Origin of the sequence: Methylobacterium sp. GC_Met_2 (assembly GCF_026540795.1) — a bacterium.
Classification (GTDB): Bacteria; Pseudomonadota; Alphaproteobacteria; order Rhizobiales; family Beijerinckiaceae; genus Methylobacterium.
This window is the reverse complement of sequence record NZ_JALNUM010000018.1, coordinates 1-52,394: the sequence shown is the minus strand read 5'-3', so window position 1 is coordinate 52,394 and position 52,394 is coordinate 1. Positions and strand designations below refer to the sequence as shown.

The window sequence follows — 52,394 nt, the reverse complement described above, 5'->3', positions numbered from 1 at the left end:
CCTCGCTGGCATTGCGCGAGATCTCGCTGGTCGCGGCCGTTTGCTCCACCACCGTCGAGGCGATGGCTCCGCTGATCTCGTTCACGCTCGTGATCGTGTGTGCGATCTGCTGCATTGCAGCGGCCGCCCGCGTCGTGGCCGCCTGGATCGCGGTGATCAGCCCGCCGATCTCGTCGGTGGCCTTGCCGGTCTGGCTGGCCAGTTCCTTCACCTCGGCAGCCACTACGGCGAAACCCCGTCCGGCCTCGCCGGCGCGGGCCGCCTCGATCGTGGCGTTGAGAGCCAGAAGGTTGGTCTGGGCCGCAATGCCCGAGATGGTCGTCACCGCCGCGCCGACCTGCTCGGAGGCTGCACGGAGGCTCGCCATGGCGGCGTTGCTCGCCTCGGCCTCGTAGGCGGCCAAGCCAGCCGCCTCGTTGGCGCGGAGCACCTGACGCTCGATCTCTTGGAGCGAAGAGACCATCTCTTCGGCCCCCGCCGCCACCGTCCCCACGTTCATGGACGCGAGATCGGCGGCCGTGCTGGAGGCGACCGCTTGGTTGTTCGTGTCTTCGGCGATCTGCGTCATCGAGTGTGCCGTGGCATCGAGCTCGTCGGTGGCCAGGGTGACGATATCCAGGGAGGCCGCCACCCTCTGATCGAAGATCTCGACGAGCTGTTCGCGACGCTCGGCCCGGCGCTGGCGGGCCTCCCGGTCGGCAGCCTGCGCGGCTTCCAGTTCGGACCGGACGATGGCGATCTTCCGGAACACCTCCACCGCCTTGCCCATGGCGCCCAGCTCGCCCGCGGCATTCTGCGAGGGGACCGCGAGATCCGTGTCACCGTCGGCCAGGCGCGCCATGGCCTTCACCATACCGTCGATGGGCTTGATGATGCTGCGCGCGATGACGGAGGCCAGGGCGACGCCGATGATCAGGGCCAATGCGCCGAGGCCGATCTCGATGCGCCAAGCGCGCAGGGCCAGTTCCGCGGTCGACGCCTTGATCGCCGTCGACGCGATCAGGATGCGCTCACGAAGTTTGGCGCAGTTCAGCGCGATGTCGTCCGTATGCGGCTTGATGCCGGTCTCGAACGTCGCCCTCGAGGCGGCGGCCGCCTCGTGGTAGCTGTCGAGCTCCGCCTTGTAGGTGACGAGCGCATCCGCGAGTTCCTTGACCCGCCCGGCAATGGCCGCAAAATTAGAGCCTTCGAGTCCGTGGAGCTCGGCACGCGCCTGCTCGATCTTGTCCCGGAATTCCTCCCGGTAGAGAGGTTTCGGATCGATCAGAGAGCGCGCGGCGGCGAGACGCGCGGCGAGAACGGCATTCTCGAAGCGGGTGGCCTGTAGCTTCGCCCCATTGTCGCCGCCCTGGCTTGTCTCCGCGAGCGGGCCTTCGATGAGGTGGGTGAGGGTGGGGCCCGCCTTGATGAGGCGCAGCTTCGTGGCATCGAGCCGGGTGCCGGCTTCCGCGAGGTGGTCCAGATCCGCCTTCATCGCGGCCGCGCTGCCGACGATAGCGTCATAGTGTTGTCTCCCCGCCTCGGTCAGCGCCTTGGTCTTACGGTGTTCGGCGATCTTCTCCAGGGCGCCCCGCACGGTCTGCATGGGGGTGATCTGAGCCGCGTCCGGCGCCACGCGGTAATGCTCGGCTTTGGCGGAGAGCTGGGCGGCGAGACCGTCCATCGCGATGATCTGCTGCGCGCTTTCTCCAATGAAGGTCAGCCGCTCGTATTCGCGATTCAAGTTATCTTGCTGGTAGGCTGCAAATGCACCGATCAAGGCGGTGATCGCGACGAGAATAGCGAACCCCGCGAACAAACGGATACGAATTCCAATTTTCACAGCAACCTTCCCCTTGGCTGAGATGGTCTTCAATGGGACCAATCTCTACCAGCAAGCGAGATGCTCATGACAATATCGTGTCACATTAACGATGTTACCTGAAGTTTAATATTAGATATACAGCTTAGAGAAATGAATTATTTAGCCTGGGTCTCAAAAGTTTTTACGAACCGGCGTGGTGCGCACTCAACGGAGACTCTGAGATATCCAAGATGGGATCCAGAAAATGTGACCCGAATCCCATCATCTTGTTGCACAACTTGAACGAGACGACGAGGGTCACACTCAAAGACCTGGATATCGTGCTGTTGCGTGGCCCGATCCTCGGGTCTTGGCCGGAAGGGCCGTCCGGACTTCGGCACGAGTTCCAGATCCACAAGTCATCGACTAATGATGATCCGCCGGTTCCGCACGGAACGGCATCGCTGGCCAGGTGGGAATCATGCCTCTCACAGGCGCCCGACGATTCGCATGGTGTCATGACGGGCTCGACACCGATCAGGGCTCCGATCGGCCCAGCGGCACACGCCTACGCGGGCCGTGAATACACCCGGGCAACGCGCACGATCAGGCGGCGCGATCGGCCAGCGCTTCGCGCATCAGGGTCGCCACCATCCCGTTCTGGAACTGGTCATGCCGCACCCACAGCGCGTCGGGGATGTGGGCCGGCGCCTCCGGCTCCCGATCGTCGCGCGCATCCCCCGCGAGCACGATGCGCAGCCCCGGACGCAGCGTCCGTGCCTCGACGGCCAACTGTGCGCAGCACAAGCCGCCCTGCAGGCCGGAATCCACCACCATCACGTCGACCGGCAAGCCGAGCGCCAGGACCGTCATGGCATCGACCCCGCGGTCGCAGGCGGTGACCTGATAGCCCAGTAGGCGAACCTGCGCGGCTACCTCGTCGCGCCAGCGCTTGTGGCGACCGACGACCAGAACCTGGATCCGGTAGCACCCGCCCTGGCGCATCGTGCTGGAGGCAGTCCCGATGTCGGCTGTGGACATTCCGCACTCGACTTCGCGCTGGCTTTGCGATGCAGCATGCTATGCCGGGATGCAATCCTGGCGCAAGCCTGCCGCCGCGAAGGCGCCGCATTCCGCGCCGGAGTCGCCCAAACCGATGGCAGCCGGGATCCCTGATCAATGGTCGGGCATACGGTTGACGCAGCCGAGGTCCTGCGCTCAACACCGGGCCGCCCGCAAAACACCACCGCGCGCTGCCGGAGCCCGAGCCGATGTCGTCCGCGAAATCCCCGCCCGTCTCCCCGCTGGCGCCCACCGCCCTGCCGGAGCTGCCACCCCTGCCGGGGGTGCGAATCGCCACCGCCCAGGCCGGGATCCGCTACAGCGGCCGCACCGACGTGCTCTACATGGCGCTCGATGCCGGGACCCAGGCAGCCGGCGTCTTCACCCGCTCCAAATGCCCGTCCGCGCCGGTCGACTGGTGCCGTGAGGCGCTGGCCGACGGTTCGGCGCGGGCGCTGGTGGTCAATTCCGGCAACGCCAACGCCTTCACGGGCCGCCTCGGCCGGGAGGCGGTGGCCCGCACGGTCGAGATCGCCACGCAGGCGGCGGGCTGCGGTGCCCGCGAGGTCTACGTCGCGTCGACCGGCGTGATCGGCGAGCCGCTGCCGGCCGAGCGTTTCGAGGGTGTGCTGGCCGATTGCGCGGCCCGGGCCACGGACGGCTCGCCCGCTTGGGCCGAGGCGGCGCGCGCCATCATGACGACCGACACCTTCCCGAAGCTCGCGACCCGTACGGCCACGATCGCCGGCGTGACGGTGACGCTCAACGGCATCGCCAAGGGCGCCGGCATGATCGCCCCCGACATGGCGACGATGCTGTCCTTCGTGTTCACCGACGCCGCGCTGCCCCAGGCGGTGCTCCAGACGCTGCTGTCCGCGGGCACCAAGACCAGCTTCAACTGCGTGACGGTGGACGGCGACACCTCCACCTCCGACACGCTGCTGCTGTTCGCGACCGCCAAGGCCGGCAACGCCGAGATCTCGGACCCGGCCGATCCGCGTCTCGTGGGTTTTCGCGAGGCGCTGGACAGCCTGCTGATCGAGCTGGCGCAGCTCGTCGCCAAGGACGGCGAGGGCGCGCGCAAGTTCGTCACCGTGCGGGTCACGGGGGCCGAGAGCGACGCCTCGGCGCATCGCATCGCGATGTCGATCGCCAATTCGCCCCTGGTGAAGACCGCGGTGGCGGGTGAGGACGCCAATTGGGGGCGGGTGGTGATGGCGGTGGGCAAGGCCGGCGAGCCCGCCGACCGCGACCGGCTCGCGATCTGGTTCGGCGACGTGCGTGTGGCCGTCGAGGGCGCCCGCGACCCGGATTACAGCGAGGCGGCGGCAAGCGCCGTGATGCGCGAGCCGGAGATCGGCATCCGGGTGGATCTCGGCCTGGGCGAAGGTCAGGCCCGCGTCTGGACCTGCGATCTGACCAAGGGCTACATCGAGATCAACGGGGATTATCGGTCGTGAGGCTCGGCCTGGCCGGCGCCATCCTGCTCATTGCGCTGGCTCCCGACGCCCGGGCCGACGATTCGGCCTGTTCCCGCAACATCAGCGTGGTCGGCCGCGCCGCCGAGGCGCGGGCGCCGGATTTCGCCGAGGTGACGGTGGGTATCGAGGCGCGCGCGCCGACCGCGGCGGCGGCCCTGGACGCGGCCTCGAAGGCCGTGGCGGGCGTCACGGCGCAGGCCCGCGCCCTCGGGGTCCCGGCGGCCGACATCGGCACCGCCGCGGTATCGCTGCAGGCCGCCACGCGGTCCGTATCCCGGCCGGGCGGCCTCACCGAGGAGCCGGACGGCTACCGGGCAAGCAACCTCGTGAGCGTCCGCCTCGCCGATATGGGCCGGCTCGGCGACCTGCTACGCCAAGCCCTCGATGCCGGAGCGAACCGGATCGACGGCGTCAGCTTCGGCCTGCGCGATCCCGATCGGCTCGACGCCGCCCTGCAGGTGGCCGCGGCCCGGGACGCACGCGGCCGGGCCGTGGCGCTCGCCGAAGCCCTCGGCGTCAAGCTCGGCCCGCTGTGCACGCTGGGCCCGGCGGGCGGCGCGCCCTACCCGCTCGCGAACCGCACCCTGGCGGCGCCGATGGCCGCCAAGGGCCGGGGCGTGCCGATCGAGGCCGGCACGATCCAGATGTCGTCCGAGGTCGCCGCCACCTTCGCGGTTTCGCCATGAGCGCGCCCGAACGGGCTCCGCTTCGCCTCCTGCTGGTGGTTGCGGTCGCCCTCATCGATGTCGACGGCCGGGTGCTGGTGAGCGAGCGCCCGGCGGGCAAGCAGCTCGCCGGCCTCTGGGAGTTCCCCGGAGGCAAGGTCGAGGCCGGCGAGCGGCCGGAGGAGACCTTGATCCGCGAACTGGCGGAGGAACTGGGCATCCGGGTCGAGGAGCCGTGCCTCGCGCCGCTGACCTTCGCCAGCCACGCCTATCCGGACTTCCACCTCCTGATGCCGCTCTATGTCTGCCGGCGCTGGACCGGCACGCCGCGCTCGATGGAGGGGCAGGCGCTGAAATGGGTCCGGCCGAAGGCCCTCCGCGATCTCGCGATGCCGCCGGCCGACGCGCCGCTGATCCCGTTCCTGATCGATCTTCTGGAGGTGTGAGGGCGCCGCCTCAGAGCGCCAGGATCGCCTCGACCGCCTCCTGCACGGCGAGCGCCTCCGCGAAGGTGGCGAGGTGGTGGGGCTCGCCCCGCGCCATCCGGACGACGCCGTCGAGCTGGCGCCGCAGGGTGATCGGACGGAGCCGCGCGTTGGGGATCGCGTCGGGCGCCGGCTCGAAGCGGCCATCGGCGGCGCGGCGCTCGGCAATGGCCCAGTCGCGCAGCCGGACGGCGCCGGCATCGCCCTCCAGCGTCCAGGTGTTGTGATCGTCCTTGTCGGTGCCGCCGACCCGGCCGGTCAGCGTCACGGGGATGCCGGCCGCCGTCAGCGCCACGGTGATCGCCCGCTCGGACAGGCCGGGCTCTGGGACTTCGACGCGGCCGCTGATCCCTTCGAGGGGGCCGAGCAGGCGTCGGGCGAGGAACAGGAAGTGCGAGACCACCTCGCGGGTGAAGCCGCCCTCCGCCCGCGCGTCGAGCCAGCGCGCCGCGTCTGCCTGCCAGGGGCGTGGCCAGCGGGCGAACTCCACCGCAATGGCGAGGCGCCGCGGCGTGCCGACCACGCCCTCGGCGATCCAGCGCTGAAGCGCAGCCACGCCGGGCGACGAGGCGAAGGGAAAGTTCACCGCGCCGGCCTGCCCGGCCTCCGCCACGAAGGCGCGGGAATCGGCGAGGTCGATCGCAAGCGGCTTCTCGCAGAAGACGCTCCGGCCCGCCGCCAGGGCTGCCCGCGCGTAACCGAGATGCGAGGCCGGCGGCGAGGCGATGTAGAGACAGGCGCTCGCCGCCACGACGGCTTCGGCATCGGCGACCCGCGGCACAGCCGGGAAGGCTGAACCGATCCGGGCCAGGGCCTCCGGCGACGGATCCCAGATCGCCGCGACCCGGACGGGCGACTCCGATGCCCCGTGAATGGCACCGAGCAGGCGCTCGCCCATGATTCCCGCACCGATGATCCCGAGGGCGAGCGTGGCGTCGGTGGCCGGCATGGAAGGTCCCGCGTGTCGGACGGCGCGGATGCGCATCCCGGTCGCAGCCTTACGGAACCGAACCGGTGCGGGGAAGTCAGCCGGCCCAAACAGCGTCAGGCGCGGCCCCGCCGGGCATCGAGGCTGAGCGGACCAGCGCCGAAAGCCGCGACCTGCAGCAGGCCGCCGGCGACGGCGAGGTTCTTCAGGAAGTGGAACATCTGGTTCTGGTCCCCCAGAGCCGCGTGAAAAATCACCGCGGTGGCGACCGCGAAGAGGGTAAGCGCCAGAGCTACGAGCCGGGTGCGATAGCCGGCGATCAGCAACAGGCCACCGCCGATCTCCACCAGCGTCGCCACCCCATACGAGAGCGTGGGCAGCGGCAGGCCGGCGGCTTCGATGGTAGCGAGCGTCGTGGCGGGCGCGGCGAGCTTGCCGACCCCGCTCGCGAGGAAGAGCGCGCTCATCAGGACCCGGCCCGTCACCGGCAGCAGAGCCGCGACGGAGGCTCCGGTGGCGGTCGGAACGGGGGCGATCGAGGAGGCCATGGGCGTAGTCCTTTCGTGGGGTGAAAGTGCGGGCGACTCAGGCGGCGTGCGGAATAGCGAGCTCGCGGAGCCAGTCCGCCGCGCGGTCGAGATCGGCCTGCGATAGGCCATGGCCGGCGGGCAGGATGCGGTGCTCGACCTGCGCGCCGGCGGCGGTGAGTTGCGCGGCGAGGCGGCGGGCGTTCTCCACCGGCACGATCGGGTCCATGGCGCCGGACAGGATCAGGACCGGACGTCCCGCAACGTCGGCCGCCGGGGGCTCGGCGAAGGGCACCATCGGACGGATCAGCACGGCGCCCGCCAGGGTCTGCGGCCGCAGCATCAGAAGCGCGGCGGCGATGTTGGCGCCGTTGGAGAAGCCCAGCGCCAGCGGCGCGCCGAGGCCGTACGCTGCCCGGGCCGCCGCCACGAAATCGGCGAGGTCGCCGGTGCGGCGACGCAGGTCGGCCTCGTCGAACACGCCCTCGGCCAGCCGGCGGAAGAAGCGCGGCATGCCGTTCTCGGAGACGGCACCCCGGGGGGAGAGGAGCGCGGCGCCCGGCGCCAGCATCCGGCCGAGCGGCAGGAGATCGGTCTCGTCGCCGCCGGTCCCGTGCAGGAGCAGTAGCGGATGGGCGGCATCCGGGCCGGGCTCGAAGCGATGGATGAAACCGAGGGTCTCGTTGGTCATGGCGACCTCCTGGCGATGTGGGGCAGGCCCCGCCCCGCGGGATGCGGAGCGGGCCTCTGGCTTCAGGCCACCTTGGGCAGCACCGCCTCGATCTCGGCCCGATGCGGCTCCAGCCCAGCGGGCAGCTTCAGGGCGGACCCGAGGGTCTCGATCGGCTCGTCGACCGCGAAGCCCGGCGCATCCGTGGCGATCTCGAACAGCACGCCGCCCGGCTCGCGGAAGTAGATCGAGCGGAAGTACTGGCGGTCGCGCTGCTCGGTGACGTGGAGACCCCGCTCAGCCAGCGCGGCCCCCATCGCGGCCTGTGCGGCGTCGTCCGCCGCCCGGAACGCGATATGGTGGACCGAGCCGGCGCCGGGCCGGCCTGGCAGAAACCCACCCACGGCCCGCAGGGTCACGAAGCCGCCGAGCGCGGCGCTGCCCGCGAAACGGATCAGGTTGCCCTCGCGGCCGGCCTCGCGCAGGCCCAGCACCTCCGTGAGGATCGCGGCGGTCGGCTCCGCCTTGTCGAGGAGCAGCGTGACCCCATGCAGGCCGCGGATGGCGTGCTCGGCCGGCACCTCGCCGGAGGCCCAGGCGTCAGCCTTGGCATCCTCGACGCCCACCAGCGCGAGCATCATGCCGTCCGAGTCGCGGAAGCGCAGGGTCGGCTCGCCGAAGACCTGAACCAGCGGCTCGTGGGCGACACCCTTCTCGATCAGGCGGTGGGCCCACCAGCCGATGGAGGCGCGGGGGATCCGGAACGCGGTCTCCTGCGTCTCGCCGACCCCGACGCGGCCGGGGGCCGCCCGCTCGACGGGGAAGAAGGTCAGGATCGTGCCAGGACGCCCGGCCGCGTCGCCGTAATAGAGGTGGTAAGTGCCCGGATCGTCGAAGTTGACGGTCTTCTTGACCAGCCGCAGCCCGAGCACCCGGGTGTGGAAGTCGAGGTTGCGCAGGGCCGGCCCGGAGAAGGCCGTGACGTGATGGAGGCCGGTCTGGATCATGGCGCTGTCTCCTCAGGCTGCCGCGCTGGGCGCGGGGCGTTGTGCGATGACCACAATCTGCTCCTTGCCAATGCTCCGGAAAATAGAAACGATGGAAACTCATCGTTTCCGGAATTGACCCATGAGATTGCCGGATTTCGAGGCCTGGGCGGTGTTCGCCAAGGTGGTGGAGACCGGCTCCTTCGGCCGGGCCGCCGCGGATCTGGGGCTTTCGAAGGGCACGGTCTCGAAGGCGGTCGGCCGGCTGGAGGTCCGGATCGGGGCGCGGCTGTTCAACCGCACCTCGCGCAAGCTCGCGCTCACCGAGACGGGGCAGGCCGCCAAAGCGAGCGCGGGGCGCATCCTGGCGGAGGGCGAGGCGGCCGAGGCCCAGGCCATGGCGGGGGCCACGGAGCCGCGGGGGCTGGTGCGGCTCGCGGCCCCGATGACCTTCGGGGTGATGCACGTGGCGCCGCTGCTGCCCGATTTTCTCCGTCAGCACCCGGCGGTGTCGGTGGACCTGCACCTCTCGGACGCGGTGGTCGATCTCGTGGGCGGCGGATTCGATATCGGGCTGCGCATCGCGGCCCTGCCGGATTCATCGCTGCGCGCCCGCCGGCTCTGCGCGATAAGGCGCTCCCTCGTGGCGACCCCCGCCTATCTCGACCGGAATGGTCGCCCCCGGCATCCGGACGACCTCGCTCACCACGCCTGCCTCGGCTACGCCTACCTGCCGACCCCGGACCGGTGGCGTTTCGCGGATGCGACCGGTGCGGAGGCCGTCGTGACGCCCGGCGGGGCGCTGCGGGCCAACAACGCCGAGGCGCTGGCGCCGGCGCTCCGGGCGGGACTCGGCCTCGCGCTCCAACCCGATTTCATGATCTGGAACGACTTGGAGGCCGGCCGCCTGGAGCGGGTCCTGCCCGACTGGTCATCGCCGCCGATCGCGTTGCACTTGGTGACGCCCCCCGGCGACCCCCGGCCGGCACGCGTCACGGCCCTCGTGGCCCATCTGGCGCAAGGGCTCGCGCATGCCCCATGGGCAGCCCCCCACATACCAACTGCAACGCGAGATCCCGCCCTCTTGGCATAACCTGATGCATTTGAGGGCGATGCGTCCTCCGGGAGGCTACCGGTCAGCGAAAAATCAGTACCGGCTGCGACGCCCGGACCGGGCGCATTATCCTGCTTATGAACATTTCGAACGCATTCTGCATCGTGCGGCGCAGACCCCGGCCTATACGATGCCTAGAGACCGATAAGACTGGCCAGCCTGACGGAAATCGCTCCGTCAGGTTAATCTTTTACTTGCACGGCAACCTGACGTATGTAAGGACTATAGTCCAAGCCGACGCAGCGCGACTCCGCTGCGCAAGATGTTATGTCTGAGCGTATACAGTCCTGTCGAGGCCTCGATGTTCATAGCGGTTCCCGGGCGGCGTACGCCTGACCGGCTGCAGCACAAGACGGTCGCGGCAGCCGTGGCCGATTCGCTGCGGCAGCGAATCCTGAACGGGGAATTGCGCCCGGGCGTCCAGCTCCGCCAGGATGCGCTGGCGGAGGAGTTCGGGATCAGCCGGATCCCGATCCGGGAAGCGCTCCTGCAACTGGAGGCCGTCAACCTCGTCAAGATCGTGCCGCATCGCGGTGCCGTGGTGACGGGCCTGTCCCTGGAAGAGGTGGAGGATATCTTCAGGCTGCGCGTCCAGCTCGAGCCGCAGCTCCTGCCGCTCTCTGTCCCCCACCTCACGGACGAGGATTTTCAGGATCTGCGCGCCGTGCAGAAGGCGTATGGCGAGGCGCTGAGCGGCGGCGAAATCATGCGCTGGGGCGAGTTGAACCGGCGCTTTCACTTCGACCTGCTGCGCCACGCGGACCGGCCACGCTCCCTGACGATCGTGTCGGGCCTGCTGCAGGATTGCGACCGCCCGACGCGCCTGCAGCTCCAGGCCACCGGAGACATTGCCCGCGCGCACGCGGAACACGCGCAAATCCTCGATTTGTGCGAGGCCCGCAGGATCGAGGAGGCTGCGGAGGCCCTGCGCGGCCATATCGTGTCCGTCGGCGTCTGCCTCGTGGCTATCTATCGGGACGGGCTGGCCCGGCTCTGACCGGTTGCGCACCGCCGTCGCGCCTGACCGGAAGCCTCAGTCCCAAAACCTCAGTCCCCCTTGTCGGCCCGGCCGCCGCGGCGGGTCAGCCGATCCTTCATCTCCAGCACCTTCTGGACTTTCGTGCCGAGGGTGAGGAGTTGAACGAGGCGGTCGGTCTCGAGCCGGCGCATGTCGTCGTACCAGCCGGTGAAGAGCTCGAACAGGTCGTGCATCTCCCCGAGGCGGTCCTGGGCATGACGCTCGGCGTCGGTCTCGACGCGCTGCATCAGCAACTCGCGCAGGATCGTCAAGGTCGGATCGATCTCGCGCTTCTTGCGCTCTTCGACCAGCGTACGGACGATCTGCCAGACATCCTCGGGGGTGGCGAAGTAGTCCCGCCGGTCCCCGGGCCTGTGCTGGAGGCGCACGAGGTTCCAGGCCTGCAGCTCCTTCAGGCCCATGCTGACGTTGGAGCGCGACACGCCGAGCCGCTCGACGATCTCGTCGGCGTTGAGCGGTCGCTCCGCCACGAACAGCACCGCGTAGATCTGGCCCACCGTCCGGTTGATCCCCCACCGGGACCCCATCTCGCCGAAATGAAGCACGAAGGTCTGGACGAGGGGGGGCAGTTGCACGGGGCGTTCCGACGGGGCCTGGATCCGCAGCCTATCAGGTCCTGAGCCAGAACCGCAGCAGCGTCGCGATGGATCCAAGCGCCACGATGCTGAGCGCCCAGATCGCCACGAACCAGGCGAGACGCTTCCACAGGGGCAGCGGCGATGCAGCGGCCATCAGTGATATCCGTGCGTGTCGACCTTGCCGCGGAACACCCAGTACGAATACGCGGTGTAGGCCAGGATGATCGGGATCAGCGCCGCGGCGCCGACCAGCAGGAACACTTGGCTCGCCTCGGGGGCGGCCGCCTGCCAGATGGTGATCCGCCCCGGCACCACATCGGGGTAGATGCTGATCCCGAGCCCTAAGAACGACAGGGCGAACAGCCCCAGCGCAATCAGGAACGGCGCCCGCTCGGCCCCGTTCCGCAGGGTCCGCCACAGCGCGTAGGCCGCGAGCGCCACGAGGAGCGGCACCTGCGCGGTGACGAGCACGTTCGGCATCGTCAACCAGCGCTCGAAATAGCGCCCCTGCAGGAACAGTGTGGCGGCGCTCACCAGGGCGACCGCCGCCACGGTCCCGAGGGTGAGGCGCTCGGCAAGGCGCCGGGCCTGGATCTGGAGCAGGCCCTCGGTGCGCATCACCAGCCACGTGGCCCCCAAGAGCGCGTAGGCGATCGCGAGGCTCACGCCGACCAGCAGGCTGAACGGCGTGAGCCAGTCCCACCAGCCGCCCGCATAGGCGCGGCCCTCCACGGCGATGCCCTGGAGCAGCGCCCCCAGGGTGATCCCCTGGGCCAGGGCCGCGACCACCGAACCCACCGTGAAGGCCACGTCCCAGACGGCCCGGTGGCCGGGATCGCGCCAGCGGAACTCGAAGGCGACGCCCCGGAAGACCAGTCCCAGCAGCATCGCGAGGATCGGCGCGTAGAGCGCCGGCAGGATGACCGCGTAGGCGAGCGGGAAGACGGCGAACAGCCCGCCCCCGCCCATCACCAGCCAGGTCTCGTTGCCGTCCCAGACCGGAGCGATCGAGTTCATCGCGGTGTCCCGGTCGGGTCCCGGCCGCAGGGTCGGGAACAGGATGCCGATGCCGAGATCGAAGCCGTCCATGACGATGTAGGCGAAGACCGCGAAGGCGATGACGAACGCCCAGACCACGGTGAGATCGACACTGTACAGCATGGCTGCCTCACTCGGCCGGCTGAAGATGACGGTCGGGATCGACCGCGGGGGCGGGCGTGATGCCCGCGGTCCGGATCGGCGCGCCGGGCTGAAGCCCGGGCTCGCCGGCCTGCGGGGGCTTGGCCATGAGGCGCAGGATGTAGAGCGTCCCCATGGCGAAGACCGAAAGGTAGACCACCACGAAGGCGGTGAGCGAGGCGGCCACCGCCGGCCCGGCGAGCGGCGAAGCCGAGTCCGCCGTGCGCAGCAGACCGTAGACCGTGTAGGGCTGGCGCCCGACCTCGGTGGTGATCCAGCCGGCCAGCACCGCCACGAAGCCGGCCGGCCCCATGGCCAGGGCGAAGCGGTGGAGCAGCGCCCAGGCGTAGAGCCGGCCCTTGATGCGGGCGAGCAGGCTGAGGCAACCCAGCAGAAGCATCAGCAGCCCCAGGCTCACCATCACCCGGAACGACCAGAACACGACCGGCACCGGCGGCCAATCCGTGCGGGGCAGGCTGTCGAGGCCGGCGAGCGGCGCATCGAGGGCGTGCTTCAGCACCAGCGAGGACAGCTTCGGGATCTCCACCGCGTAGCGGATCGTGCCGGCCTCCTGATCGGGCAGGCCGAACAGGACGAGCGGCGCCCCGTCGGGATGGCTCTGGTAATGGCCCTCCATGGCCATGACCTTGGCGGGCTGGTGTTCCAAGGTGTTGAGCCCGTGCGCGTCGCCGGCCAGGATCTGGGCGGGGGCCACCAGGGCGGCCATCCACATCGCCATCGAGAACATCGTCCGGGCGGCCGGATTGGTCCGATCGCGCAGCAGGTGCCACGCGCCCACCGCGCCCACGACCAGAGACGTCGTGAGGTAGGCCGCCAGCACCATGTGGACGAGGCGGAACGGGAAGGACGGGTTGAACACCACCGCCCACCAGTCCAGCGGCACGAACTGGCCCTGCGGGTTGGTGCCGTAGCCGGACGGCGTCTGCATCCACGAGTTCACCGCCAGGATCCAGAAGGCGGAGAAGAAGGTCCCGATCGCCACCATCAGGGTCGCGGCGAAGTGGAGCCGCGGGCCGACTTTCGTCATGCCGAACAGCATCACCCCGAGGAAGCCGGCCTCCAGGAAGAAGGCGGACAGCACCTCGTAGGCCATCATCGGCCCCAGCACCGGCCCGGTCTTGTCGGAGAAGACCGACCAGTTGGTGCCGAACTGGTAGGACATCACCAGCCCGGACACGACGCCCATCGCAAAGGCGATGGCGAGGATCTTCAGCCAGTACCGGAACAGATCCATGTAGACCTGCCGCCCGGTGGCGAACCACAGGCCTTCCAGCACGGCGAGGTAACTCGCCAGCCCGATCGAGAAGGACGGGAACACGATGTGGAACGCCACCGTGAACCCGAACTGCGCGCGTGCGAGGATCAGCGGATCGAGATGGGCGAGCACGGCAGGCCTCCAGCCAAGCGACGGCGACTCACGGTATAGCAATTTCAGAAATTTCTGAAAAGACTATAACTTCTGCGTGTCGGTTAGGGCTGGTGCGCCACGCAGGGTCTCTGGACGCGTGATCCGGAACGCGGCAGATTCAGTCCCTCACTCACGATCGGGACGCTGCAGGCCCGGCGGCGCATCGGGCCACAGGGCCGCGAGGCGCCCCCTGCCGGCCGCGCCCGGACCTCACGAGAGCCCCCGCGCCCCATGGCCGATTCCCTTGCTGACGCCGCTCCAGCCGATCTCGCCGCGCTCCTGTCGGACCGGATCCGCGGCATCGGCACGAGCCAGATCGGCCTCGTGGCGGATCGCGGGCGCGACGATCCGGAGGTGGTGAAGCTCTGGATCGGCGAGGGCGATCTGCCGACGCCGCCCTTCATCATCGAGGCGGCGCACCGGGCGATGCTCGCCGGGCATACCCGCTACACGACGTCGCTCGGCCTTCCGGCCCTGCGCGAGGCGCTGGGCGCCTACCACGCCCGCCACTGGGGCGTTGAGATCCCGCCCGACCGGTTCGCCGTCACGGCCGGCGGCATGAACGCGATCATGCAGGCCGCCCAGGTGCTGCTGGAGCCCGGCGACGAGATCATCATCCCCTCCCCCGCCTGGCCGAACCTGCGCGAGGCCGTGCGCATCACCGGCGGCGTGCCGGTGGCGGTGCCCTACCGGCGGCAGCCGGACGGGCGCTTCGCCCTGCCGCTCGCCGATATCGAGGCCGCGCTGACGCCGCGCACCCGGGTGATCATGATCAACTCGCCCTCGAACCCGACGGGCTGGACCATGCCGCTCGCCGAGATGACGGCCCTGCGCGACCTCGCCCGCGCCCGCGGCCTGTGGATCCTGTCGGACGAGGTCTACGCGCACTTCACCTACGGCAACCGGATCGCTCCGTCTTTCCTGCAGGTCTGCGAGCCGGACGACCGGTTGATCGTCACCAACACCTTCTCGAAGAACTGGGCGATGACCGGCTGGCGCGCCGGCTGGGTCGTCTATCCGCGCGGGCTGGCGCCGACCTTCGCCAAGCTCGGGCAGTACAGCACCACCTCGATCTCGACTTTCGTGCAGCACGCCTGCATCGCGGCGCTGAACGAGGGCGACAGCTTCATCCGCACCATGGTCGACCGCTGCGCCGAGGCGCGCGCGATCCTGGTGGACGGCCTGTCCCGGCTGCCGGGCGTCACCGCCGCCCCGCCCGAGGGCGCCTTCTACCTGATGGCCCGGATGGGCGGCGACGAGCCGAGCCTCGACCTCGCGCTGCGCCTACTGCGGGAGGCCAAGGTCGGCGTGGCCCCCGGCACCGCCTTCGGGCCGGAGGGCGAGGGTCTGGTGCGGATCTGCTTCGCCATCAGCCCGGAACTGGCGCGGGAAGCAGTGGCGCGCCTCTCCGCCGTGCTCGGCCGCGCGGGCTGAACCAAGCCTACCGTCCCCAGCGCAGCACCAGCGCGTCGTTCCGGCGGGCAAGCTCGATCAGCCCAGCCCGGGTCGCCGGGTGGAGTGGCTGGACCGGCAGGCGCGCGGTCTCGTGGGCGATCACCCCGCCCTCCTGCATCAGCGCCTTGCAGGCGAGCAGCCCGCATTGCCGGTTCTCGTAGTTGATCAGCGGCAGCCAGCGTTCGTAGGCGTCGAAAGCCTCCTCGCGGCGCCCGGCCGCGAAGGCGTCGGTGATCTGGCGGATCCCGTCCGGATAGGCGCCGCCGGTCATCGCCCCGGTGGCACCTGCGTCGAGATCGGCCATCAGGGTGATCGCCTCCTCGCCGTCCCAGGGGCCGACCACGGCGTCGCCACCGAGGGCGATCAACTCGCGCAGCTTCGCGGCCGCCTGGGCGGTCTCGATCTTGAAATAGCTGACGTTGGCGATCTCCCGGGCCATGCGCGCGAGGAACGCAGCCGAGAGCGGCGTGCCCGAGACCGGCGCGTCCTGGATCATGATCGGGATGGAGATCGCGTCCGAGACCGCGCGGAAGAAGTCGTAGACGCCGATCTCGGGCACGCGGATCGTGGCGCCGTGATAGGGCGGCATGATCATCACCATGGCGGCCCCGGCGTCCTGCGCCCGGCGCGAGCGCTCGGCACAGACCTGCGTGGCGAAGTGCGTGGTCGTGACGATCACCGGCACGCGGCCCGCCACATGCTCCAGCACGGCGCGCATCACGCGCTCGCGCTCGTCGTCGGTGAGAACGAACTGCTCGGAAAAGTTCGCGAGGATGCAGATGCCGTGGCTGCCGGCGTCGATCATGAAATCGATCGCCCGGCGCTGCCCGTCGAGATCGAGGGTGCCTGAGGCGTCGAACACCGTGGGGGCGACCGGGAAGACGCCGCGATAGGCGTGAGCGAGCGAAGTCATGAGCGGTCCTTCTGCGGCGGGGCCAGGAGTCCACCCCGCGAATCGTTCGATGCCCGGGGCGGGCCGCCTCCTATCACGAACGTCCTGCGGCATCGTCGCGGGGCGCAGCCGACGGTGTGACAGGATGGCCAGCTTAGTTTCAGCCCGTGATCCAGAACAATCCCGACGCGGCCGAACAGACCGGCGCGAAGGAGTTCGGCTTCACCACCACTGATCCGCTCGCTTGCCTTGACGGCCTGGCTCGATTCATTGACGAAATGAACGCGCAGGGCCGGATCGACTTCGACGGCCGCGAGAGAACATTGTTATCGGCGTGAGGTATTTTCGGATGCGACTTTTCTCGACCGGTCTGGCCGCGGTGCTGGCTGTCTCGGCACTCCTCCTGGGCGCGCCCGCCCGGGCCGATGACCTCGACACGATCCGGGCGGCCAAGACCCTGCGCATCGGCACCGAGGGCACCTACGCGCCCTTCACGTTTCACGACGCCTCCGGGGCGCTCGTCGGCTTCGACGTGGAGATCGGTCGCAAGGTCGCCGAGAAGCTCGGCGTCACGCCCCAGTTTCTCGAGGGCAAGTGGGACGGGCTGATCGCAGGGCTCGACGGCGGGCGCTACGACGTGGTGATCAACCAAGTCGGCATCACCAAGGAGCGGCAGGCGAAGTTCGACTTCTCGGAGCCCTATATCCGGGCTCGCGCCGTGCTGATCACCAAGTCTGACCGGCCCGACATCACATCCTTCGCCGATCTGAAGGGCAAGAGGGCCGCGCAGAGCCTGACCAGCAACTTCGCCCGCCTGGCCGAGCAGTCCGGGGCGCAGATCATCGGCACGGACGGGTTCGATCAGTCGATCCAGTTGGTGATCACCGGACGGGCCGACGCCACCGTCAACGACAACCTGTCGTTCCTCGACTTCCGCAAGCAGAAGCCGAACGCCCCCGTGAAGATCGCCGCCGAGCAGGCCGACGCGGACGCCTCCGGGATCATCCTGCGCAAGAACAACCCCGGGCTGAAGGCCGCCCTCGACAAGGCGCTCGACGAGATCAAAGCCGATGGCAGCTACGCGGCGATCGCGCAGACATATTTCGGGGCCGATGTGTCGAAGTAGATGTTCTGAGAGGGAATGCCGTCACGCCGCCCGCCTCGGGTTACGGCGATGAGGGCCGCCCGGCGAGAAGGCGGACGCGCCAACGCTTCTCTCGCCCACAGAAGCGACCGGACTTACGCATCGTGTGCAGGACAACAGCAGCAGGATGAAGCGTGGGTCCCCTCTCCCGTGCGGGCTTGCGGATTCACACATCGAGTTCGGGATCATCATGCGGTTGCCAAGTGAGGCGGCACGGCTGGCACATGCGCCCTCCCTCCCCCCTCTGCGGGGGCGGGAGAGGCGCGGAGCCGCCTTCGCATCTCCCAAACCCGATATGTGCATCCGTTAGCCCGCTCGGGAGAGGGAGCCGGTCGCGCTCCGTCATCAATCGCTTGCCTCCAGCTTGTGTGGCTCCTCTGCGGGGAGGGAGCACGCGCGAATGTGGCCCATTCTCCGATACAGCTGTGTCAAGAACCCCGTTCCCCCGGAAGGAGACGCCGCCCCGTGCCGCACTGGCTCGACCTCATGCTCCAATCGCTCGAGCCGCTGCTCGCCGCCGGACTACGCTTCACCGTTCCGCTGACGCTGATCGCCTTCACGCTGGGGCTCGCCCTCGGTCTCGGAACCGCCCTCCTGCGCCTGTTCGCCCCCCGCCCCCTGGCGGCCCTGGCGTGGCTCTACGTGTGGATCTTCCGGGGCACCCCGCTGCTCGTCCAGCTGTTCGTGATCTTCTACGGCCTGCCGAGCCTCGGGATCCTGATCGACGCCTTCCCGGCCGCGGTGATCGGGTTCACGCTGAACGTCGGCGCCTACACGTCCGAGATCATCCGCGCCGCCATCGCGTCCATCCCGAAGGGCCAGTGGGAGGCGTCCTACGCGATCGGCATGACACCGGCCCAGGCCCTGCGCCGCACGATCCTGCCGCAGGCGGCACGGGTGGCGGTGCCCTCCCTCGCCAACACCTTCATCGCCCTGGTGAAGGACACCTCGCTCGCCGCCGCCATCACGGTGCCCGAGCTGTTCCAGGCGGCCCAGCGCATCGTCGCGGTCACCTACGAGCCGCTGATCCTCTATATCGAGGCCGCCCTGATCTACCTCGTCCTGTCCTCGCTCCTGTCCTGGCTGCAGACGCTCCTGGAACGGCGCCTCGGGCGCTATGGCGGCTATCTGGAGGCGCGCGCGTGATCGCCCTGTCGGCCATCGAGAAACGCTTCGGCGCCAACCCGGTCCTGCGGGGCGTCGATCTCGCCATTCCGGAGGGGCGGGTGACGGCGCTGATCGGCCCGTCGGGCTCGGGCAAGTCGACGCTGCTGCGCTGCGTGAACCTGCTGGAGATCCCGCAAGCCGGCACGCTCACCCTCGGCGACCTCCGTCTCGAATTCCGACCGGGACACCCGCCGGCCCGGCGGGACGTGCTCGCCGTGCGCCGCCAGACCGGCATGGTGTTCCAGAACTTCCAGCTCTTCCCCCACCGCACCGTGATCGAGAACGTCATGGAGGGGCTCGTCACCGTAGCGAAGTGGCCGCGCGCGAAGGCGCGGGCCCGGGCGCTGGACCTGCTGGAGCGCGTCGGCCTCGCCCAGAAAGCGGCGGATTGGCCCGCCAGCCTGTCGGGCGGCCAGCAGCAGCGGGTGGCGATCGCCCGGGCGCTCGCGCCGTCCCCGCGCCTCCTGCTCTGTGACGAGCCGACCTCGGCCCTCGATCCCGAACTCGCCGCCGAAGTGGTGGACGTGCTGGCCGGGCTGGCGGGCGAGGGCATGACCATGGTGCTGGCGACCCACGACCTGCGCCTCGCGCGCCGCGTCGCCGACACGGTGGTGTTCCTAGAGGGCGGCACCATCGTCGAGCAGGGCGCCGCCGCCGACCTGTTCGGGAAGCCAGGGGATCCGCGCACGCAGCGCTTCGTCCGGACGCTGCTCGGCGAGGCGGCGGGCGCCTGACCGGCGGCCGCGCGGCTCAGCGCGGCAGGCAGCGCAGGTTCAGGAGATCCTCGATCGACACAGCGGTCTCGAAGAGAAGCGGTCGCCACGCCGGCAGTGTGGCGAGGATCAGGCCGGCCGCCAGGGCGAGCCAGGGTACGGCGGCCCGGAGGCCGGGCGCGGCAGCCCTCATGTCGGCCCGCGCGCCGTCGCGGCGTCCTCCGTCCTGCCGACCTGCACGAGGCCGAGGCCCACCGCCAACATGGCGCCGCCCCAGAGCAGGAAGCCGAGATCCCAGTAGAGCCAGTGCGCCCGCGGCATCAGCTCGTTGACGTGATGGACGCCGAGCACCTCGTGGTCGATCACGCCCTCAACGAGGTTGAACACGCCCCAGCCGATCAGCACCGACCCGGCGAGGAGCTTGCCGGACCAGACGAGATGCGTGCGGTGCGCCGCGCGCCAGAGGACGAACAATCCAAGCACGACGAACACGTAGGTCGCGCTGTGGAAAATGCCGTCCCATCGGGTGTTCAGCTCGAGATTGGCGATCGAATCGATTGGATACCAGCTGCTCACCATGTGGTGCCATTGGAGCACCTGATGCAGCACGATCCCATCGAAGAAGCCGCCGAGCCCGAGCCCGAACAGGAGGCCGGCGCTCAAGGGAAATTCCCGCGTGTTGGCCGCGTCCATGCTCATGGCCGGGGCTCAGGGCGGCCCGGAGTCGAAACCATCCGAAAGTAGACCGCCAAAGCTGCCAGGAACACCGCGAGCCCGAGCCCGGCCGCGTAGGGCGCGAAGCCTTTTCCGGCGAGCGCCAGCGACGCGCTGTGCCCCGCCATAAGATCGGCACCGGCGAGCAGGACGCCGACGCAGCTCTCCCCGACCAAAAAGCCGGAGGCGAGGAGGACGCCGCGGCGGCGGGCGGCGCCCACCGCCGTGTCGGCCTTCTTGTCTCCCTTGGCCCCGATCCGGGCGCGCAACCGGCGCTCGGCCACCCAGCCGAGCACGCCGCCGATGGCGATCGTCATCTCGACGGAGAGCGGCAGGTACATGCCGATCCCGACCGTCAGCGCCGGGAAGGTGAAGGCGCGCCGCTTCAGCCACGTCTCCATGGCGACCAGCACCACTCCGAGCCCGGCACCGATCAGCACCATGCGCCAGGGCAGTTCGCTGTGGACGATGCCGTTAGCGATCTGGGTCATCAGGGCGGCCTGGGGCGCCTGCATGGCGCTCGCCGCATCCTGGCCCTCGCGCAGCGGCGCGCCAACGAAGCCGTAGGCCTCATAGAGCAGCGACAGGATCGGGGCGATCACCACGGCCCCGATCCCGACGCCGAGGATCAGGGCGACCTGCTGGTGCCAGGGCGTGGCGCCGAGCACCTGCCCGGTCTTCAGGTCCTGCAGGTTGTCGTTGGCGATCGAGGAGGTCGTGACGATGACGGCCGTCAGCAGCAGGGTCATGCCGGTGACGAACCGGTCGCCCTCCGGCCCGGCGGAATGGCCGAGGATCAGCGGCAGCAGCAGCGCGGTCGCCATCGTGGTCAGGATGCCGATCCCGGAGATCGGGCTCGACGACGAGCCCAGCAGCCCCGCGAGGTAGCCGCAGGCCGCCGCCATCAGGAAGCCGAAAAGGATCGTGAACAAAGTCGCGGACAGGGCCAGCACGATCAGCACGCCGCCGAGATCGGCAGGCTTGGCGAACACCCAGAACAGGCCCGCCAGCGGCACCCCCAGCGCCACCGTCCCGGCGGCGACCCAGGTGATCGGCAGGTCACGCTCCTCGCGGGGATGGTCCCTGCCGAGGCCGCCGGCGCCGGACAGGGCCGCGCGGATGCTGCCCAGGATCGGTTTCGCCAGCGAGCCGACCGTCCACACGCCGCCGACCGCGATGATCCCAGCCCCCATGAGCCGCACGTGGCTCGACCAGACCGCCTCGGCCGCCGCCCCGGCGGACTGGCTCGGATCGGGCGACAGGGCGGTGAGCACGGGAACTGCGATCCCCCAGGCGATCACGACCCCGGTCAGCAGCGCGAGGCAGGCCCCGATCCCCACGAGGTAGCCGACGCCGACCAGTGCCAGCGAGAAGCCGGTCCCGGTGCGGAACACCGCCCCGCCGAGGCTGATCGCCCCGTTCAGGCCTTCGCCCAGGACCTTCAACCCGGTGGTGGCGAACCCGATCGCCCCGGCCACGCCTGCGGCTGCCATGAGATCGCGCAGGCCGTGGCCGCCCTCCTCCTCCTGGCCGGTCCAGAGCACCTCGGCGGCGGCGATCCCCTCCGGATAGGGAAGGTCGCTGCCGGCCACGAGGGCGCGGCGCAGGGGGATCGAGAACGCGACGCCGAGCAGACCCCCGAGCAGGCAGACCGCGGTGGTCTGCCAGAACGGGAAACCCTGCCAGTGCCCGATAAGGACGAGGCCGGGCAGCGCCAGGATGACGTTGCACAACGTGCCGGCGGCCGAAGCCTGCGTCTGCACGATGTTGTTCTCGAGGATGCCGGCGCCGCCCATCAGCCGGAACGCGCCCATCGAGATCATCGCGGCCGGGATCGACGACGAGAACGTCATCCCGGTCTTCAACCCCATGTAGAGGTTGGCGGCCATGAAGACGATCGTGATAGCCGCGCCGAGGGCGATGCCGCGAAGCGTCAACTCGACGGGACTCTGCTGCGTCTTGGGCGGCGTCGGGCTGCGCGCGTCCATCAGTCCCTCTGGCTGTCATAAGCAAACAGCGCGAGGGTACAAAACTTTCCCGAGACGGTGTTTGCGGCCTTTCGACCAAGCGTTGCAGGTCCCGTTGCCGGCCCCTGGGGCGATCTGACCCGGGTCGTCCCGCCGGTGAGATGCAGTCATCCGCCGCCCCGGCGGGTTTGGCAGCAGACCGACTGCGCCGTCGGATCCGCTCCGAGACAACCCAGACGCCCCCATGTGGTATCTCTACGGCCTTGCGCTTCTGGCCGGCGTCGCGAACGCCATCGAGCCGGGCCAGAATGCGACGCTGGCCAAGGCCACGGGTCAGCCGATGCTGGCCGGAATCTTCTGCTTCGCCCTGGCGACCGCCTGCTTCGCAATCATCGTGGTGGTGGCCCGGCGCTTCGACCGGCCGGGCGCCGGGCAGGTGGGCGCCGAGGCTATCGCCGCCGTCCCCTGGTGGGCTTGGCCCGGGGGTGTCCTCGGTGCCGCCATCGTCCTGGCGCAGCTCTACGTCTCGGAACAGATCGGCGCCGCGCCTTTCCTGAGCTGCGTGATCACGGCGGGCGTAATCGGCTCGATCGCCCTCGATCATTACGGGCTTGTCGGGTTCGATCGCCACCCTGCCGGCCGCTGGCGCCTCGCCGGCGGCATCCTGATGGTCGTCGGCGTCGCCCTGGTGGCGGCGTTCTGACGGCCCCACGCATCCCCGCTCCGTCATCAAGGTCTCGGCATGTTGTTCCTCTACGGGTTCGCGCTGCTGGCCGGCCTCGCCAGCGCGGTCGCGCCGGGCCAGAACGCCACCCTCGCCAAGTCGTTCGCGCGGCCCCTCCCGGCGGGCGTGGTCAGCCTGCTGGTGAGCCTCGCGACCATCGGGGTGATCGTGCTGATGACCGGGCAGTTCGGCCTGCCGGGGGCGGACCGTCTCGCCGAGGTTCCCTGGTGGGCGTGGTTCGGCGGACTGATGAGCGCGGGCCTGATGATGGCGCAGCTCTTCATCGCCAAGAAGATCGGCGCTGCAACCTTCCTCGGGCTGATCGTCACCGCGGGGGTGATCACCTCGACCCTGCTCGACCATTTCGGTCTCGTCGGATTCAAGGTCCACCCGGCAAGCCTGTGGCGCATCCTCGGCGGCGCCCTGATGATCGGCGGCGTGGGACTCGTCGCGCGGTTCTGAGGGGGGCGTAAGGGATCCCTGTCCATCACTGCGGCGTTTTACCCGATCGCCACCCCTGCCCGGAGCATACCGTGGGGCTCGCCGCTTTCGCTTTCTTCGTGATCCCCTGGATGGCCGTCGCCGTCTGGCTGTTCCTAAGGCCCGGGGGCTTCCGCCAGGGCGTCCCAGCGGCGCCCTGGCGCCCGCTCGCGGATTACCCGCCACCGGCGCGGGATCAGCAGCACGCGGCCGAGACGCAGAGCCTCGAATCGGGTTCGGCCCACGATGGCAAGCACGCGCCGATCGAAGTGGTCTGACGCCGGGATCAGTCGTCAGGATCAGTCCTCGGCCTGCAACAGATGCAGGTTGAAGCTGCCGCCTTCGGCTTGCCAGAGGGCGCGCGGCTGCCAGCCGGCCGCGCGGGCGAGGGCCTGGAACGCGTCCGCCGTGTACTTATGCGAGGTGTCGGTCCGGATGCTCTCGGAGGCCGCGAACGCGATGGCGTGCCCGCCGAGCCGATAGGTTCCGGGCTGCGTCGCCACGAGATGCGCCTCGACGCGGAACGGATCCGGCAGAAGCCGGATTTGATGCCGGAAATTCTTGCTGTCGAACTCCGCCCCGCATTCGCGATTGAGCCGGCTGAGGATGTTGCGGTGGAACGCCGCCATCAACCCGTCGGCGGCGCCGTAGGCGCGCTGCAGGCGCTTGGGGTCGGTGGTCCCGTCCGCACCCACCAGGAACAGGCTGGGACCGAGCGTTTTGCGCGCCCGTTCCAGGAACCGGCCAGCCTCGGTTGGATCGAAATTGCCGATGCTCGTGCCTGGATAGAAGCCCAGGATACCCCCCGGACCGGCCTGAACCGGCAACGCGACCGGCTTCGAGTAATCGGCGCAGACCGGCATCATGGCGATGCCCGGATAGTCCGGCGCGAGCCGCCGGATCGCCGCCTCAAGATACGCACCCGAGATGTCGATGGCGACGTAGGCCGCGGGTTCGGGGAGCGCGTCGAGCAGCGTGCGGATCTTGCGGCTCGCGCCACTACCGAACTCGACCACGGTAACGCCCGGCCGAACCTGCCGCGCCACATCGGCGGAGGCCTGGGGCAGGAGCGCGGTCTCCTGGGCGGTCGGGTAGTAGTCGGTGCTGTGGCAGATCCGGTCGAACAGATCGGAGCCGGTCTCGTCCCAGAGGTATTTTCCGGGCAGCGTCTTCGGCACGGCGGTCAGGCCCGCGAGGGCGTCTCGGAGGAACGCGTCGCTCATGGCCGCGACCCCGGGCGCGTGGCCGTGAGGACGACCAGGGCGAGGCGCTCCACCGCGTCGTAGGCCTCGGTCGCCAGTTCCTCGCCGTACGCGTCGGGATCGAACTCGCGATAGGCCCAGTCCAGGCCCGCGCCGGTGCACAGCTCGGCTACGGCGTCGCGGAACGGGTCCTTCCCTTCGACGATGGCCGCGCCGGTGAACAGGACCAGAGTACCACCGGGCGCGAGACGCTCCACCGCCTGCTCGGCCACGGCGAGCGACAGGCCGGCCCCGAACGGGCCGCCGCCATCCCGATAGGCCCGCGCGGCGGGGTCGATCATGAAGGGCGGGTTCGACACGATCAGGTCGAACGAACCCTCGACATCGCGCAGCATGTCGCTGCGGCGGACCACGACGCTTTCGGTCCCGGCGAGGCGAGCGTTGACCTGGGCCGCCCGCATGGCGGCAGGGTTGATGTCGACCAGCACGATTTCGGCGCCCGGTTTGCGCTTGGCGATGCAGATCCCGGCGGCGCCCGAGCCACAGCCGAGATCGGCCGCCCGGCGCACCGGCGCGGTTCGACCCTCGACGTAGGCGATCACCGCGCCCACGAAGCGCATCGTGTCGGGGCCGAAGAACACCGCGTCGGCGGCGCTCGGCGGGTAGGCGGAATGGACGAAGAGTTCGTCGTCGAGGCTGGAGAACCGGAGCGTGGGCCGCAGGAGCGGACCGTCCTCCACCACGGCGCCGGCTTCGCGCATCAGACGCAGGATCGGCTCGGGGAGCAGCCCGGCCCGGAACGGCCGGCTCCAGCCGAACACGTCGCGCAGGGCCTGCGCCTCGGCGTTGCGCGGCCGCATGTTGACGTGGGCGTGGCTCGCCGGGGTCACCGTGGTGAAGCTGTAGCCCGTGTCGCGCACGGCGCGCGCCAGTTCCAGTACGGCCGCCTCGTCGGCGGGGAACACGTGTTGGGGAAACGGTTCGGATCGCGTCATCGGCCGGTCCTCAGCTGTCCATCTGGCGCGCCCGGCAGGCGCCGAACCAGAGGGTCTCGGCCGCCTGCCGGGCGTTCCAGGGTGCGGTCGCCGACCCGCGGGTACGGGCAGGTCCTGTCGTCGGGCGCGGTCGCACCTACCGCCGGCCGAATGGCCGCGGTCTGGCATTTGATAGAATGCCAGGAAAACCGACCACTCCAGGTGTTGTTCCAACTGAGAAACCGGCAAAATCTATAATTAATCTATGTTAATACAGTGTTGTTGGGTGAAAACACGCCTTTATTTTTCTGTCTGCATGAAGTGATCTTGGATGGACCTGCCGACCCTCCGCAGCACTGCCATGATCACCCTTCCATCAATCCGCAGGAGACGGGTTCCTACGGCCCTCCCCCGCCGAAGGGCGAGCGGGTTCGACATTGGGTCCGGAAAGGCCGCAGTCAGGGGCGAGCGCGGGTCGTGTTTTCGGCAGGCGCCTGCGGATCCACACCCACAGAGACCGAAAGACCACGCTCACGCTGTCGTGTCCCCGCCATGGGGCGGCATTAACGATCCGCTCACCATGGAAATCTAGCGCATCCGACAGAAACGGCGCATCCGCGCCGGTCGGGCGCTGATGATGAACGCCGTCGATTCCTTGTCTATCTGGGCGGTCTCGGCCGCGGCCCATCTCGATCTGTTCGGATCGCTGGGCCTGTGCCTGGGCTTTACGGCCGGCATCATGCCGCGGCGGGACCGGATCCTGCTCGCCTCTGCCGCCTGCGCGGCCGCCTTCGGCGTCCACTATCTGACGCTCGGGGCGCTCACCGGCACCGCCATGTGCGCCATCTCGGTGCTACAGAGCCTCGTCGCGCTGACCTGCCTCGGCCGTCCGGGCCGGAGCGTCTGGGTGCCGCCCCTGTTCGCGGCAACCACCCTCGCGGCGGCCTGCCTGACGGCTGCCACCTGGAACGGCTGGCCCTCGGCCTGCGCGGCCCTCGGCACGCTGCTCGCCACGGGGGCTCGCCTCCATGCGGCACCGCAGCCCATGCGCCTGTTCTTCCTCGGTGCCTCCCTGTGCTGGGCCGGGCACAACCTCCTGGTCGGCTCGGTCTTCGGCCTGACCTGCGACCTGCTGACGATTTCCGGCCTGACGATCGCCCTGCTGCGTGCCCTTCCGGCTCGCCCGGCCACGCCGGTCGGCCTGCGGGCGTAACTCGATCGCTCTCAGCCGACGTGGACACCTGTTCGGCACAAGAGAGCGGGTGACAACAACGGCTTAGAGCCATGCGCGTTTGCAACGTGATCGGGCACGGCTCTCAGGATACGCAGCCCCTGCGGCGATCCACCCCGGAAACTCCGCAGGCCTTCAGCGTTCCGGTAAAGCCAATCCTGGCGCGCGAGGCCGCCGGCCTTCGAACGGAGATCCCGTTTGTCAAAGGCCACCTACCCCCCGCTCGACGTACTCAAGCCGGTGGCCGAGGGCGTCTGGATCGTCGACAGCGGACCGCTGCGCGCCCTCGGCATCCCGCTGCCCGTCCGGATGACGATCATCCGACTTCGCGATGGCGCGCTCTGGCTGCACTCGCCGACGCGCTACGACCCACGCCTGCACCGGGACATCGCGGCGCTGGGGCCGATCCGCCATCTGGTCGCGCCGAACATCGCGCATTGGACCTACCTGAAAGCGTGGCAGGACCATTGCCCGGAGGCGCTGACCTGGGCGGCCCCGAACCTGCGCCAGCGCGGGCAGGTCCGGCGCTCCGGCCTTCGGGTCGACCGGGTGCTGGAGGATGCGGCGCCGTCTGAATGGGCCTCGGACCTGCGCCAGACCATTGTCCCCGGCGGCCTCCGGTTTCGGGAAGTCGGCTTCTTCCACGGGCCGAGCCGGACCCTGATTCTAACCGACCTCGTCCTCAACCTCGAACCGGCCAAGATGCCGGCGCTGCTGCGGCCGTTCCTGCGGCTGGCCCGCATGACCACGCCCCACGGCCAGCCGCCACCCTATCTGCGCCTCGTCGTCAAACTGCGTCGACAGGCGGCCGCACGGGCGGCTGCGGAACTCGTCGCGCTGAAGCCGGAACGGGTCATCTTCGCACATGGATTGTGGTTCGCGGGGGATGCGACCGCGCGCCTGTGCCACGCCCTGCGCTGGCTCGGACGGTTCACCTGAGAGCGCGCCGGACCGCGACCCGCTTCAGGAGTCGGTAGCGAGCTGCCGCAGGATCCAGGCCTGCGCGGCGGCGAGATCCGCGAAGGTCGGCGGACAGATCGGGTCGACCGGACCGAACCCGGCTTCCAAGAACCACTTGCCCGCATCGGCCCCGTGCTGCTGCGAGAGACGGACCAGCACCGCCACGAGGAAACCATCCGCGAAAACGAGCTGGCTTTCGGCATCGTCGCTCTTCGTCGCGACCTGCGCGGGTTGCAGGTTCAGGATCATGGGGCGCCCGGCTTTCCATCGCGCGTCCGGCGAGCGGATGTGCAGCGACGGGACGTGCTCCGCAGCGTTCCGCGCCTACCTGTCCAATCAGCCCCCCACACCGAAGTTCCTGACCGGCACCGCCCCGGAACACCGCTGACACCGCCTGGTTTGCCGGGCATGGCCGGCTGCCGACCCCGGACCAATGGACCGGACGCGCGGACCAGGGTGTCTCATGAACGATCGGACAATGGCCCGCGGGCTGGCTTGGTTCGGGATCGGTCTCGGTCTCGCCGAGACCTTCGCACCGCGGCGCGTCGCCGCGGCGACGGGGCTGCACGGGCACGAAGGCCTCGTCCAACTCTACGGGCTGCGCGAGATCGCCTCGGGCGCGGCCATCCTGGCATCCGCCCAGCCGGAGCGGCATCTGGGCGTGCGCGTGGCGGGCGACCTTCTCGACGCCGGCCTGCTGGCGGCCCGGGCCACCCCCGCCAATCCGCAGCGCGGCCGCACCCTGGCGGCGGCCCTGGCGGTGGCGCCGGTGGTCCTGTTGGACGCCGTCTACTGGTTGAAGGCCCGCAACCGGCCGGATCAGGCCCCGCCGAGCCCGGCCCAACTTTACTAAAGCGCGTCACAACAAAGGCTTAGAGCCGCGTTTGATTGCCACGCGATCGGGCATAGATCTCGGAAGGCGACTGGAACCCGGGCCGATACCGCGGCATCAGCCGCCGGTCGGCCCCATCACAACGGTGCCGTCCGCCCGGTTGATAGCGCTCACCCGAGGCCCGCGGATCTCGAGGCTGGGTTGTTCCAGGGCGTCGAGAACCGTGTTGGCTGCCGTGATGATCGCGCCGGGCGAGCCGCCCGGGATCTCCGGCTGGATGGCCTCGACCAACCGGGCGAGCACCGTCTGCTCGATCTGCGGATGGTCCGCGCCTTGCGCCTGCCGCCAATACGCTGCGTAGACTTTCTCGGCGATCGTTCGCGCGGTCTGATCGACCTCCGGCGTGCCCTGATTCATCGCGCACCCTTTCGTCCCGCTCATCCGGGAAACAAGGGTGGCTCGTGGCTCCACGCCTTCAAGGGCCGTTGCCCTCCTCCGGGCTCGGATCGTCGCTCTCGAGGGACTTGGCGAGTTCGGTCAGCACCTCCTCGACCATGGGGGGCCAGGTTGCGTGCTCCGCATCCATCAGGCGCGCGGCGCTGACCAGAGCGGTGATCTGCGCATCGTAGACCGGCCGCCCAACGAGCTGCGCGTAGCGCACCCGGGCGGCGAGCGCCGTCGCCAGACGCTGGACCTCCGCGAGTTTCCCGTTTCGGCGCGCGGATGCCCTCGCCGTTGCCCATCCCTGCGCCCCCTTCACGTCCGCGCGCGATCCCTTCCGGTTGTCATAGGCCATGACCGTCGCGCCGTCAGCGGGCCGGGCGACGTCCGCGGGAACTTCCGCCGTCCGCGAGCGTCGATTTCGCAAATCGTCGCTTGTCGTTTCAGGAGCTTCCCATGCGTACGCCGCTGATCCTTGCACTGACTGCCTCCCTCGCCTTCGCCGTCCCCGCCTTCGCGGATCCGGTGAGCGAGACCGGCACGGGCGGCGGCCCGACCACCGCCGCGAAAGCCCCGCACACCGCCGCGACGGGCCAGACCGTGCCGAACCCGGGCGCCCTCAACCCGAAGGAGACCGGAAGCATCGATCAGCGCAATGCCAACGAGCAGCGCAACGACGCCATCACCAGCGGCATCTGCATCGGCTGCGCACGCTAAAGGGGAAACGGCCCGAAGCGGAGCGCGATCCGCTTCGGGCCGTTTCAAGGCAGCCATCGCGCAAAGTGACTTGAACGGCCGCACAGCATCGGCCACATCATCGCTCCCCGACCCACCACGAACAGGAGTTGACGCGTGGCAAACGAGGCTGTCGATCAGACGACAGAGAAGACCTATTACGGCCTGACACTGTCCCAGCTCGCAGAGCGGATCAGGAAACTGGCGACCGAGCGCGGCCTGACCGGCGAGGTCTTCGACCGTGTGACCGCCAAGGCCGTCGCGATGATCCCGACCATCCGGCTGAACGACAACGCTCAGCGGTAGAGCGGCGCCGGCTTAACGCTCGGCGCGCAGGCTCTTGATGATGCGGCTTGCGATCTTGCGGACGGCCGCATCGTCTCGCGATTCGCTATCGCCGGTATCCCAGAGGTGTTCGAGGCTGCCGTCGAGTTCGTCCAGCAGTTCCGGATGGCGCTGGGCGAGGAAGCGGATCGTCCCGAACAGCAGGTGCTCGGTTGCCATTTCGCGGCGACGCGCCTCGACGATCGGGTCGTGGGGCGAGGTGGGGGCTTGCTCTGTCATGCGGGCCCAACGAGCGGCCCGCGCGCTGGTTCGGCGCGTCCGGCGCGGTGCGGTGCCGCGGAGACCCGGCCGGAACGGCGCTGATGCATGTCGACCGTCATGCCCAACGGAGCAGAGGTCCCCACATCAAGCGCGTTTGGTCGGCATCCTGATGCGATGCCCCGACGCTCAGCGCCGCAAGCCACCGATCCAGGCCGTCAGCGGTTCCACGAAAGCCGCCCAGGTCCGTGACCAGACTGTCCCACTCCGGCCGTCCTCGGGGCGGCGGCTGGCCATGAGCGCGGACACCAGGGCGTCCTCCCGCGGCTTGCACTCGTCCAGGGCGTTGCGCTCGTCCCCGGCGCGGCTTTGTCCTGAAGGCTGATGCGCGGACGCTTCGCGTAGGCAACGGTGCCAAGCCAGTTCCAGGGCGCGCGGATCAACTGCCTCAGCCGACGGGCCGGCACGCACCGGGACGGTGGCCAGGGTCAGGATCGCACACAAGCCGAGGAGTGCCCCCGGGCGCGTCAGCTCCGGAAGCCTTTTCGGACCTGGGTCGCAACGCGCTTCCCACCGCCGGATCAAGTCCCACGGATAGCGCTCGGGCAACGGCATGCGCATGCCCGTCCTATGCCCCAAGGCCAAGCCTCTGAATAGAACGGATCGGCAACAGTGCGGCGTGTTCGGCGCCGCCGCTCAACTGCCCCGGCCGGGACGGGTGACCCGGCAGGTGTGGTCCATCAACGCTTCGGCGCTCGCCTCCGGCATCCTGTAAGCAAGGACGATCATGCCCGCGCCGGGATCGTCCGGATCGGCCGCGACCGCGGCGAAGCTCGCATCGTGGAGCTTCCCCTGCCAGCCCGGCACGTGGGCCAGCGCCGCGAACGGGTTGAAGTGCTCCACCGCGTCGGCCGGTACCCGCAGGGCGAGGTATTGATCCTCATCCAGCAGGACGGGGAACGGTGCCCAGCTCTCGCCGATGGCAGAGCCATGTGCCTTCAGGGCCGCCATGACGCCGCGATGCATGCAATCGAGGTGGATGTGGAGTTGGTCCTGGCTGCGTCCATCGACGGAGTTCACCCCCAAACCCACCGCGGCAGCCGGCAAGCGCCCCTGGAGGGCGTCCGACACGAAGTGCCGCGCGCGGAGCGCAGCCTGCCAGTATGCGACGCCGCGCGGCCCTTGGAGCACGGGGGCCTCGATCCCCGATACGTTGTCGGTGGGCATCACGACGACGTGGGTCGGCTCGCCCGGGGCGCGCAGCACCGCAGAACCCGGTCGCTCGCCTTCGCCGAGATCGACGGACAGGCACGGGAAACTCCGGCCCGCGGCCTTCTTTGCCAGGACACAGCCCTGCAGCGCGACCCACAGCACGTCCCGCGCCGGATTGGCCGCGTCGGCGACCGGGATCAGTGTGAATGCGAGCAGCGTCCCGATGGCCAGCATACGGCGCATGATCAGACCGTCCGATCCTCGTCGGCCGTTCAGCAACAGGCAACGGCCGGAAAACAGTGTATCCTCAAGCCGTCAGCACGAGGTTACGGACCGCCAATGCTTGAATCAGACACGCGGCACCTGCGTCTGGTGCGGATCGCGGCCTGGATCCTGGTGGCCTTCATCGTGGTCGTGACCCTCGTGCCGATCGGCCTCCGGCCGGTGGTGACCCATAATCCGAGCATCGAGCGGATCGCCGCCTACGCGCTTGCCGGCCTGCTGATGATGGTGGGCTACCCGCAGCATCGGCTTCAGATCCTGATCGGCAGCGTCCTCATGGCCGGCGGCCTCGAGGCCGCGCAGACCCTGACCAGCACGCGCCACGGCCGGTTCGCGGATTTTCTGATCAAGGCGGGCGCCGCGCTGGCCGGCGCGGTGACGGGTCTTGTGGTCGCGGCCGTTGCGGCCCGACGCCCGACACGCCTTTCGGACCGATAGCGCCGCGGGCCTCGACGGCGGAGGCACAACCTCACGAGGAAGGCGGCGCGAATTTCGGCGCACCGCGGCGGTTCCGACTGGCAACCGCCGCGCAACCCACGCATTGTTTCACGGGGGCGTGACGAGGTTCATGCACGCGAGGATGTCATGTTCGACGCGGCCAAGCTCACGGGACGGTTCTGGTTTCGCAAGACGTGGACGGGCAAGCTGGTCCTTCTCGTCGAGGAGGAGAAGCCACGCTGGTTCAGCCGCGGCCGACTCACCAAGCTGCGCTGGCGGGACGCGCGGCTGCTCGATCTGGCTGATGCGCCGATGCGCGCGCTGATGACCCTCGAACGGACGTATCGGGCAGATTACGGATCGAGCGCCGCGCGGATGCTTCAGGCAGTCGTCCCGTCCGGGACGCGGGGCGCGATCGCCACGCCGCACGGGACGGCAGCCAACGCCTGACGGCGGCGGCGGAGCGGTGAGCCGCGGCGTTCGAGCCGCGACAGCCATGCTGTCTCTGGCGGGCTTGAATATTCGCACATTTCAGGCGGAAGCACGGGTTCCCCCGCGCCCCGCTTATGGGAGAGCGCTTCTCGGACGCTCGGTGGGCGCTTGGGCTGCCCGACATTGCATGAATTCGGTCCCCTGCACAGAAGTGGGACTCATGCCCCTTCAACCTCACACGTCACCCGCAAGGGCATCCCAGCGTAAGCCCGCAGGCCGAGCGCAAAGGGGAGGCGCGAAGATGTCTTCGACCCGAATGCATCGACACAGGGCCCGCAAAGTGGCCTACGCAGGATTGTAACTGAACGTCTCCGGCAACGAGCGCCGCGATTGATCCATGTTGTTGTTTGCCGCGCAACCGGTAGATAACAACCGTGATTGGTTATATTCGATCAGACGAGCCCTTGACTGATGGCAGAGAAAGCCACGTTCATGGCGCATTCCCGCGAGAGAGGCGTCGATGGAAGATAACATTTCAGCCCCGCACCAAGACACGATCGATTTCGTCGAGCTGACCGCCGATATCGTCTCGGCTTATGTAGCCAACAACTCCGTTCCTATGCCCGACCTGCCGACGCTTCTGTCCGGCGTCCATGCTGCGCTGTCGAGCCTTGGCCAAGGTTCGACACCTGCGGAGCCGGACTTCAAGAAGGCGACACCCGCGCAGATCAAGAAGTCGATTACGCCGGACGCGCTGGTCAGCTTCATCGACGGCAAGCCGTACAAGACGCTCAAGCGCCACCTGACCGGGAACGGCATGACGATCGAGCAGTACCGGCAGCGCTATGGCCTGCCGCCCGATTACCCGACGACGGCGTCGACCTACTCGGCAATGCGCGCCGAGTTCGCCCGCAATGCCGGCCTCGGTCACAAGCGTCGGGGCCCGGCAGCGAAGAACGCGGCCTCGGCCGAGACCGTCGCGGCGGCACCGGAGCCCGCCAAGCCGACCCGGGGTCGCAAGAAGGCCGACGCGTAGGCCTGACCTCGACGGTCCGGCGGTCCCGAGCGACGCGCTCCTGCGCTCGCCCGGGCCGGAACGACGCGTGCGGCCGACCATTGCCCCTCGAGCAGCCCGGAGCAGACCTTGAATCGATCGATCCTCGCCCTTCTCATCGTCGCCACGACCCTCACCGACCTGTCGGCGGCTCGGGCGCAGGATCGGACCGGGGCGGATCCCAAGGCCGAGACCGCGACCAAGCCGGCAGCCGATACGCGGGATCCGGGCAAGACGGCGACGGAGGCCGTGACCAACCCCGCCACCGTACCGCCGACTGAAGGCGCCGTCGGCAGCGGCAAGCCGCCGGTGGCCGGCACGCCCCCCACCACGGGCCGATAGAGAGCCCGGCCCCACTGGGCAGGGCCGGACCTTGCGTCCGCGGGCGAACCATTGCGGCCCTCGTGCGTCTGCCCGGTGCGGTCAAGCCTTGGCCGCGGGGTGAGCAGAGCCGGATGATATCTCACGAGCAGGTCGGGGCAGCCCGACCCTGGGCCGACGCTCACGTTGCGGGTACGTGCCGTTCTTGGTCGCGTGGGCTTCGCCGGTTCGCCACGGGAATCGCCGCCCCCGATCCCCGACTCTGGGCGCTGAGCCTCGCGCTTATCGGGATCGACGCCGTCTGGATGCGGGCGGCCGGCATGACGGCCGCGCCGACCGGCTTCGTCGTGGCTGCCGCCATCGTGGTAGTCCTGCTGGTCGCGGCGGCCTGCCTCGCGACCGTGAAATCGGATCCGCCCCTGCGAGGCATGGCGCTCGCGAGCGCATTTCTGATCACCTTCACCATACCGGTGGCGGTTCTGCACTTCCTTGCCGCGGGCCTGGGGCTGCCCTTCATTGACGACGCGCTGGCTGGGTTCGAGGCACGGCTCGGTTTCGACTGGACGGCTTACGTGGCCTTCCTGGCGCACCATCCCACCCTGTCGTGGTGGCTGGCGCTCGCCTATCATTCCAGCGGGCCGCAGGTCGGCGTCGTGGTCATCGCGTTGAGCGCGACCCGCCGGCTCGGACGGCTCTGGGCCTACATCCGGCTGTTCTCAGTCACACTGCTGTGCGTGATCGTCCTCGCCGCCCTGTTGCCGGCGCTGGGCCCTTACGCCCATTACGCGCCGCGCGTTGTTCCGTCGGACCATCTGGAGACGATCGGCGCGCTCTGGCATCTGGAGCCGGTGGCACGGCTGCGGGCGGGCACGCTCGACACGCTGGCGCTCGGCGACCTACGGGGGCTGGCGACCTTCCCGTCCTTCCACGTGTGCCTCGCGCTCCTGACCGCCTGGGCGCTGGCACCTTTGCCCGTCCTTGGCCCGCTCGCGATCCTCCTCAACGCAGTCGTGATCGTGGCGACGCTGGGCGCGGGCGGTCACTACCTGCCGGACGTGCTGGCCGGGGCGACCCTGGCGATCGCGGCCCTGGCGGTTCGAGAGCGGGTCCGCCGGCGCACGCCGTCCGCCGCCCCGGCCTGTCCGGTCCCCGGGGCGATCAGCCGTGCCGATGCCTGAGCGCGTTGAGCCGCGAACTATCCCACCGCCGGTGGATTAGTCCGACAGTGGAGGTCCGACAGACTATGCCCGAGACCCAGTGGACGAGGCGCGCCCAGCCGGACAGCTGGCGATCGTCCCGGGCGCCGCGGCGGAGGAGTTCTGGTCTCTCTCGAAGACGCGGACCGGAACCGCGCCTGCACGGTCCCGGCCGAAACCCGCCCCGCTTGCCCACGCCAACGCCGCTCCATAGATGCCCCCGATGATGGCACTTCCCTTCGACAACAGCTACACCCGCCTGCCCGAGCGCTTCTACGCGCGCCGCCCCGCGACCCCCGTGGAGGCTCCGCGCCTGATCCACCTAAATCGGGCCTTGGCGGGGGAACTTGGGCTCGACGCCGACTGGCTCGCAGGTCCGGACGGGGTTGCGGCGCTGGCGGGGAACACGGTTCCGGAGGGTGCCGATCCGATCGCGGCGGCCTATGCCGGGCACCAGTTCGGCCAGTTCGTGCCGCAACTCGGCGACGGGCGCGCGGTCCTGCTCGGCGAAGTGATCGACCGGACCGGCATCCGCCGCGACATCCAGCTCAAGGGCTCCGGCCCGACCCCGTTCTCCCGGCGCGGGGACGGCCGGGCGGCCCTCGGACCGGTGCTGCGCGAGTACCTCGTCAGCGAGGCGATGGCGGCGCTGGGCATTCCGACCACCCGGGCGCTCGCCGCCGTCGCCACCGGCGAGCCCGTGGTGCGCGAGACCCTGCTGCCCGGGGCCGTGCTCACGCGGGTCGCAGCGAGCCACATCCGGGTCGGCACCTTCCAGTTCTTCGCGGTCCGGGGTGACGTCGAGGCCCTGCGGGCCCTGGCCGACCATGTCGTGGCCCGGCACTATCCCGAGGCGGCGGAGGCGGAAAATCGCTACCGGGCGCTGCTCGACGCGGTCATCGCCGCCCAGGCCGGGTTGGTGGCGCGATGGCTGCTCGTGGGCTTCGTCCACGGGGTGATGAACACCGACAACATGGCGGTGGCCGGCGAGACGATCGACTACGGCCCCTGCGCCTTCCTCGACGCCTACGATCCCGGCACGGTGTTCAGTTCGATCGATCAGAACGGACGCTACGCCTACGGCCAGCAGCCGCGCATCGCGCTTTGGAACCTAACCCGGTTCGCCGAAACCCTGCTGCCCTTGCTCGCCGATGACGAAGAGCAGGCGGTCCGTGAGGCCGAAGCGGCGCTCTCCGGCTACGCACCTGCTTTCGAAGACGCCTATCACGGCGGCCTCAATCGAAAGCTCGGGCTCGGCGCGGTCCGGGACGGCGACCCCGCGCTGGCGGGCGACCTCCTGACACGGATGGGCGAGAACCAAGCCGACTTCACCCTGACCTTCCGGACCCTGTGCGGAGCCGTTGAGGGCGACAGATCCGTGCGCGACCTGTTCGTCGACCCGACCGCGTACGACGGGTGGGCGGTTCGCTGGCGGGCGCGCCTCGCCGAGGAAACCCGCGCCCCGGCCGAGATAGCCGCCGCGATGCGGACGGCGAATCCGGCCTTCATCCCTCGCAACCATCAGGTCGAGGCGATGATCGCGGCCGCCGTGGAGCGAAACGATTTCGCGCCCTTCGAAACCTTGTTGGCGGTGCTGGCACGGCCCTACGCCGACCAGCCGGAGCACGCCCGCTACGCGCAGACGCCGGAGGGCGGCGGGGTCGGCTACCGGACCTTCTGCGGCACGTAAGGCCCGTTCAGGCCTGCGGCCAGGTGTAAATCTCGTGCACGGTGCCCGCGGCACGGAACCAATGCACCCGCGTGGCCGGGTTGAACCCGTGATCCCGGTACGAGGTTGCGATCACCGACACGAGGGAGGCTGCCAGGGAGCGGTCTTGGATGTCATAGGCCAGGAGCTGCGGTGTACGCCCGTCGTCATGGGCAAGATCACGGACGAAGATCGAATACGACATGTGTCAGACTCGGCTCCACCAGGAACAACCTATACGTGCATATACCGCCTGGATCGCTTGGGTTCATTGTAAGTTCATGTCAAGGTTAAGTAGTCTTAACTGGATTTCGGAGACTTGATGGAGTCTTTGCGAACCAGCGTGCCTCAGGCCGACCGATACGACCCCGCAGCGCGATCCGGCTCCGATGCCTGAAGCAGGGTCAGCAACAGCGTCATCGCCGCCGCGGCGGCGACGCGGTCCCCTCGGAATGAGCAGGTGAACAGGATCGCCCGATGATTCCGCCACGGGGTCGTATACCGTGATCCGGCCCGGCGCCGATCCTGAGCGGCGGCGCGGACAGGAGAACCCGGATCGATGGGCAAGCGGATCCTGGCCGGACTTGTCGGGTTGCTGATCGGCCTGTCGGCCGCGCAGGCGGCGCCCGTCGTGGTCAGCTCCAAGCTCGACACGGAGGGCGGGGTTCTCGGCGCCATCATCCTGCAGGCGCTCGGGGCCAAGGGCATTTCGACGGTGGACAAGACCCAACTCGGGTCGACATCGATCGTGCGCCAGGCCCTGCTGGAGGGCCAGATCGACATCTACCCGGAATACACCGGCAACGCGGCGTTCTTCTTCGGACGGCAGGATCTCCCGGTCTGGAAGGACGCACAGGCCGCCTACGAGACCGCCCGGCGCCTCGACCGCGCGGCCAACGACCTCGTTTGGCTGGCGCCCGCCTCGGCCAACAACACTTGGGCGATCGCGGTGCGCGACGACATCGCCAAGGCCAATGCCCTCGAGACGATGAGCGATTTCGGCCGCTACGTGGCCGGTGGCGGCTCGATCAAGCTCGCGGCCTCGTCGGAATTCGTCTCCGCGCCCGCCGCGCTCCCGGCCTTCGGCCGGGCCTACGGCTTCGGCTTCAGGCCGGACCAGCTCGTCATCCTCGCCGGCGGAGACACCGCCGCCACGATCGCGGCGGCGGCGCGGGGCACCTCCGGAACCAACGCCGCCATGGTGTTCGGGACCGATGGCAGTCTCGCCGCCGCCCGCCTCATCGTGATGGCGGATGACCGCGGCGTCCAACCGGTCTACCAGCCGGCACCCGTGGTCCGCGGAGCCGTCCTCAGGGCGCGTCCTGAGATCGCGACGGTGCTCGATCCGATCTTCCGCCAGCTCGACCTCGCCACGCTGCGCGACCTCAACGGACGGGTTCAGATCGGCGGCGAACCCGCCTCCACGGTAGCGGCGGATTTCCTGAAGGCGGCGGGGTTCGTGCATTAAGGCCGGCGCGCGCTCTGCGCCGAACCGGTGTCCACTTCGGCGCAGAGCGCGCTAAGTCCAGGCGACGCGCAGCCACGCTCCTGCGGCCGCGCGCGGAGCCACCGGATGGGCCAATTCCCTGCACCCGGGACGCATGCCGATGCCCGCCCGAGCGGCCGGATCGTCTCCGGCCTCGATCCCCTGGGCGCGACCCTCGCGACCCTGCTGACTCTGGGCCTCGTCGTGCTGCCGCTGATGGTCGTGCGGCCGAACCGGATCGCCGAAGGCACCGCGCTAATGGCATGGTCGGCGCTGCCGGCCGGTCCGGCGCTAGCACTGCTTTGCGGCTCCGGGCTCGCCGCGCCGCTGCTGGCCCTGCGGATTCCCCCGTTCCTGCGGCTTGCCGCGGGCGCAGCCGCGTTGCTGCTCCTCGGCCTCACGGCCGGATGGGCGGCCGATCACCTGACGCCGCCCGGCGACCGCTACAGCCGGGTCTCGCCGGAGGCCGGCTGGTGGCTGGCCTTCGGCGCCGCCGGCCTCGCCACCGGCGACGGGCTGGCGCGCCTGCGGCCCGGCCCCGGGATGCGGGTCACGGCGCTGGCGACCGTTGCGATCCTGGCGGGGCTCGCCCTCCGGTCCGGGTTCTGGGACAACCTCTCGGTGATGCGGGAATATGCCGGTCACGCGGATACGTTCGGCCGGGAGGTCCGGACCCATCTCGGCCTTGCCCTCGCGTCGGTGGCGGCGGCCGCCCTGGTCGGGATCCCGGCCGCGATCCTGGCACGTCCGAAGCCGGCCCTGCGGCGGGCGCTGCTCGCGATTCTCAACGTGGTCCAGACCATCCCCTCCCTGGCGCTGTTCGGGATGCTGATCGCGCCGCTGGCCTGGATCGGCCGGACGATCCCCGGGGCCGCGGAATCCGGGATCGCGGGGATCGGCCCCGCCCCGGCCGTCGTGGCCCTGTGGGCCTACGCGCTCCTGCCTGTCGCGGCCGCCACCGTCGCCGGGCTCGACGCCGTGCCTGCACCGGTGCGCGACGCGGCACGCGGCGTCGGGATGACCGGCCGCCAGCGCCTCCTCCAGGTAGAACTGCCGCTGGCGCTCCCGAGTCTCCTCACCGGGATCCGCATCGTGCTGGTCCAGAACATCGGCCTTGCGGTGATCGCGGGCCTCGTGGGCGGCGGCGGGCTCGGCGTGTTCGTCTTCCAGGGCATCAGCCAGAACGCGGGCGACCTCGTCCTGCTCGGGGCGCTGCCGACCGTCGCCCTGGCGAGCAGCGCCGCCGTGCTGTTCGATGCCGCCATCGCGGTGAGCCGGGGCCGGGTGGCGGAACGGCACCCGTGATGCCTGATCCGATGATCGAACTCGCCGGGATCAGCCGCGTCTTCGGGGACCGGGCGGTCGTGTCCGACGTCAGCCTGCGGGTCGAGGCCGGCGCGGTGCTGACGGTCGTGGGCACCTCGGGCTCCGGCAAGACGACCCTGCTGCGGATGATCAACCGCCTCGTCGAGCCGAGCGCCGGCACGGTCCGGATCGCGGGCCGGGACATCCGGGCGGTCGCCCCGCATGTCCTGCGCCGGGGGATCGGCTACGCGATCCAGGGCCACGGCCTGTTCCCCCATCGGACGGTGGCGGAGAACATCGCGGTGGTGCCGCGGCTGCTGGGCTGGGACCGTCGGCGGATCGACGCGCGGGTCGACGCGCTGCTCGGCCTGTTCAACCTCGATCCGGCCGCCTACCGGGACCGGCTCCCGGCGGCGCTGTCGGGCGGCGAACAGCAGCGGATCGGGGTCGCCCGGGCGCTGGCCGCCGAGCCGCCGATCCTGCTGATGGACGAGCCCTTCGGCGCCCTCGATCCGATCATCCGCCGCCAGGCTCAGGCGGATCTGCGGGCGATCCAGCGGCGCACCGGCACCACCATCGTGCTGGTGAGCCACGACATGGACGAGGCGCTGCGGCTCGGCGACCGGATCGCCGTGATGGACCGGGGCCGCCTCGTGCAGGAGGCCGATCCGGCGGCGCTGATCGGCGCGCCGGCCACCGCGTTCGTCGGCGCCCTCCTCGGCGGCGGCGACCGGGCCTTCCAGCTCATGGCGCTGCGCGTCGTGGACGATCTCGTGGAGCCCGGGGCGGCGCCGGGCACGCCGATCTCGGCGGGCACCTCGGTGCGCGCGGCGCTGGCTGAGAGCCTGTGGTCGCAGCGCCCGGCCCTGCCTGTCAGCCGAGACGGCGTGCTGCTGGGCCGGGTGACGCGCGCCGCGCTCGAGGCGCAGGGCGCCCGCCCGTGAGCCGTGCGGGATATCTAGCGCATCTCGCGCTGCTCGCCCTGCTCGGCGCCTTCCTGCTCGCGCCGCAGAGCTTCGCGGACCTGTTGCGCCCTTTCGCCCCCGGCGACACCGCGCCGATCTACACGCAGACCCCGCTGCTTGCGCTCACTATCAACCACCTCCTGCTGGTCGCCGCCGCAACCCTGACGGCGAGCGTGCTGGCGATCGGCTTCGCGGTCGCGGCGACCCGTCCGGCGGGACGCAACGTCCTGCCCTTCGCCCGGGCGGTGGCCAATCTCGGCCAGACATTCCCGCCGGTGGCGGTGCTGGCCTTAGCCGTGCCGATCTTCGGGTTCGGGCCGCTGCCGACCCTCGTCGCCCTCGTGCTGTACGGGCTGCTGCCGATCTTCGAGACCACGCTCACTGGCCTCGAAGGCCTCGATCCGGCGCTGATGGAGGCGGCGCGCGGCATGGGGCTGACCGACAGCCAGCGGCTCGTCCAAGTGGAACTGCCGCTCGCGCTGCCAATGATCCTGGCCGGGATCCGGCTGTCGGCCGTTATCGGCCTCGCGACCGCAACGATCGGCTCGACGGTAGCGGCCAGCACGCTGGGCGAGGTCATCATCTCGGGCCTGCTCACGGGCAACACCGCCTATGTCCTGCAAGGCGGCCTCGTCGTTTCGGCGCTGGCGATCCTGATCGACGCGGCTTTCCACATCCTCGAGCAAAGTGCAGCGCGGCGAACTGGATTCGGTTCCTAGAACCGACTATAAGTCCGGCGGGCCCGTACGCGCGGGCCTGGGGCGTGGAACCCCCTGTCTGATGGTTGGTGCCGACCAGAACGGCACCCGCACCTTGACCACACGGTCGGGGAGCCTGCGACGTATGTCCAGGCGTTCCGGCGCTAAAGGTCGTAGGGACCGTTCAGACACGGTTTTCCAACTCCCCGACTCGGGATGGTCGAAGGCTTGTTCGCGGGGGCGTACCGCGGACCAAAGCCGGCGGGGAGGACGGGTCATGGCTCCCATCGATCCCGAACTGCGGATGCGCCAGCTCGCCGAGTTGCGCGCGGCCTACGACGCGAGCCCGTGCCCAACGGTCGACCACAGCGAGACCCGGATCGCACGACATTCGCGGGTGCTGCTGGGACGGATCCTCGTCGTCCTGAGCGACCCGGACGGCGGCGCAGGTGCGCGGGAGACTCGGCCGGGCGGCAAGGCCTGCGCCGACTTGTGAGGCTCCCATCCGTCGCGCGCCGGCTCACGCAGCCAGCTGCGCGGTGACGAGCCCAATGCCGTTCCAGGCGTCGTCGATGACGTCCACCAGCTCGGCGCCGGGCTTCCGCTGAACGGCCCTGGTGGACGCGGGCGCGCGGTGAGGACGGCGCGCCTGGGTGGGCTGCTCTCTGCCGAGTCGCTCCGACCCGGCCAGGCGCCTCAGATTTGTGACGACGCCTGATCGCGCAACTTGCAGTCAAGTCGTCCGTGATTGTTCGATGAAGGTTTCGGATTTTTCGCTTTAGGACTGGGAGTCTTATCTTTATTCGCACGAGAGTCTGCCGATGCAAAATTCCAGTTTATACTTGTGAACAACATTCGCGATTTCGAGCACGGTCGATATTTTGCATCGAATGGATGATCAAGTATCTCAAGAGATCATAAACAGCAGTCGTTGGCGCTGATCGCTTCGGCGTCGCCTACAATAACGCGATCATGTCATACACGAGACCGCCGATCAAATACAATATCTTAGCGGTGCGCTTGAATGAAGATCGCACTGAGAACAATATTTGCCCGGCGCCGACGATTCGGCCGGCCTGAGATGAATACTCGGACCGAAGCCGGACCGTCTTGCATGCGCCAGACTGGGAGGTCGTCATGATGGGCAAAGAGATTGCGTTCGCATCACCCGCGACATGTTCGGCGGCGGCATTCGGCCTGCTGCTCCTCGGCTCCACCACGGCCGGCGCCGACGACATGCCGCGGCAGGGTGATTTCCGGATCACCTACACGTCGACGGTGCTGGCAGCGCCGAAGCCCGTCACCATCGGCGAGAACCGCGTGGCCTCCGCCTCGATCGCCATGATGACCGCGGTCAACGAATCCGGCGGTAAGCTCCTGCACAACATGGCCGGGCGCTGCACCTCCGCGCCGACGATCGACAACGGCGCCAAGACCGTGGAGAACCACGGCTATTGCGACTACGTCGATGCCGATGGCGACCACGTGTTCGAGAAGTGGGACTACCCGCTCCAGCCGCTCGCAGCGGTGAACGAGGGGACGGGCCAGTGGATCGGCGGCACCGGCAAGTTCGCGGGCCTGGCGGGCACGATGACGATCCGCTCGCGCCGGCTGAACACCCTGACGGACGGCGCGGTCCAGGTGGTCGGCGAGAAGCTCGGCAGCTACAGCTTCACCGGCACGGTGGCGAGCGCCAAGCCGGATTGAGAACCAGCGGGACGGCGGGCCGTCCGGGCGCTATACGCGCCCGATGACACCCGCCGACCGAGACAGGTTCGAGAAGTGCCTCGCGCTCGCCGCACAGGGCGCGACCATGGGCGAGCGCGCGGCCGCTCAGGCTGCCGCCGCGCGTATCGCTGCGAGCGCCGGCCTGACCCTCGCCGAGGCGATGCGCGCGGCCCGTCCCGCGCGGACAGAATCCGCGCCCCGGCCGCCGCCCCGGCGCGCCTACGCCTGGGCTCAGCCGAAGGAGCCGGTGAAACCCATCACGGTCGAGGAATTGCTGCGCCAGAAGGCCGAGACCGAGGAATGGCGCAAGCGTGCGGCCGCCCGGGCCAAGCGCCAGAGCCGGCAGGCGCAGCCGGATCAGGACGCCTATGCGGCGGAGCAACGTGCCCGGCAGGCCGAGCGCGACTGCGCCTGGGCGCAGGCCCGGACTGAAGCGGCGCCCGACGACGTGTAGGGTCCGGCCTCACTTCTTCACGAGGCTGCAGGTGCTCTCCGACAGGGGCTGGAACGCCTGCTCGCCCGGGATGGTCTTCAGGATCTTGTAGAAATCCCACGGCCCCTTGGAGTCCGCGGGCGTCTTGACCTGCGCCAAGTACATGTCGTGGACCATCCGGCCGTCGACGCGCAGGCTGGCGTTATGGGCGAAAAAGTCCTGAATCGGCAGTTCGCGCATCTTGGCCATGACTTTCAGCCCGTCATCCGTCCCGGCGGCCTCGGTGGCCTTGAGGAAGTGGAGCACGGCCGAGTAATCGCCGGCCTGCACCATGGTGGGCATCCGTCCGCCCATCCGCTCGCCGAAGCGTCGGGCGAAGGCCCGGGTCTGGTCGTCGAGGTCCCAGTAGAAACCGGTTGTCAGGATCATCCCCTGGGCGTCCTTGAGACCGACGGATTGGATGTCGGTCAGGAAAATGTTGAGCCCGCCGAGCGTCTGGCCTCCCTGCGGGATGCCGAACTCGCTCGCCTGCTTGATCGTGTTGATCGTGTCGGCGCCCGCATTGGCCATGCCGATGATCTTGGCGCCCGACCCTTGAGCCTGCAGCAGGTAGGACGAGAAATCCGGATTCGGGAACGGGTGCTTGACCGAGCCGAGCACCTGGCCGCCCTTCGCCTTCACGACGCGGGTGACCTGCTTCTCCAGATCGTGCCCGAACGTGTAATCGGCGGTGATGAAGAACCACGTGTTCTTGGGGTCGTCCGCCAGGGCCGTGGCGGTGCCGGCCGCCAGCGAATAGGTGTCCCAGGTCCAGTGGGCGCCGGTCGGCGAGCAGGCGGCGTTGGTCAGCGCCATCGAGCCGGCGCCGGAATTGATGTCGATCTTGCCCTTGGCGCGCGCGACTTCACGAACGGCCAAGCCCGCCACCGAGGAGTTGGTGTCGAAGATCGCGTCGACGCCCTCGGTGTCGAACCAGCGGCGGGCGATCGCGGAGGCGATATCGGCCTTGTTCTGATGGTCGGCGAAGATCAGCTCGACCTTGCGGCCGTTGATCGGCCGGCCAAAGTCCTCCACGGCGAGTTGCGCGGCCGTCACCGAGCCGCGCCCGGCGAGGTCCGAATAGCCGCCCGACATGTCGGTCAGCACACCGATCTTGATGCCGCCATCGGCGTATTGTGCGCGGGCCGGTGCGGCGGCGAGGCAGGCCGCGGCGAAGGCCACGACCCCATGTCGGGCGAGCGTCCGCCCCGAGATCCGATCGGACATGGATTTCCTCCCCATTTGTTGATCGGCTTTTGTTTTCTTGAGGCCGCGGGCCGTTCCGGCCCGCGGCCGGCCGAGTTTTCGCCGGCTCTACGGCGCGCGCGTTTCGCCGAAGAACGTCAGCACGGCCTCGTTGAAGCGCTGGACATCCTCGAGATTCGTCAAATGGGCGCCGCTGAGCTCACGGTACTGCGCACCAGGGATGTGGTCCGCCAGGAAGCGGCCTTCCGCCGGCGGCGTCGCGAGGTCGTGCGTCCCGGCGATCACCAGCGTCGGCGCGGTGATCCGCGGAAGCGCGCCGCGGAAATCGGCGTCGCGCACCGCGAGGCAGGCCGCCGCGTAGCCCTCCGGCGCCGTGGCAGCCAGCATTCGCCGCAGGCTGGCCGCCAGCTCGGGTTGGGCAACCGCATAGTCCGCCGTCAGCCAGCGCGACGCCACGGCATCAACGATGCTGCCGACGCCGTCCGCGCGGACCTTCTCGGCCCGGCTGGTCCAGTTCTCCGGCGGCCCGATATACGCGGCCGTGTTGCACAGGGCGAGGCGCGCCAGCCGCTCCGGATGGTTCAGGGCGAGCCACTGCCCGGTCAGGCCACCCATCGACACGCCGGCGAAATGCACCCGCTCCAGGCCGAGGCGATCCAAGAGGCCGACCACGTCCCGGCCGAGTTGGGCGATCGTGTAGGGTCCGGGCGTGACCTCCGACTGACCGTGGCCGCGCGTGTCGTAGCGGATCAGGTGGACATGGCGCGCCAAGGGTTCGATCTGCGGCGCCCACATGTCCAGCGCCGCGCCCAGCGAGTTGGACAGCACGAGCGTGGGGTTCGCGGGATCGCCATCCGCCCTGTAGTGCAGCCGCACGTCATCGAGTTCGGCGAAAGCCATATGCGCCCCTCCCTCAGAGATAGCTTCTGCCGTCGAGATAGGCCTTGCGCCAGCGCTTGATCGCGACGCGGTCGAACAGGCCCGCCGTGTGGAACGGATCCGCCTGGATCAGCGCCTCGGCCTCCGCGCGGGTCTCGACATCGACGACATAGAGGCCGCCGCCCGCATCGCTGCCGTCGTCGTTCAGCTTGGCGCCGCAGGCCAGGAGGCTTTTCTTGATCCGGTCGAGATAAGCCAGATGCTCGGCGCGATGCGCCCTGCGGATCTCGAGGCTGCCCGGCTTGTCGAAGGTCTCGATGATGAAGGGCATGGTTCGACCTGTCAGTTGGCCGCGATGGCGGAGGGATGCTGGGCCAGCGGCGTGACGTGGATCGTCATGTACGGGTAGAGCGGCAGCGCCGTCAGGATGTCGTGCAGTGCGTCGTTCCCGTCGACATCGAAGACGCTGTAATTCGCGTATTGCCCGGCGATCCGCCACAGGTGCCGCCACGTGCCGTCCTGCTGAAGTTTCTGCGAGAACGCCTTCTCCTCGGCTTTCAGACGGTCCGCTTCCGCCTTCGGCAGGGTGGCGGGGATGTCGACCTGCATGTGGACCATGTAGAGCATCGTGTCTGTCCTATGCCGACCGGATGTCCGTGCTGGCCGCGACGCTTATCATCCCGAGACAGGCTGTCGATGCTGTCGCCACGGGGCTCGAGCGCGGGATCGGCGACGGTCGGGGGCGATTGTCCCCGATTCCGCCCCATCGTTGCGGCCATCTGGATGCACGCCTATTCAGCCGCCCCATAAACCGAAGCTCACAGGGGTGGATTCGTCCGACGATGACCGCACAGTCGACCAACGAGGTGGTGTTCGAGGTGCGCGGCCCCCTCGGCCTCGTCACGCTCAGCCGGCCCAAGGCCCTGAACGCGCTGACGCTCGGCATGATCCGGGCGATGCAGGCTCAGCTCCGGGACTGGGCCGCCGACGACCGCGTAACGCGGGTGGTGGTGCAGGGCAGCGGCGGACGGGCCTTCTGCGCGGGCGGCGATGTCCGGCGCATATACGAAGCCGCCAAGGCCGGACAGACGGAGGCGATGTTTGAGATCTGGCGCGGCGAGTACGAACTCGTCGCCGCGATGGCCCTCTACCCCAAACCGATCGTCGCGCTGATCGACGGCATCGTCATGGGCGGCGGCGTCGGCATCTCTGTGCACGGGCCGTACCGGGTGGCGTCCGAATCCTACGCCTTCGCGATGCCGGAGGTCGGGATCGGCTTCGTTCCGGATGTCGGCACCACCGCAATCCTGCCGCGTCTGGCGGGTCGCAGCGGCACCTACTTGGCGCTGACCGGATCGAAGATCGGCGCGGGCGACGCCCTCCCGCTCGGGCTGGCGACCCATGCGGCGCGCGCCGCCGATTTCCCGGCGATCCTCGACGCGTTGGCGGAAGGTGGCCCGATCGAGCCGGCCCTGGCCGCCCACGCCGCGCCTCCGCCGCCGACCGGGCCGGTGACCCAAGAGGCGGCCCTCATCGATGCGTGCTTCTCGGCGGAGAGCGTCCCGGCCATCCTGGCGCGGCTCGACGCGGTCGCGCAGTCGGATTTCGCCACCGAGACGGCCCGCACCCTCCGCAGCCGGTCGCCGACCAGCCTCTGCCTTGCCTTCGAGCAGATGCGGCGCGGGCCCGATCTGGACGTGATCGCGGCCATCCGGACGGAGTACCGACTGGTGACGCGCATCATGCGGGGGCACGATTTCTACGAGGGCGTGCGCGCGGTGCTGGTCGAGAAGGACAACCGGCCCGCTTGGCAACCGGCCACGCTCGACGCCGTCGACCCGGACGCTATCCGGGAGGCCTTCGAGCCGACGGAGGAGCCGGAGCCAAGCTTCATCTGAGGGATATGGACCATCGGCTACGCGCACCCACCCGCAGCGACTGCCGGTTCTGGATCGGGCTGAGCCGCGTCAGATCCGGACTGCGATTTGTGAACTCGCAGCCTGTGCGGGAGAGTAAGCCAGCGTCGCCGCCCCGGAAAGCGTGGCCGAGGCCAGGGTGATGACGCCGTGCAAGGGGCGCTGGAACCAAGGCGGTGAGCGCGCAACCCTCCACGTGCGCTCATCGCCGGGTCGAACGCGGGTGCCGACCCCTCCGATGAGGTCGGCGATGGGCTCGGGGCGGCGGCGCGATTATCGGCGCCGCGGCGGGCGGCGGTGCGGCAACCCCGTCATGGGCCGCGATCACCCGACGGGCCTCCTCGACGCTCATGTCGCAGGCGCTCGTCATCCCCTGCAGCGCCCCGAGGGCGCGATTGTATTCGGGCAGATTGGTGCAGCCGGGAACGCCCCAGGCCCAAGCCGGGGCCGCACCCATCATCGCCAGCGCCAAGCCGGCCAGACCCATCCTGAACGACACGTCCGTCCTACCGCGGCCAGGGTCTGGATCTCCAGATCCCACCGCGTGCCAAGCAACGAGGCCCCCGATCAGTTCACCCAGCCCGCCCGCGATGCGGCGTTTTTCCAGCACACCGATGCGGAAGGCGTCCATGCGGCAGCCGGCGGAGGGCCGACGTTCAGGCGGCCTGAAGCAGCGTCCGGGGCTGGGAAAAGACGAACTCGCGCTTGTAGAAGTATACGCCGCCGTTCCGCATGGCTTTATGAGCGTCATCTACATCGAAGCCGAACGGTCGGTCGCGTGCGGTGTCGATGCAGGTCACGTAACGCCACTGCACGCCGTCGATCATCCGGGGGATCGGCTGATCCTGACGGACGGCACAGAAAAGCTGGCCATCGGAGGACTTGGCGAAAATATAGAAGGTCTTCCGCGCGCACATCAGAACCTCCAAAGCCCTTTGGGGTGTATCCATGACGCAACAATCAAGTTTAAAACTGATTCGACGGCAATAGTCAAGCTTCTGCCACATTCTCGCCACCGATCGGGCAGGGGCTCACTCAGCGGCCTCCTGGAGGGGCTTGCCCTTGTCGACGACGTAAACCGACAGGATCTTCACGGTCCTGTCGCCGACCACCGTGTAGCCGGCATGGGGAACGCCGCGCCGGTTGATGCCGCGCTCGCCGGCCGGCCGCTCCTTCGGCGCCTGTCCCTGTACCTGCGCGAGGCCGCCCTCCAGCACGTAGTAGGCTTCCTCGCCGTTGTGAAAATGCCGGCGCGAGGTCGCCCCCGGCGGGATCTCGACCAGTTGCATGACGATCTCGCGGCTCTCGTCACCCGAGACCGGCTGACGACCGAGCTCGGTCCGCTTGACCTCCTGAGCCGCGGCTGCGCCCGTGATGACCAAGGCGCCCACCGCGATCAGGTATCTCCCAGCCGATGGGCGGCGCGCCATGTCGTTCTCCCGGATCTTGTCTGTTTCCGAGATCATGACATCGCCCGCTCCGACCGGGAATAGCTGGCCGTGTCGTCGCGTTACAGTCTTGCCGCCCGCTTCACGCCAGCCGGTTCCAGCGTGAAGCTCTCAGCTCTCGCTGTAACGCGCTCTCCTGCGCCGACCCGGCGTCCACTTCAGCGGAGAGCGCTCTATAGACAACCGATACGCCGCAGGGCACCGATCAGCTTGCGGCCGACGCGGTAGCCGTTGAGGGATTCGGATCCGAGGATCTGAACGGTCTCGGTTTCGGCAGTACGGCCGTAGAGGAACAGGTGGAAGCTCGGTGCCGCCTGTTCTGGCGGCGTCGCGCTGACCTGGCCGCAGAACGCGATGTCGTGGCCGGTCTCGCCCGGCATCGGCCTGATCTTCCGGAACCGGACGAGGGGCGCATCCGGGAATTCAGCGGCGACCCTGGCGCGCATCCCCGTCTCGAACGGCGCGCCGAATTCGGGTGCGTCCGGGGCGATCAGCCCGAGCGTGTCCTGCCCGCGGACGGCGGACGGCGCGAGCAGAAGCACGAGCAGCGGCGCGGCCCACAGGCCAGTGCGTCCCGCGCCCGCGAAGGCGCGAGGCGGGGCCCATGGCCGAGACCAGGCCGCGGCCGGCACTCCGGCCTGTCGATGCGAGGACAGGGGATCCGCTCCCTGAAGAGACTTCGCACTGCACGAAGATTGTATTGGATCACGAAGCTCGATCGAGAGAAAGCGGCCGGCCCCGCGGCGCGCCGACCGGTGTCGCGCGCAATCCGGAACCCACCGGCCACCTCCCCACGTTGACTCCGCAGAATGTATGAGTATTTCTTATTTATATGCGTTTTCGCGGGAGCTCATGATGGATCGGCAGGATGTAAATCCGTCCCAACCCGATTTCCGGCACGCGATAAATGAGTTCGCGGTGCGCGTTGTCGCGGCGTATCTCTCGCGCAATGCCGTCGCGCCGACCGGCCTGCCGGAGATCCTGACCGGCGTGCACGCAGCGCTGATGGCACTCGTGCCACCGGCCGATAGCCTGCCGGCGCCTGTGCGGCCGACGCCAGCCGAGATCCGCGACTCGGTCCAGCGGGACGGTCTGATCAGCTTCATCGATGGCCGCTCCTACAAAACACTGAAACGCCACCTCAAAGCCCACGGCCTGACGCCCGAGCGGTACCGCGCGCGCTACGGCCTGCCGAACGATTACCCGATGGCGGCCCCCGGTTACGCCGCGCGGCGCGCGGAGATCGCGCGGGCGATCCAGTTCGGCCACGAGCCGACCCGAACCCACACGTGAGGCCACCTCACGCAACGCGTGCGAATCTCTGAATTGTCCGGTCCCCACCACGGCGATACGCTCGGTCCGGGGGCAGACGACGGGGTTTGGGCGACATGGACGCCGAGACGGACTTGCATGCCGGCCGGTGCCATTGCGGCGCGGTGCGGTTCGACGTGGCGCTCAGCGACGGCTTCCGGTCGATCCGGCGCTGCACCTGCTCGTACTGCCGCATGCGCGGCGCCGTCGTGGCGATGGCGGAGGCGGGCGGGATCCGGATCCGGCAGGGCGCGGAGGTGCTGACGAGCTACCGGTTCCATACCGGCACGGCAGAGCACTTCTTCTGTTCCCGCTGCGGGATCTATACGCACCATCAGCGGCGCTCGGACAGCACGCTCTACGCGGTCAACGTGGCCTGCCTGGAGGGCATCAGCCCGTTCGATTTCCCTGCCGTACCCGTGATGGACGGCGTCAACCACACGAACGACACCGGCCAGCCGACGCGCCGCGCAGGGACGCTGCGCTACGAGCCCGCCGATTGATCCTGCGCCGCGCTCAGCCGATCGCGAGGCCGCAAATGAGCAGGACCGCGATCGCCAGGAGCACGAGGAGCGAGGTGGTGACCGCCAGCGTCACCCGACCGCCGACCTAGGCAGCGGTGCGCCGCTTCATCAACGCCCCCGCGAAGGACGACCTCGTCTTCCTGCGCGGGACTACGGACGCGATCGACCTCGTGGCCGCCTCGTTCGGCGAGGCCAATATCGGGCCGAGCGACGAGATCATCGTCTCGACCACCGAGCACCACGCCAACATCGTCCCCTGGCAGCTGCTGGCGCAGCGGATCGGGGCGACGCTCCGGGTGATTCCGGTCAACGACCGGGGCGAGATCATCGTCGAGCAATACGCAGCCCTGCTCTCGGGCCGGACGAAGATCGGCTCGGTGACGCATGTCGCCAACGCCCTCGGCACCGTGAACCCGATCCGGGAGATCATCGCGTTGGCCCACGCCTACGGCGTGCCGGTGCTGGTCGATGCGGCGCAATCCTCGCCGCACATGCCGCTCGACGTGCAGGCGCTCGATGCCGATTTCCCGGTCTTCTCGGGCCACAAGGTGTTCGGGCCGACGGGGATCGGCGCCCTCGACGGCAAGACCGCCCTGCTCGAAGCGATGCCGCCCTGGCAGGGCGGCGGCCACATGATCGAGGACGTCACCTTCGCCCGGACGGTCTACAAGGGCGCCCCGGATAAGTTCAAGGCCGGCACCCCGGACATCGCGGGTGCGGTCGGCCTTGGCGCGACGCTGGATTACCTGGAGAGCATCGGCCTGCCGGCGATCGCCGCCTACGAGCACGATCTGCTGGACTATGCGCAGAGCGGACTGGCCGAGGTGAAGCGCCTGCGCCTCATCGGCACGGCGCACGAGAAGGCGAGCGTGATGCCCTTCGTAATCGAGGGGCAGGAGAACCACGCGGTGGCCCACCACCTCGACGCGCACGGCATCGCGGTGTGCTCGGGCCATCACTGCGCGCTGCTGGCCCTGCGCCGGTTCGGCGTCGACCAGTCGGTGCGGGCCTCGCTCGCATTCTACAACACCCGCGCGGATGTGGACGTCTTCCTGAAGGCGCCCCACACCCTGCCGCGGCATTAAGCCGAAGCGCGCCGGTCTCGGAGGCCGGCGCGCCAAGCCGCACGCATCGCGTCCGCCTATTGCTCTCCGGGCTTGAACGGCGGTTCCTTGCCGGGCGGCACGCCCTCCTCGGCCATGCTCAGCAGCATGGCGACCGTCACGTAGGTGCCGGTCAGCGCAGTCAGGTCGACCACGCCCTGCTCGCCCAGCACCGCCTTCGCCCGCGCGAAGGTCCCGTCCGAGACCGCGTGCTGCGTGGAGAGTTCCATGCAGAAATCGTACACGGCGGCTTCGTCCGGTTTCATGCCCTCCGGTCGCTTGTTCGCCTTGAGGTCGGCCGCAACCTGCTCGGAGAGGCCGGCCCTGATGGCGAGCGGATAGTGGGCGAACCACTCCACCTGCGAGCGCCAGAGCCGCCCCTGGATCAGGATGGCGAACTCGTTCAGCCGCGTCGGCACGGAGGTGTGCCAGCGTAGATAGTCGAGCAGGTCATACATCCGCTGCGCCATCTCGGGGCTGCGGATCATCGGGTTGTAGGGGCCGGCCAGCCCGACGCTCGAGACCTTAAGGATCTTCTCGCCAACCGGGAGTTGCGCAGGTGTGAGCTGCTCCAGGGTCAGTTGCGGAAAGCGCGGCGCGTGCGCGACCG

General features: G+C 69.3%; 66 protein-coding genes and 1 pseudogene (1 of these 67 running past the window's edge). 35 read left to right on the top strand and 32 right to left on the bottom strand.

The annotated features are described in order from the left end of the window. Both OXS49_RS09370 and OXS49_RS09365 read right to left on the bottom strand, forming a co-directional pair. Positions 1–1,723: the 5' portion of a HAMP domain-containing methyl-accepting chemotaxis protein gene (locus OXS49_RS09370; protein ID WP_267423743.1), read on the bottom strand. Its footprint begins 173 nt before the window's first position; only the first 1,723 of its 1,896 coding nucleotides appear in the window; the start codon lies at positions 1,721–1,723; its stop codon lies off the left edge, out of view. 666 nt (positions 1,724–2,389) lie between these two features. Continuing rightward, on the bottom strand, positions 2,390–2,824 hold the full coding sequence (locus OXS49_RS09365) for a histidine kinase (protein WP_267423742.1): 435 nt from the start codon (positions 2,822–2,824) through the stop codon (positions 2,390–2,392). Positions 2,825–3,054: 230 nt separating this feature from the next. Between OXS49_RS09365 and argJ the strand changes: the two genes are divergently transcribed. The 3 genes from argJ to OXS49_RS09350 are packed head-to-tail and all read left to right on the top strand — an operon-like array spanning position 3,055 to position 5,437. Beyond that, the gene (argJ, locus tag OXS49_RS09360; protein WP_267423741.1) at positions 3,055–4,305 is read left to right on the top strand and encodes a bifunctional glutamate N-acetyltransferase/amino-acid acetyltransferase ArgJ; all 1,251 of its coding nucleotides are present in this window, start codon (positions 3,055–3,057) and stop codon (positions 4,303–4,305) included. Next, complete coding sequence (locus tag OXS49_RS09355) at positions 4,302–5,012, top strand: SIMPL domain-containing protein (protein ID WP_267423740.1); 711 nt, start codon at positions 4,302–4,304, stop codon at positions 5,010–5,012. Before argJ ends, OXS49_RS09355 begins: the two co-directional genes overlap by 4 nt. Then, positions 5,009–5,437, top strand: a complete 429-nt coding sequence (locus OXS49_RS09350; RefSeq protein ID WP_243998316.1) for a (deoxy)nucleoside triphosphate pyrophosphohydrolase — start codon at positions 5,009–5,011, stop codon at positions 5,435–5,437. Before OXS49_RS09355 ends, OXS49_RS09350 begins: the two co-directional genes overlap by 4 nt. Positions 5,438–5,447: 10 nt before the next feature. Here OXS49_RS09350 and OXS49_RS09345 read toward each other — a convergent pair whose 3' ends face one another. The 4 genes from OXS49_RS09345 to OXS49_RS09330 form a co-directional block, all read right to left on the bottom strand. Next, positions 5,448–6,425, bottom strand: a complete 978-nt coding sequence (locus OXS49_RS09345) for a Gfo/Idh/MocA family oxidoreductase (protein WP_267423739.1) — start codon at positions 6,423–6,425, stop codon at positions 5,448–5,450. Positions 6,426–6,520: 95 nt separating this feature from the next. After that, on the bottom strand, positions 6,521–6,952 hold the full coding sequence (locus tag OXS49_RS09340; protein ID WP_267423738.1) for a DoxX family protein: 432 nt from the start codon (positions 6,950–6,952) through the stop codon (positions 6,521–6,523). A gap of 37 nt (positions 6,953–6,989) precedes the next feature. Beyond that, positions 6,990–7,622 carry an alpha/beta hydrolase gene (locus OXS49_RS09335; protein ID WP_267423736.1) on the bottom strand — a complete coding sequence of 211 codons (633 nt, stop codon included), beginning with the start codon at positions 7,620–7,622 and terminating at the stop codon, positions 6,990–6,992. A gap of 62 nt (positions 7,623–7,684) precedes the next feature. Then, entirely contained in the window at positions 7,685–8,608 is a 924-nt protein-coding gene (locus OXS49_RS09330; protein WP_267423734.1) for a ring-cleaving dioxygenase, read from the bottom strand. Positions 8,609–8,729: 121 nt separating this feature from the next. On the opposite strand from OXS49_RS09330, the gene OXS49_RS09325 reads away from it, so the two are divergent. After that, a complete protein-coding gene (locus OXS49_RS09325; protein WP_267423732.1) occupies positions 8,730–9,680 on the top strand; it encodes a LysR family transcriptional regulator in 951 nt (316 codons plus the stop codon). Between the two features lie 322 nt (positions 9,681–10,002). Next, on the top strand, positions 10,003–10,698 hold the full coding sequence (locus tag OXS49_RS09320; RefSeq protein ID WP_267423730.1) for a GntR family transcriptional regulator: 696 nt from the start codon (positions 10,003–10,005) through the stop codon (positions 10,696–10,698). Positions 10,699–10,748: 50 nt separating this feature from the next. Here OXS49_RS09320 and OXS49_RS09315 read toward each other — a convergent pair whose 3' ends face one another. From OXS49_RS09315 to OXS49_RS09300, 4 genes are read right to left on the bottom strand one after another with little or no spacing between them, the layout of a single operon-like run. Further along, the gene (locus OXS49_RS09315; RefSeq protein WP_267423728.1) at positions 10,749–11,315 is read right to left on the bottom strand and encodes a GbsR/MarR family transcriptional regulator; all 567 of its coding nucleotides are present in this window, start codon (positions 11,313–11,315) and stop codon (positions 10,749–10,751) included. A gap of 34 nt (positions 11,316–11,349) precedes the next feature. Next, positions 11,350–11,472, bottom strand: a complete 123-nt coding sequence (locus OXS49_RS09310) for a DUF2474 family protein (RefSeq protein ID WP_243998331.1) — start codon at positions 11,470–11,472, stop codon at positions 11,350–11,352. Next, entirely contained in the window at positions 11,472–12,479 is a 1,008-nt protein-coding gene (gene cydB / locus OXS49_RS09305) for a cytochrome d ubiquinol oxidase subunit II (RefSeq protein ID WP_267423727.1), read from the bottom strand. Before cydB ends, OXS49_RS09310 begins: the two co-directional genes overlap by 1 nt. A gap of 7 nt (positions 12,480–12,486) precedes the next feature. Beyond that, positions 12,487–13,905, bottom strand: a complete 1,419-nt coding sequence (locus OXS49_RS09300; RefSeq protein ID WP_267423726.1) for a cytochrome ubiquinol oxidase subunit I — start codon at positions 13,903–13,905, stop codon at positions 12,487–12,489. Positions 13,906–14,157: 252 nt separating this feature from the next. Here OXS49_RS09300 and OXS49_RS09295 point away from each other — a divergent pair, with 252 nt between their 5' ends. Further along, positions 14,158–15,360 carry a pyridoxal phosphate-dependent aminotransferase gene (locus OXS49_RS09295; protein ID WP_243998337.1) on the top strand — a complete coding sequence of 401 codons (1,203 nt, stop codon included), beginning with the start codon at positions 14,158–14,160 and terminating at the stop codon, positions 15,358–15,360. A 7-nt stretch (positions 15,361–15,367) separates the two neighbouring features. On the opposite strand, the gene OXS49_RS09290 is transcribed toward OXS49_RS09295, so the two are convergent. Further along, complete coding sequence (locus OXS49_RS09290) at positions 15,368–16,294, bottom strand: dihydrodipicolinate synthase family protein (protein WP_267423723.1); 927 nt, start codon at positions 16,292–16,294, stop codon at positions 15,368–15,370. 146 nt (positions 16,295–16,440) lie between these two features. On the opposite strand from OXS49_RS09290, the gene OXS49_RS09285 reads away from it, so the two are divergent. The 4 genes from OXS49_RS09285 (at position 16,441) to OXS49_RS09270 (ending at position 19,318) form a co-directional block, all read left to right on the top strand. After that, complete coding sequence (locus tag OXS49_RS09285) at positions 16,441–16,611, top strand: hypothetical protein (protein WP_267423721.1); 171 nt, start codon at positions 16,441–16,443, stop codon at positions 16,609–16,611. A gap of 11 nt (positions 16,612–16,622) precedes the next feature. Next, positions 16,623–17,399 carry an amino acid ABC transporter substrate-binding protein gene (locus OXS49_RS09280; RefSeq protein ID WP_243998341.1) on the top strand — a complete coding sequence of 259 codons (777 nt, stop codon included), beginning with the start codon at positions 16,623–16,625 and terminating at the stop codon, positions 17,397–17,399. Positions 17,400–17,882: 483 nt separating this feature from the next. Next, positions 17,883–18,563, top strand: a complete 681-nt coding sequence (locus tag OXS49_RS09275; protein ID WP_243998343.1) for an amino acid ABC transporter permease — start codon at positions 17,883–17,885, stop codon at positions 18,561–18,563. Beyond that, complete coding sequence (locus OXS49_RS09270) at positions 18,560–19,318, top strand: amino acid ABC transporter ATP-binding protein (RefSeq protein WP_243998345.1); 759 nt, start codon at positions 18,560–18,562, stop codon at positions 19,316–19,318. Before OXS49_RS09275 ends, OXS49_RS09270 begins: the two co-directional genes overlap by 4 nt. 16 nt (positions 19,319–19,334) lie before the next feature. Here OXS49_RS09270 and OXS49_RS09265 read toward each other — a convergent pair whose 3' ends face one another. Genes OXS49_RS09265 through OXS49_RS09255 form a run of 3 tightly spaced genes read right to left on the bottom strand, consistent with a single transcriptional unit; the run spans position 19,335 to position 21,999 of the window. Then, positions 19,335–19,490 carry a hypothetical protein gene (locus tag OXS49_RS09265; protein ID WP_243998347.1) on the bottom strand — a complete coding sequence of 52 codons (156 nt, stop codon included), beginning with the start codon at positions 19,488–19,490 and terminating at the stop codon, positions 19,335–19,337. Further along, positions 19,487–19,990 carry a DUF2243 domain-containing protein gene (locus OXS49_RS09260; RefSeq protein WP_267423754.1) on the bottom strand — a complete coding sequence of 168 codons (504 nt, stop codon included), beginning with the start codon at positions 19,988–19,990 and terminating at the stop codon, positions 19,487–19,489. The genes OXS49_RS09265 and OXS49_RS09260 overlap by 4 nt, the downstream gene beginning before the upstream one ends. A gap of 2 nt (positions 19,991–19,992) precedes the next feature. After that, positions 19,993–21,999 (bottom strand): oligopeptide transporter, OPT family, encoded by a 2,007-nt coding sequence (locus tag OXS49_RS09255; protein ID WP_267423717.1) that lies wholly within the window; start codon positions 21,997–21,999, stop codon positions 19,993–19,995. Between the two features lie 223 nt (positions 22,000–22,222). Here OXS49_RS09255 and OXS49_RS09250 point away from each other — a divergent pair, with 223 nt between their 5' ends. The 3 genes from OXS49_RS09250 to OXS49_RS09240 all read left to right on the top strand — a co-directional run bounded on the left by OXS49_RS09250 (position 22,223) and on the right by OXS49_RS09240 (position 23,460). Then, positions 22,223–22,681, top strand: coding sequence for a DMT family transporter (locus OXS49_RS09250; RefSeq protein ID WP_267423715.1), 459 nt, complete (start codon positions 22,223–22,225; stop codon positions 22,679–22,681). A 39-nt stretch (positions 22,682–22,720) separates the two neighbouring features. Beyond that, positions 22,721–23,164, top strand: coding sequence for a DMT family transporter (locus OXS49_RS09245; protein WP_267423713.1), 444 nt, complete (start codon positions 22,721–22,723; stop codon positions 23,162–23,164). Positions 23,165–23,235: 71 nt separating this feature from the next. Beyond that, positions 23,236–23,460 carry a hypothetical protein gene (locus OXS49_RS09240; protein WP_243998355.1) on the top strand — a complete coding sequence of 75 codons (225 nt, stop codon included), beginning with the start codon at positions 23,236–23,238 and terminating at the stop codon, positions 23,458–23,460. A 21-nt stretch (positions 23,461–23,481) separates the two neighbouring features. Here OXS49_RS09240 and egtD read toward each other — a convergent pair whose 3' ends face one another. Both egtD and OXS49_RS09230 read right to left on the bottom strand, forming a co-directional pair. Next, positions 23,482–24,405, bottom strand: a complete 924-nt coding sequence (gene egtD, locus OXS49_RS09235) for an L-histidine N(alpha)-methyltransferase (RefSeq protein ID WP_267423711.1) — start codon at positions 24,403–24,405, stop codon at positions 23,482–23,484. Continuing rightward, entirely contained in the window at positions 24,402–25,379 is a 978-nt protein-coding gene (locus OXS49_RS09230) for a class I SAM-dependent methyltransferase (protein WP_267423709.1), read from the bottom strand. Before OXS49_RS09230 ends, egtD begins: the two co-directional genes overlap by 4 nt. Positions 25,380–25,995: 616 nt before the next feature. Between OXS49_RS09230 and OXS49_RS09225 the strand changes: the two genes are divergently transcribed. Together OXS49_RS09225 and OXS49_RS09220 are read left to right on the top strand one after the other, a co-directional pair. Continuing rightward, complete coding sequence (locus tag OXS49_RS09225) at positions 25,996–26,571, top strand: YgjV family protein (protein WP_313901739.1); 576 nt, start codon at positions 25,996–25,998, stop codon at positions 26,569–26,571. A 216-nt stretch (positions 26,572–26,787) separates the two neighbouring features. Beyond that, complete coding sequence (locus OXS49_RS09220) at positions 26,788–27,528, top strand: DUF4336 domain-containing protein (protein ID WP_267423705.1); 741 nt, start codon at positions 26,788–26,790, stop codon at positions 27,526–27,528. 24 nt (positions 27,529–27,552) lie between these two features. On the opposite strand, the gene OXS49_RS09215 is transcribed toward OXS49_RS09220, so the two are convergent. Then, positions 27,553–27,798, bottom strand: a complete 246-nt coding sequence (locus OXS49_RS09215; protein ID WP_243998365.1) for a hypothetical protein — start codon at positions 27,796–27,798, stop codon at positions 27,553–27,555. 214 nt (positions 27,799–28,012) lie between these two features. Between OXS49_RS09215 and OXS49_RS09210 the strand changes: the two genes are divergently transcribed. Then, positions 28,013–28,402 (top strand): hypothetical protein, encoded by a 390-nt coding sequence (locus tag OXS49_RS09210; protein ID WP_267423703.1) that lies wholly within the window; start codon positions 28,013–28,015, stop codon positions 28,400–28,402. 96 nt (positions 28,403–28,498) lie between these two features. On the opposite strand, the gene OXS49_RS09205 is transcribed toward OXS49_RS09210, so the two are convergent. Together OXS49_RS09205 and OXS49_RS09200 are read right to left on the bottom strand one after the other, a co-directional pair. Then, positions 28,499–28,798 carry a hypothetical protein gene (locus tag OXS49_RS09205; RefSeq protein ID WP_267423701.1) on the bottom strand — a complete coding sequence of 100 codons (300 nt, stop codon included), beginning with the start codon at positions 28,796–28,798 and terminating at the stop codon, positions 28,499–28,501. 58 nt (positions 28,799–28,856) lie between these two features. Continuing rightward, positions 28,857–29,177 (bottom strand): hypothetical protein, encoded by a 321-nt coding sequence (locus tag OXS49_RS09200; protein WP_267423699.1) that lies wholly within the window; start codon positions 29,175–29,177, stop codon positions 28,857–28,859. A 101-nt stretch (positions 29,178–29,278) separates the two neighbouring features. Here OXS49_RS09200 and OXS49_RS09195 point away from each other — a divergent pair, with 101 nt between their 5' ends. Continuing rightward, positions 29,279–29,539, top strand: coding sequence for a hypothetical protein (locus OXS49_RS09195; RefSeq protein WP_243998372.1), 261 nt, complete (start codon positions 29,279–29,281; stop codon positions 29,537–29,539). Positions 29,540–29,674: 135 nt separating this feature from the next. Further along, entirely contained in the window at positions 29,675–29,863 is a 189-nt protein-coding gene (locus OXS49_RS09190) for a hypothetical protein (protein WP_243998374.1), read from the top strand. Between the two features lie 12 nt (positions 29,864–29,875). Here the strand turns inward: OXS49_RS09190 and OXS49_RS09185 are convergent, their stop codons facing one another. The 3 genes from OXS49_RS09185 to OXS49_RS09175 all read right to left on the bottom strand — a co-directional run bounded on the left by OXS49_RS09185 (position 29,876) and on the right by OXS49_RS09175 (position 31,555). Continuing rightward, positions 29,876–30,121 (bottom strand): hypothetical protein, encoded by a 246-nt coding sequence (locus OXS49_RS09185; RefSeq protein ID WP_267423696.1) that lies wholly within the window; start codon positions 30,119–30,121, stop codon positions 29,876–29,878. Positions 30,122–30,289: 168 nt separating this feature from the next. Next, on the bottom strand, positions 30,290–30,715 hold the full coding sequence (locus tag OXS49_RS09180) for a hypothetical protein (protein WP_267423694.1): 426 nt from the start codon (positions 30,713–30,715) through the stop codon (positions 30,290–30,292). 81 nt (positions 30,716–30,796) lie between these two features. Continuing rightward, on the bottom strand, positions 30,797–31,555 hold the full coding sequence (locus OXS49_RS09175; protein ID WP_267423692.1) for a CDP-diacylglycerol diphosphatase: 759 nt from the start codon (positions 31,553–31,555) through the stop codon (positions 30,797–30,799). Between the two features lie 96 nt (positions 31,556–31,651). On the opposite strand from OXS49_RS09175, the gene OXS49_RS09170 reads away from it, so the two are divergent. The 6 genes from OXS49_RS09170 (at position 31,652) to OXS49_RS09145 (ending at position 36,725) form a co-directional block, all read left to right on the top strand. Then, entirely contained in the window at positions 31,652–32,032 is a 381-nt protein-coding gene (locus OXS49_RS09170) for a hypothetical protein (RefSeq protein ID WP_243998380.1), read from the top strand. Positions 32,033–32,179: 147 nt separating this feature from the next. Next, a complete protein-coding gene (locus OXS49_RS09165) occupies positions 32,180–32,482 on the top strand; it encodes a hypothetical protein (protein ID WP_267423690.1) in 303 nt (100 codons plus the stop codon). 502 nt (positions 32,483–32,984) lie between these two features. Next, entirely contained in the window at positions 32,985–33,500 is a 516-nt protein-coding gene (locus OXS49_RS09160; RefSeq protein ID WP_243998384.1) for a MucR family transcriptional regulator, read from the top strand. Between the two features lie 108 nt (positions 33,501–33,608). Next, on the top strand, positions 33,609–33,860 hold the full coding sequence (locus OXS49_RS09155) for a hypothetical protein (protein ID WP_243998386.1): 252 nt from the start codon (positions 33,609–33,611) through the stop codon (positions 33,858–33,860). Between the two features lie 113 nt (positions 33,861–33,973). Further along, the gene (locus OXS49_RS09150; protein WP_267423687.1) at positions 33,974–35,017 is read left to right on the top strand and encodes a phosphatase PAP2 family protein; all 1,044 of its coding nucleotides are present in this window, start codon (positions 33,974–33,976) and stop codon (positions 35,015–35,017) included. 241 nt (positions 35,018–35,258) lie between these two features. Continuing rightward, positions 35,259–36,725, top strand: a complete 1,467-nt coding sequence (locus OXS49_RS09145) for a protein adenylyltransferase SelO (protein ID WP_267423685.1) — start codon at positions 35,259–35,261, stop codon at positions 36,723–36,725. A gap of 7 nt (positions 36,726–36,732) precedes the next feature. Here the strand turns inward: OXS49_RS09145 and OXS49_RS09140 are convergent, their stop codons facing one another. Then, positions 36,733–36,948 (bottom strand): hypothetical protein, encoded by a 216-nt coding sequence (locus tag OXS49_RS09140; RefSeq protein WP_243924007.1) that lies wholly within the window; start codon positions 36,946–36,948, stop codon positions 36,733–36,735. Between the two features lie 354 nt (positions 36,949–37,302). Here OXS49_RS09140 and OXS49_RS09135 point away from each other — a divergent pair, with 354 nt between their 5' ends. The 7 genes from OXS49_RS09135 (at position 37,303) to OXS49_RS09105 (ending at position 43,379) form a co-directional block, all read left to right on the top strand. After that, a complete protein-coding gene (locus OXS49_RS09135; protein WP_267423683.1) occupies positions 37,303–38,211 on the top strand; it encodes a glycine betaine ABC transporter substrate-binding protein in 909 nt (302 codons plus the stop codon). Between the two features lie 105 nt (positions 38,212–38,316). Continuing rightward, positions 38,317–39,534 (top strand): ABC transporter permease, encoded by a 1,218-nt coding sequence (locus tag OXS49_RS09130; RefSeq protein WP_267423681.1) that lies wholly within the window; start codon positions 38,317–38,319, stop codon positions 39,532–39,534. Positions 39,535–39,545: 11 nt separating this feature from the next. After that, a complete protein-coding gene (locus tag OXS49_RS09125) occupies positions 39,546–40,478 on the top strand; it encodes an ABC transporter ATP-binding protein (RefSeq protein WP_267423753.1) in 933 nt (310 codons plus the stop codon). Continuing rightward, the gene (locus OXS49_RS09120; RefSeq protein ID WP_267423679.1) at positions 40,475–41,218 is read left to right on the top strand and encodes an ABC transporter permease; all 744 of its coding nucleotides are present in this window, start codon (positions 40,475–40,477) and stop codon (positions 41,216–41,218) included. The genes OXS49_RS09125 and OXS49_RS09120 overlap by 4 nt, the downstream gene beginning before the upstream one ends. A 256-nt stretch (positions 41,219–41,474) precedes the next feature. After that, positions 41,475–41,693, top strand: coding sequence for a hypothetical protein (locus OXS49_RS09115; RefSeq protein WP_243998397.1), 219 nt, complete (start codon positions 41,475–41,477; stop codon positions 41,691–41,693). A gap of 641 nt (positions 41,694–42,334) precedes the next feature. Next, on the top strand, positions 42,335–42,904 hold the full coding sequence (locus OXS49_RS09110; RefSeq protein ID WP_267423678.1) for a hypothetical protein: 570 nt from the start codon (positions 42,335–42,337) through the stop codon (positions 42,902–42,904). Between the two features lie 43 nt (positions 42,905–42,947). Continuing rightward, positions 42,948–43,379 (top strand): hypothetical protein, encoded by a 432-nt coding sequence (locus OXS49_RS09105; protein WP_243998401.1) that lies wholly within the window; start codon positions 42,948–42,950, stop codon positions 43,377–43,379. 9 nt (positions 43,380–43,388) lie between these two features. Here OXS49_RS09105 and OXS49_RS09100 read toward each other — a convergent pair whose 3' ends face one another. From OXS49_RS09100 to catC, 4 genes are all read right to left on the bottom strand, one after another. Beyond that, positions 43,389–44,624, bottom strand: coding sequence for an ABC transporter substrate-binding protein (locus OXS49_RS09100; RefSeq protein WP_267423675.1), 1,236 nt, complete (start codon positions 44,622–44,624; stop codon positions 43,389–43,391). 87 nt (positions 44,625–44,711) lie between these two features. After that, the gene (gene pcaD, locus OXS49_RS09095; protein ID WP_267423673.1) at positions 44,712–45,503 is read right to left on the bottom strand and encodes a 3-oxoadipate enol-lactonase; all 792 of its coding nucleotides are present in this window, start codon (positions 45,501–45,503) and stop codon (positions 44,712–44,714) included. Between the two features lie 13 nt (positions 45,504–45,516). Then, complete coding sequence (locus OXS49_RS09090; RefSeq protein WP_243998417.1) at positions 45,517–45,813, bottom strand: YciI family protein; 297 nt, start codon at positions 45,811–45,813, stop codon at positions 45,517–45,519. Between the two features lie 11 nt (positions 45,814–45,824). Further along, a complete protein-coding gene (gene catC / locus OXS49_RS09085) occupies positions 45,825–46,109 on the bottom strand; it encodes a muconolactone Delta-isomerase (RefSeq protein ID WP_243998419.1) in 285 nt (94 codons plus the stop codon). 215 nt (positions 46,110–46,324) lie between these two features. On the opposite strand from catC, the gene OXS49_RS09080 reads away from it, so the two are divergent. Beyond that, a complete protein-coding gene (locus tag OXS49_RS09080) occupies positions 46,325–47,380 on the top strand; it encodes an enoyl-CoA hydratase/isomerase family protein (RefSeq protein ID WP_243998421.1) in 1,056 nt (351 codons plus the stop codon). A gap of 220 nt (positions 47,381–47,600) precedes the next feature. Here the strand turns inward: OXS49_RS09080 and OXS49_RS09075 are convergent, their stop codons facing one another. The 4 genes from OXS49_RS09075 to OXS49_RS09060 form a co-directional block, all read right to left on the bottom strand. Continuing rightward, positions 47,601–48,029: a hypothetical protein gene (locus tag OXS49_RS09075; RefSeq protein ID WP_267423671.1), complete on the bottom strand. Its 429-nt coding sequence runs from the start codon at positions 48,027–48,029 to the stop codon at positions 47,601–47,603. 25 nt (positions 48,030–48,054) lie between these two features. Beyond that, entirely contained in the window at positions 48,055–48,315 is a 261-nt protein-coding gene (locus tag OXS49_RS09070) for a hypothetical protein (RefSeq protein WP_243998424.1), read from the bottom strand. 114 nt (positions 48,316–48,429) lie between these two features. Beyond that, complete coding sequence (locus tag OXS49_RS09065; RefSeq protein WP_267423665.1) at positions 48,430–48,864, bottom strand: cupin domain-containing protein; 435 nt, start codon at positions 48,862–48,864, stop codon at positions 48,430–48,432. Positions 48,865–49,019: 155 nt separating this feature from the next. Beyond that, positions 49,020–49,478, bottom strand: a complete 459-nt coding sequence (locus tag OXS49_RS09060; protein WP_267423663.1) for a hypothetical protein — start codon at positions 49,476–49,478, stop codon at positions 49,020–49,022. A 286-nt stretch (positions 49,479–49,764) separates the two neighbouring features. Here OXS49_RS09060 and OXS49_RS09055 point away from each other — a divergent pair, with 286 nt between their 5' ends. The 3 genes and pseudogenes from OXS49_RS09055 to OXS49_RS09045 all read left to right on the top strand — a co-directional run. Continuing rightward, positions 49,765–50,139, top strand: coding sequence for a MucR family transcriptional regulator (locus tag OXS49_RS09055; RefSeq protein WP_267423661.1), 375 nt, complete (start codon positions 49,765–49,767; stop codon positions 50,137–50,139). Between the two features lie 95 nt (positions 50,140–50,234). Continuing rightward, entirely contained in the window at positions 50,235–50,660 is a 426-nt protein-coding gene (locus tag OXS49_RS09050) for a GFA family protein (RefSeq protein WP_267423660.1), read from the top strand. Between the two features lie 116 nt (positions 50,661–50,776). Next, a pseudogene (locus OXS49_RS09045) lies at positions 50,777–51,766 on the top strand (cysteine desulfurase); the annotation flags it as partial. 56 nt (positions 51,767–51,822) lie between these two features. On the opposite strand, the gene OXS49_RS09040 reads toward OXS49_RS09045, so the two are convergent. Further along, the coding region (locus OXS49_RS09040; protein WP_267423658.1) for a carboxymuconolactone decarboxylase family protein at positions 51,823–52,394 on the bottom strand (572 nt) is incomplete at its 5' end.

Bases quoted from the DNA above. Each gene is read 5' to 3' on its own strand.
- OXS49_RS09365 (WP_267423742.1), bottom strand. From the start codon at position 2,824: ATGTCCACAGCCGACATCGGGACTGCCTCCAGCACGATGCGCCAGGGC.
- argJ (WP_267423741.1), top strand. From the start codon at position 3,055: ATGTCGTCCGCGAAATCCCCGCCCGTCTCCCCGCTGGCGCCCACCGCC.
- OXS49_RS09350 (WP_243998316.1), top strand. From the start codon at position 5,009: ATGAGCGCGCCCGAACGGGCTCCGCTTCGCCTCCTGCTGGTGGTTGCG.
- OXS49_RS09345 (WP_267423739.1), bottom strand. From the start codon at position 6,425: ATGCCGGCCACCGACGCCACGCTCGCCCTCGGGATCATCGGTGCGGGA.
- OXS49_RS09340 (WP_267423738.1), bottom strand. From the start codon at position 6,952: ATGGCCTCCTCGATCGCCCCCGTTCCGACCGCCACCGGAGCCTCCGTC.
- OXS49_RS09335 (WP_267423736.1), bottom strand. From the start codon at position 7,622: ATGACCAACGAGACCCTCGGTTTCATCCATCGCTTCGAGCCCGGCCCG.
- OXS49_RS09330 (WP_267423734.1), bottom strand. From the start codon at position 8,608: ATGATCCAGACCGGCCTCCATCACGTCACGGCCTTCTCCGGGCCGGCC.
- OXS49_RS09325 (WP_267423732.1), top strand. From the start codon at position 8,730: ATGAGATTGCCGGATTTCGAGGCCTGGGCGGTGTTCGCCAAGGTGGTG.
- OXS49_RS09320 (WP_267423730.1), top strand. From the start codon at position 10,003: ATGTTCATAGCGGTTCCCGGGCGGCGTACGCCTGACCGGCTGCAGCAC.
- OXS49_RS09310 (WP_243998331.1), bottom strand. From the start codon at position 11,472: ATGGCCGCTGCATCGCCGCTGCCCCTGTGGAAGCGTCTCGCCTGGTTC.
- cydB (WP_267423727.1), bottom strand. From the start codon at position 12,479: ATGCTGTACAGTGTCGATCTCACCGTGGTCTGGGCGTTCGTCATCGCC.
- OXS49_RS09295 (WP_243998337.1), top strand. From the start codon at position 14,158: ATGGCCGATTCCCTTGCTGACGCCGCTCCAGCCGATCTCGCCGCGCTC.
- OXS49_RS09290 (WP_267423723.1), bottom strand. From the start codon at position 16,294: ATGACTTCGCTCGCTCACGCCTATCGCGGCGTCTTCCCGGTCGCCCCC.
- OXS49_RS09280 (WP_243998341.1), top strand. From the start codon at position 16,623: ATGCGACTTTTCTCGACCGGTCTGGCCGCGGTGCTGGCTGTCTCGGCA.
- OXS49_RS09265 (WP_243998347.1), bottom strand. From the start codon at position 19,490: ATGAGGGCTGCCGCGCCCGGCCTCCGGGCCGCCGTACCCTGGCTCGCC.
- OXS49_RS09260 (WP_267423754.1), bottom strand. From the start codon at position 19,990: ATGGACGCGGCCAACACGCGGGAATTTCCCTTGAGCGCCGGCCTCCTG.
- OXS49_RS09255 (WP_267423717.1), bottom strand. From the start codon at position 21,999: ATGGACGCGCGCAGCCCGACGCCGCCCAAGACGCAGCAGAGTCCCGTC.
- OXS49_RS09250 (WP_267423715.1), top strand. From the start codon at position 22,223: ATGTGGTATCTCTACGGCCTTGCGCTTCTGGCCGGCGTCGCGAACGCC.
- OXS49_RS09245 (WP_267423713.1), top strand. From the start codon at position 22,721: ATGTTGTTCCTCTACGGGTTCGCGCTGCTGGCCGGCCTCGCCAGCGCG.
- egtD (WP_267423711.1), bottom strand. From the start codon at position 24,405: ATGAGCGACGCGTTCCTCCGAGACGCCCTCGCGGGCCTGACCGCCGTG.
- OXS49_RS09230 (WP_267423709.1), bottom strand. From the start codon at position 25,379: ATGACGCGATCCGAACCGTTTCCCCAACACGTGTTCCCCGCCGACGAG.
- OXS49_RS09225 (WP_313901739.1), top strand. From the start codon at position 25,996: ATGAACGCCGTCGATTCCTTGTCTATCTGGGCGGTCTCGGCCGCGGCC.
- OXS49_RS09215 (WP_243998365.1), bottom strand. From the start codon at position 27,798: ATGATCCTGAACCTGCAACCCGCGCAGGTCGCGACGAAGAGCGACGAT.
- OXS49_RS09210 (WP_267423703.1), top strand. From the start codon at position 28,013: ATGAACGATCGGACAATGGCCCGCGGGCTGGCTTGGTTCGGGATCGGT.
- OXS49_RS09205 (WP_267423701.1), bottom strand. From the start codon at position 28,798: ATGAATCAGGGCACGCCGGAGGTCGATCAGACCGCGCGAACGATCGCC.
- OXS49_RS09200 (WP_267423699.1), bottom strand. From the start codon at position 29,177: ATGGCCTATGACAACCGGAAGGGATCGCGCGCGGACGTGAAGGGGGCG.
- OXS49_RS09195 (WP_243998372.1), top strand. From the start codon at position 29,279: ATGCGTACGCCGCTGATCCTTGCACTGACTGCCTCCCTCGCCTTCGCC.
- OXS49_RS09185 (WP_267423696.1), bottom strand. From the start codon at position 30,121: ATGACAGAGCAAGCCCCCACCTCGCCCCACGACCCGATCGTCGAGGCG.
- OXS49_RS09180 (WP_267423694.1), bottom strand. From the start codon at position 30,715: ATGCCGTTGCCCGAGCGCTATCCGTGGGACTTGATCCGGCGGTGGGAA.
- OXS49_RS09175 (WP_267423692.1), bottom strand. From the start codon at position 31,555: ATGCGCCGTATGCTGGCCATCGGGACGCTGCTCGCATTCACACTGATC.
- OXS49_RS09170 (WP_243998380.1), top strand. From the start codon at position 31,652: ATGCTTGAATCAGACACGCGGCACCTGCGTCTGGTGCGGATCGCGGCC.
- OXS49_RS09165 (WP_267423690.1), top strand. From the start codon at position 32,180: ATGTTCGACGCGGCCAAGCTCACGGGACGGTTCTGGTTTCGCAAGACG.
- OXS49_RS09160 (WP_243998384.1), top strand. From the start codon at position 32,985: ATGGAAGATAACATTTCAGCCCCGCACCAAGACACGATCGATTTCGTC.
- OXS49_RS09150 (WP_267423687.1), top strand. From the start codon at position 33,974: ATGATATCTCACGAGCAGGTCGGGGCAGCCCGACCCTGGGCCGACGCT.
- OXS49_RS09145 (WP_267423685.1), top strand. From the start codon at position 35,259: ATGATGGCACTTCCCTTCGACAACAGCTACACCCGCCTGCCCGAGCGC.
- OXS49_RS09140 (WP_243924007.1), bottom strand. From the start codon at position 36,948: ATGTCGTATTCGATCTTCGTCCGTGATCTTGCCCATGACGACGGGCGT.
- OXS49_RS09135 (WP_267423683.1), top strand. From the start codon at position 37,303: ATGGGCAAGCGGATCCTGGCCGGACTTGTCGGGTTGCTGATCGGCCTG.
- OXS49_RS09130 (WP_267423681.1), top strand. From the start codon at position 38,317: ATGGGCCAATTCCCTGCACCCGGGACGCATGCCGATGCCCGCCCGAGC.
- OXS49_RS09125 (WP_267423753.1), top strand. From the start codon at position 39,546: ATGATCGAACTCGCCGGGATCAGCCGCGTCTTCGGGGACCGGGCGGTC.
- OXS49_RS09115 (WP_243998397.1), top strand. From the start codon at position 41,475: ATGGCTCCCATCGATCCCGAACTGCGGATGCGCCAGCTCGCCGAGTTG.
- OXS49_RS09110 (WP_267423678.1), top strand. From the start codon at position 42,335: ATGATGGGCAAAGAGATTGCGTTCGCATCACCCGCGACATGTTCGGCG.
- OXS49_RS09105 (WP_243998401.1), top strand. From the start codon at position 42,948: ATGACACCCGCCGACCGAGACAGGTTCGAGAAGTGCCTCGCGCTCGCC.
- OXS49_RS09100 (WP_267423675.1), bottom strand. From the start codon at position 44,624: ATGTCCGATCGGATCTCGGGGCGGACGCTCGCCCGACATGGGGTCGTG.
- pcaD (WP_267423673.1), bottom strand. From the start codon at position 45,503: ATGGCTTTCGCCGAACTCGATGACGTGCGGCTGCACTACAGGGCGGAT.
- OXS49_RS09090 (WP_243998417.1), bottom strand. From the start codon at position 45,813: ATGCCCTTCATCATCGAGACCTTCGACAAGCCGGGCAGCCTCGAGATC.
- catC (WP_243998419.1), bottom strand. From the start codon at position 46,109: ATGCTCTACATGGTCCACATGCAGGTCGACATCCCCGCCACCCTGCCG.
- OXS49_RS09080 (WP_243998421.1), top strand. From the start codon at position 46,325: ATGACCGCACAGTCGACCAACGAGGTGGTGTTCGAGGTGCGCGGCCCC.
- OXS49_RS09075 (WP_267423671.1), bottom strand. From the start codon at position 48,029: ATGGACGCCTTCCGCATCGGTGTGCTGGAAAAACGCCGCATCGCGGGC.
- OXS49_RS09070 (WP_243998424.1), bottom strand. From the start codon at position 48,315: ATGTGCGCGCGGAAGACCTTCTATATTTTCGCCAAGTCCTCCGATGGC.
- OXS49_RS09065 (WP_267423665.1), bottom strand. From the start codon at position 48,864: ATGATCTCGGAAACAGACAAGATCCGGGAGAACGACATGGCGCGCCGC.
- OXS49_RS09050 (WP_267423660.1), top strand. From the start codon at position 50,235: ATGGACGCCGAGACGGACTTGCATGCCGGCCGGTGCCATTGCGGCGCG.